The sequence below is a fragment of the Thermogemmatispora tikiterensis genome (genome assembly GCF_003268475.1).
Taxonomy (GTDB): Bacteria; Chloroflexota; Ktedonobacteria; order Ktedonobacterales; family Ktedonobacteraceae; genus Thermogemmatispora; species Thermogemmatispora tikiterensis.
In genome coordinates this window covers 891,325-946,314 of the sequence record NZ_MCIF01000002.1, presented here as the reverse complement: position 1 = coordinate 946,314, position 54,990 = coordinate 891,325, and the positions used below count along the sequence as shown (strand labels likewise).

At 61.2% G+C, this 54,990-nt stretch carries 47 protein-coding genes; 25 read left to right on the top strand and 22 right to left on the bottom strand.

Annotated elements, in window-relative coordinates; genetic code table 11:
* Positions 1 to 409: 409 nt before the first annotated feature.
* The 3 genes from A4R35_RS03985 to A4R35_RS03975 form a co-directional block, all read right to left on the bottom strand.
* On the bottom strand, positions 410 to 1,228 hold the full coding sequence (locus A4R35_RS03985; protein ID WP_112426756.1) for a crotonase/enoyl-CoA hydratase family protein: 819 nt from the start codon (positions 1,226 to 1,228) through the stop codon (positions 410 to 412).
* A 133-nt stretch (positions 1,229 to 1,361) separates the two neighbouring features.
* Positions 1,362 to 1,940: a COG4315 family predicted lipoprotein gene (locus A4R35_RS03980; protein ID WP_112426754.1), complete on the bottom strand. Its 579-nt coding sequence runs from the start codon at positions 1,938 to 1,940 to the stop codon at positions 1,362 to 1,364.
* A gap of 476 nt (positions 1,941 to 2,416) precedes the next feature.
* Positions 2,417 to 3,541 (bottom strand): hypothetical protein, encoded by a 1,125-nt coding sequence (locus A4R35_RS03975; protein WP_112426752.1) that lies wholly within the window; start codon positions 3,539 to 3,541, stop codon positions 2,417 to 2,419.
* Positions 3,542 to 3,868: 327 nt separating this feature from the next.
* Between A4R35_RS03975 and A4R35_RS03970 the strand changes: the two genes are divergently transcribed.
* The 4 genes from A4R35_RS03970 to A4R35_RS03955 all read left to right on the top strand — a co-directional run bounded on the left by A4R35_RS03970 (position 3,869) and on the right by A4R35_RS03955 (position 8,344).
* Positions 3,869 to 4,579, top strand: coding sequence for a CBS domain-containing protein (locus A4R35_RS03970; RefSeq protein WP_112426750.1), 711 nt, complete (start codon positions 3,869 to 3,871; stop codon positions 4,577 to 4,579).
* Positions 4,566 to 6,572 (top strand): GNAT family N-acetyltransferase, encoded by a 2,007-nt coding sequence (locus tag A4R35_RS03965; RefSeq protein WP_146747106.1) that lies wholly within the window; start codon positions 4,566 to 4,568, stop codon positions 6,570 to 6,572. Before A4R35_RS03970 ends, A4R35_RS03965 begins: the two co-directional genes overlap by 14 nt.
* A gap of 182 nt (positions 6,573 to 6,754) precedes the next feature.
* Positions 6,755 to 7,525: an SDR family NAD(P)-dependent oxidoreductase gene (locus A4R35_RS03960; RefSeq protein WP_112426747.1), complete on the top strand. Its 771-nt coding sequence runs from the start codon at positions 6,755 to 6,757 to the stop codon at positions 7,523 to 7,525.
* Positions 7,526 to 7,729: 204 nt separating this feature from the next.
* A complete protein-coding gene (locus A4R35_RS03955; protein ID WP_223258183.1) occupies positions 7,730 to 8,344 on the top strand; it encodes an RNA polymerase sigma factor in 615 nt (204 codons plus the stop codon).
* A gap of 124 nt (positions 8,345 to 8,468) precedes the next feature.
* On the opposite strand, the gene A4R35_RS24145 is transcribed toward A4R35_RS03955, so the two are convergent.
* The 4 genes from A4R35_RS24145 to A4R35_RS03940 all read right to left on the bottom strand — a co-directional run bounded on the left by A4R35_RS24145 (position 8,469) and on the right by A4R35_RS03940 (position 13,160).
* On the bottom strand, positions 8,469 to 8,639 hold the full coding sequence (locus tag A4R35_RS24145; protein ID WP_189361299.1) for a hypothetical protein: 171 nt from the start codon (positions 8,637 to 8,639) through the stop codon (positions 8,469 to 8,471).
* 392 nt (positions 8,640 to 9,031) lie between these two features.
* Complete coding sequence (locus A4R35_RS03950; protein ID WP_052889015.1) at positions 9,032 to 9,223, bottom strand: hypothetical protein; 192 nt, start codon at positions 9,221 to 9,223, stop codon at positions 9,032 to 9,034.
* A gap of 365 nt (positions 9,224 to 9,588) precedes the next feature.
* The gene (locus A4R35_RS03945; protein WP_223258182.1) at positions 9,589 to 10,368 is read right to left on the bottom strand and encodes a response regulator; all 780 of its coding nucleotides are present in this window, start codon (positions 10,366 to 10,368) and stop codon (positions 9,589 to 9,591) included.
* A complete protein-coding gene (locus A4R35_RS03940) occupies positions 10,365 to 13,160 on the bottom strand; it encodes a PAS domain-containing protein (protein ID WP_189361297.1) in 2,796 nt (931 codons plus the stop codon). Before A4R35_RS03940 ends, A4R35_RS03945 begins: the two co-directional genes overlap by 4 nt.
* Before the next feature lie 616 nt (positions 13,161 to 13,776).
* Here A4R35_RS03940 and A4R35_RS03935 point away from each other — a divergent pair.
* The 4 genes from A4R35_RS03935 to A4R35_RS24140 all read left to right on the top strand — a co-directional run bounded on the left by A4R35_RS03935 (position 13,777) and on the right by A4R35_RS24140 (position 19,733).
* Positions 13,777 to 14,706 (top strand): hypothetical protein, encoded by a 930-nt coding sequence (locus A4R35_RS03935; RefSeq protein WP_112426739.1) that lies wholly within the window; start codon positions 13,777 to 13,779, stop codon positions 14,704 to 14,706.
* A gap of 541 nt (positions 14,707 to 15,247) precedes the next feature.
* A complete protein-coding gene (locus tag A4R35_RS03930; RefSeq protein WP_189361295.1) occupies positions 15,248 to 16,135 on the top strand; it encodes a class I SAM-dependent methyltransferase in 888 nt (295 codons plus the stop codon).
* Positions 16,136 to 16,342: 207 nt separating this feature from the next.
* Positions 16,343 to 18,439: a S9 family peptidase gene (locus A4R35_RS03925; RefSeq protein WP_112426735.1), complete on the top strand. Its 2,097-nt coding sequence runs from the start codon at positions 16,343 to 16,345 to the stop codon at positions 18,437 to 18,439.
* Between the two features lie 802 nt (positions 18,440 to 19,241).
* Positions 19,242 to 19,733 carry a CHAP domain-containing protein gene (locus tag A4R35_RS24140; RefSeq protein ID WP_189361293.1) on the top strand — a complete coding sequence of 164 codons (492 nt, stop codon included), beginning with the start codon at positions 19,242 to 19,244 and terminating at the stop codon, positions 19,731 to 19,733.
* Between the two features lie 401 nt (positions 19,734 to 20,134).
* Here A4R35_RS24140 and A4R35_RS03915 read toward each other — a convergent pair whose 3' ends face one another.
* The 4 genes from A4R35_RS03915 to A4R35_RS24590 all read right to left on the bottom strand — a co-directional run bounded on the left by A4R35_RS03915 (position 20,135) and on the right by A4R35_RS24590 (position 24,518).
* Positions 20,135 to 21,361 carry a Vgb family protein gene (locus A4R35_RS03915; RefSeq protein ID WP_112426731.1) on the bottom strand — a complete coding sequence of 409 codons (1,227 nt, stop codon included), beginning with the start codon at positions 21,359 to 21,361 and terminating at the stop codon, positions 20,135 to 20,137.
* A gap of 2 nt (positions 21,362 to 21,363) precedes the next feature.
* Positions 21,364 to 22,833 carry a tRNA (N(6)-L-threonylcarbamoyladenosine(37)-C(2))-methylthiotransferase MtaB gene (gene mtaB, locus A4R35_RS03910; protein WP_112426729.1) on the bottom strand — a complete coding sequence of 490 codons (1,470 nt, stop codon included), beginning with the start codon at positions 22,831 to 22,833 and terminating at the stop codon, positions 21,364 to 21,366.
* Positions 22,834 to 23,200: 367 nt separating this feature from the next.
* A complete protein-coding gene (locus tag A4R35_RS03905; RefSeq protein WP_112426727.1) occupies positions 23,201 to 24,031 on the bottom strand; it encodes a DUF2085 domain-containing protein in 831 nt (276 codons plus the stop codon).
* Between the two features lie 40 nt (positions 24,032 to 24,071).
* Positions 24,072 to 24,518, bottom strand: coding sequence for a glutaredoxin family protein (locus tag A4R35_RS24590; RefSeq protein ID WP_223258181.1), 447 nt, complete (start codon positions 24,516 to 24,518; stop codon positions 24,072 to 24,074).
* A 105-nt stretch (positions 24,519 to 24,623) separates the two neighbouring features.
* On the opposite strand from A4R35_RS24590, the gene A4R35_RS03895 reads away from it, so the two are divergent.
* Positions 24,624 to 26,915 (top strand): RNB domain-containing ribonuclease, encoded by a 2,292-nt coding sequence (locus tag A4R35_RS03895; protein WP_112426725.1) that lies wholly within the window; start codon positions 24,624 to 24,626, stop codon positions 26,913 to 26,915.
* A gap of 28 nt (positions 26,916 to 26,943) precedes the next feature.
* Here the strand turns inward: A4R35_RS03895 and A4R35_RS03890 are convergent, their stop codons facing one another.
* On the bottom strand, positions 26,944 to 27,465 hold the full coding sequence (locus tag A4R35_RS03890) for an OsmC family protein (RefSeq protein WP_112433979.1): 522 nt from the start codon (positions 27,463 to 27,465) through the stop codon (positions 26,944 to 26,946).
* 208 nt (positions 27,466 to 27,673) lie between these two features.
* Complete coding sequence (locus A4R35_RS03885) at positions 27,674 to 29,098, bottom strand: cellulose binding domain-containing protein (RefSeq protein WP_189361289.1); 1,425 nt, start codon at positions 29,096 to 29,098, stop codon at positions 27,674 to 27,676.
* A gap of 327 nt (positions 29,099 to 29,425) precedes the next feature.
* Here A4R35_RS03885 and A4R35_RS03880 point away from each other — a divergent pair, with 327 nt between their 5' ends.
* Positions 29,426 to 29,863 carry an OsmC family protein gene (locus tag A4R35_RS03880; RefSeq protein ID WP_223258180.1) on the top strand — a complete coding sequence of 146 codons (438 nt, stop codon included), beginning with the start codon at positions 29,426 to 29,428 and terminating at the stop codon, positions 29,861 to 29,863.
* 351 nt (positions 29,864 to 30,214) lie between these two features.
* Positions 30,215 to 30,415 carry a helix-turn-helix domain-containing protein gene (locus tag A4R35_RS03875; RefSeq protein ID WP_052889029.1) on the top strand — a complete coding sequence of 67 codons (201 nt, stop codon included), beginning with the start codon at positions 30,215 to 30,217 and terminating at the stop codon, positions 30,413 to 30,415.
* A gap of 459 nt (positions 30,416 to 30,874) precedes the next feature.
* Here the strand turns inward: A4R35_RS03875 and A4R35_RS03870 are convergent, their stop codons facing one another.
* Complete coding sequence (locus A4R35_RS03870; RefSeq protein ID WP_112426721.1) at positions 30,875 to 31,279, bottom strand: YkvA family protein; 405 nt, start codon at positions 31,277 to 31,279, stop codon at positions 30,875 to 30,877.
* A 281-nt stretch (positions 31,280 to 31,560) separates the two neighbouring features.
* On the opposite strand from A4R35_RS03870, the gene A4R35_RS03865 reads away from it, so the two are divergent.
* The 6 genes from A4R35_RS03865 (at position 31,561) to A4R35_RS03835 (ending at position 39,817) form a co-directional block, all read left to right on the top strand.
* Entirely contained in the window at positions 31,561 to 32,334 is a 774-nt protein-coding gene (locus tag A4R35_RS03865) for a ferritin-like domain-containing protein (RefSeq protein ID WP_112426719.1), read from the top strand.
* A 650-nt stretch (positions 32,335 to 32,984) separates the two neighbouring features.
* Entirely contained in the window at positions 32,985 to 35,099 is a 2,115-nt protein-coding gene (locus A4R35_RS03855) for a molybdopterin oxidoreductase family protein (protein ID WP_223258179.1), read from the top strand.
* 21 nt (positions 35,100 to 35,120) lie between these two features.
* Positions 35,121 to 37,598 (top strand): nitrite reductase large subunit NirB, encoded by a 2,478-nt coding sequence (gene nirB, locus A4R35_RS03850; RefSeq protein ID WP_112426713.1) that lies wholly within the window; start codon positions 35,121 to 35,123, stop codon positions 37,596 to 37,598.
* A 108-nt stretch (positions 37,599 to 37,706) separates the two neighbouring features.
* The gene (locus tag A4R35_RS03845) at positions 37,707 to 38,048 is read left to right on the top strand and encodes a Rieske (2Fe-2S) protein (RefSeq protein WP_223258178.1); all 342 of its coding nucleotides are present in this window, start codon (positions 37,707 to 37,709) and stop codon (positions 38,046 to 38,048) included.
* 159 nt (positions 38,049 to 38,207) lie between these two features.
* Positions 38,208 to 39,050: a uroporphyrinogen-III synthase gene (locus A4R35_RS03840; protein ID WP_112426711.1), complete on the top strand. Its 843-nt coding sequence runs from the start codon at positions 38,208 to 38,210 to the stop codon at positions 39,048 to 39,050.
* A 170-nt stretch (positions 39,051 to 39,220) separates the two neighbouring features.
* Positions 39,221 to 39,817: an MFS transporter gene (locus A4R35_RS03835; protein ID WP_112426709.1), complete on the top strand. Its 597-nt coding sequence runs from the start codon at positions 39,221 to 39,223 to the stop codon at positions 39,815 to 39,817.
* Here the strand turns inward: A4R35_RS03835 and A4R35_RS03830 are convergent.
* The gene (locus tag A4R35_RS03830) at positions 39,744 to 40,994 is read right to left on the bottom strand and encodes an RNA-guided endonuclease InsQ/TnpB family protein (protein WP_223258177.1); all 1,251 of its coding nucleotides are present in this window, start codon (positions 40,992 to 40,994) and stop codon (positions 39,744 to 39,746) included. The genes A4R35_RS03835 and A4R35_RS03830 overlap by 74 nt on opposite strands.
* 43 nt (positions 40,995 to 41,037) lie before the next feature.
* Between A4R35_RS03830 and A4R35_RS03825 the strand changes: the two genes are divergently transcribed.
* Both A4R35_RS03825 and A4R35_RS23840 read left to right on the top strand, forming a co-directional pair.
* Entirely contained in the window at positions 41,038 to 41,796 is a 759-nt protein-coding gene (locus A4R35_RS03825; protein ID WP_112426707.1) for an MFS transporter, read from the top strand.
* Between the two features lie 270 nt (positions 41,797 to 42,066).
* The gene (locus A4R35_RS23840; RefSeq protein WP_223258176.1) at positions 42,067 to 42,210 is read left to right on the top strand and encodes a class I SAM-dependent methyltransferase; all 144 of its coding nucleotides are present in this window, start codon (positions 42,067 to 42,069) and stop codon (positions 42,208 to 42,210) included.
* A 399-nt stretch (positions 42,211 to 42,609) separates the two neighbouring features.
* Here A4R35_RS23840 and A4R35_RS03820 read toward each other — a convergent pair whose 3' ends face one another.
* Positions 42,610 to 42,831: a type II toxin-antitoxin system HicB family antitoxin gene (locus A4R35_RS03820; protein ID WP_112426705.1), complete on the bottom strand. Its 222-nt coding sequence runs from the start codon at positions 42,829 to 42,831 to the stop codon at positions 42,610 to 42,612.
* A gap of 731 nt (positions 42,832 to 43,562) precedes the next feature.
* On the opposite strand from A4R35_RS03820, the gene A4R35_RS03815 reads away from it, so the two are divergent.
* The 4 genes from A4R35_RS03815 (at position 43,563) to A4R35_RS03800 (ending at position 47,040) form a co-directional block, all read left to right on the top strand.
* A complete protein-coding gene (locus A4R35_RS03815; protein ID WP_112426703.1) occupies positions 43,563 to 43,775 on the top strand; it encodes a hypothetical protein in 213 nt (70 codons plus the stop codon).
* 1 nt (position 43,776) lies between these two features.
* On the top strand, positions 43,777 to 44,406 hold the full coding sequence (locus tag A4R35_RS03810) for a hypothetical protein (protein WP_112426701.1): 630 nt from the start codon (positions 43,777 to 43,779) through the stop codon (positions 44,404 to 44,406).
* A gap of 122 nt (positions 44,407 to 44,528) precedes the next feature.
* Positions 44,529 to 44,900: a hypothetical protein gene (locus A4R35_RS24135; protein WP_189361287.1), complete on the top strand. Its 372-nt coding sequence runs from the start codon at positions 44,529 to 44,531 to the stop codon at positions 44,898 to 44,900.
* Between the two features lie 109 nt (positions 44,901 to 45,009).
* Positions 45,010 to 47,040, top strand: coding sequence for an AfsR/SARP family transcriptional regulator (locus A4R35_RS03800; RefSeq protein WP_112426699.1), 2,031 nt, complete (start codon positions 45,010 to 45,012; stop codon positions 47,038 to 47,040).
* On the opposite strand, the gene A4R35_RS03795 is transcribed toward A4R35_RS03800, so the two are convergent.
* Positions 47,025 to 47,822, bottom strand: a complete 798-nt coding sequence (locus A4R35_RS03795) for an SDR family oxidoreductase (protein ID WP_112426697.1) — start codon at positions 47,820 to 47,822, stop codon at positions 47,025 to 47,027. The genes A4R35_RS03800 and A4R35_RS03795 overlap by 16 nt on opposite strands.
* A gap of 788 nt (positions 47,823 to 48,610) precedes the next feature.
* Here A4R35_RS03795 and A4R35_RS03785 point away from each other — a divergent pair.
* Entirely contained in the window at positions 48,611 to 49,087 is a 477-nt protein-coding gene (locus A4R35_RS03785; protein ID WP_112426692.1) for a class I SAM-dependent methyltransferase, read from the top strand.
* Positions 49,088 to 49,384: 297 nt separating this feature from the next.
* Here A4R35_RS03785 and A4R35_RS03780 read toward each other — a convergent pair whose 3' ends face one another.
* From A4R35_RS03780 to A4R35_RS24130, 5 genes are all read right to left on the bottom strand, one after another.
* On the bottom strand, positions 49,385 to 49,684 hold the full coding sequence (locus tag A4R35_RS03780) for a Dabb family protein (protein ID WP_112426690.1): 300 nt from the start codon (positions 49,682 to 49,684) through the stop codon (positions 49,385 to 49,387).
* 71 nt (positions 49,685 to 49,755) lie between these two features.
* Positions 49,756 to 50,079 (bottom strand): hypothetical protein, encoded by a 324-nt coding sequence (locus A4R35_RS03775; protein ID WP_112426688.1) that lies wholly within the window; start codon positions 50,077 to 50,079, stop codon positions 49,756 to 49,758.
* Between the two features lie 87 nt (positions 50,080 to 50,166).
* Positions 50,167 to 50,514 (bottom strand): hypothetical protein, encoded by a 348-nt coding sequence (locus A4R35_RS03770; protein WP_112426686.1) that lies wholly within the window; start codon positions 50,512 to 50,514, stop codon positions 50,167 to 50,169.
* A 197-nt stretch (positions 50,515 to 50,711) separates the two neighbouring features.
* Positions 50,712 to 51,983: a helix-turn-helix domain-containing protein gene (locus A4R35_RS03765; RefSeq protein WP_112426684.1), complete on the bottom strand. Its 1,272-nt coding sequence runs from the start codon at positions 51,981 to 51,983 to the stop codon at positions 50,712 to 50,714.
* A 725-nt stretch (positions 51,984 to 52,708) separates the two neighbouring features.
* Positions 52,709 to 53,872, bottom strand: coding sequence for a helix-turn-helix domain-containing protein (locus tag A4R35_RS24130; RefSeq protein WP_189361285.1), 1,164 nt, complete (start codon positions 53,870 to 53,872; stop codon positions 52,709 to 52,711).
* A gap of 429 nt (positions 53,873 to 54,301) precedes the next feature.
* Here A4R35_RS24130 and A4R35_RS03750 point away from each other — a divergent pair.
* On the top strand, positions 54,302 to 54,990 hold a 689-nt coding region (locus tag A4R35_RS03750), incomplete at its 3' end, for a class I SAM-dependent methyltransferase (protein ID WP_112426678.1).

Here is a 54,990-nt window from a genome sequence, read left to right as displayed (position 1 = left end):
TGGCTGCCAAAGAGTCCCGTCAGCAACAGGACGGGCAGCGCCAGTAACGCCAGCAGCTGCTTGCGTCTCCACGGACGCTGGCGCCTGGGTACCTGTGATGCCATAGCTTTCCTTGCTTTCCTTTCCTTGTGCTACTACTCCTGCGCTCCCCGCTCCGCGAAACCATCCCTGATTTCGGCAGAGTGCGAGGGCGAGTTCCCCTCGCTTGCGTACCGCAAGCGGTACCGTAAACGATTACGTAAACGGTTACGGATACATATATACCTGTATAGAGCGCACTTTGTCAAGGGAGGGGGAGAAAGGAGGGGGAGAGAGGGGCAGAGGAGCAGGGGGAGCCTCACCTGCTCTCTCTGCGCAGCGAAAGCAGAGGTCAGGGGGGAGGGACGCGAGCGGGCCCGCCTCAAGGGCCTCACAGATCATCGTAGCGTCCGTGGCGGCCCTGTCCCTCAACGAAGCGCCTGGCCCCGGCCTGGGCCTCTGTCGACTGGAGCGTCCTGAGACCGTGGCTGGCCTCAAGGCGCAGGGCCTCTGGCAGAGGAAGAGACCATTGCTCATAGAGAGAGAGCCGATCAGAGCGCAGGCATTGCTGAGGAAAGCGTGCCAGATTACTGGCCAGGGTCAGCGCCGTAGGCAGAGCCTCGCCGTGAGGTGTCAGGCGGTTGACCAGGCCCATGCGCCAGGCCTCCTCGCCCGAGACACCGCGCCCAGTCAGGATCAGATCAAGCGCATGGCTTTGGCCAATCAAGCGAGGCAGGCGCACTGTGCCCCCATCGATGAGAGGCACCCCCCAGCGGCGATTGTAGACCCCCAGGATGGCATCCTCAGCGGCCACCCGCAGATCGCACCAGAGCGCCAGCTCCAGGCCGCCCGCCACAGCATAGCCTTCAATAGCCGCAATCACCGGCTTCTGCAAGAGCAGACGCGTCGGCCCCAGTGGGCCGGCATCCTCACTGTCAAGCCTGGGAGCATGCCCGGCTGCCAGTTCCTTCAGGTCGAAGCCGGAGCAAAAGCTGCCACCAGCCCCTGTCAGGACCGCCACGGCCAGCTCCGGATCGCTATCAAAGCTGCGGAACGTCTCTAGCAAGGCAGTAGCTAGCTCTATCGTGATGGCGTTCCGACTCGCTGGGCGATTCAGCGTCACAATCAAAACCGCTCCTTGCCGCTCCACCAGCAGCGGCCTGGCTTCGCCAGGGTTACTCGTCGCGGCGGTCTCGGTGGACTCGGACATCGTTGCTCGTCTCCTTCTTCTGCGAATGAGGTATACAGACCATCGATGAGGGAGGCGTATGGGCTGGCCTCGCTCAGTCCCTCTCATTCACTCTATCCTCTCGGACCACCGCTTGTCTAGCAGCAGCCACCGCCTAGTATTTATATTGACTACCGCCGGGCGTGGGAGTTGCCAACACCGATAGGGAAGGCGTGGCTACGAACCAGCGTCCTCCAATGCCATTGCCATGCGCCTGCCCCGGCGCTGTATCACCGGCATACCTGTAGAGCAGGTGCCCATTGTAGGCCACCTGCTGACCGTGGGCATCATGGACTACGCTGAGCTTACCAGGCAGAGGAGACGCGCTCTGGGGAGAACCACTCCCCTGGAACAACAGCGGAGGCCAGGTACTGGCACAGCCACCTGTACAGGCCGACTGCGTTGGCGTATCCGGGGTGAAGTAGTAGAGCGTCTTGCCCTGCGTATCTGTCAGAATCGCTGTAGACTGACCGTTGAGGGAGATCGTGGCTACCTTCACGACCACGCTGCCCGGCATGCTTGCCGTCGTCGGCGTCGCGTTCACCGATCCGCTTGTATTACTGGTCGTACTACTACTGGTCGTACTACTTGTCCCTGTGCTCGAAGTGCTGCTACCGCAGGAAGCCAGCACGATTCCAGCTGCCAGTATCAGCAAACAGAGCCTCATCGTCATCGAGCCAAACTGTCGCATCATTGACCCTCCAGTGTATAGAGCAGGGATGGAAAGCCGGGTGAGGAGTGGCCCGGCTACTATGCTCTCTGCTTAAGTCGTACGCTTGCAGGTTACAGGTACCTAGATCCGGGTCGAAGGACTGCTCTGGGATCGATGGGGGGCTTCCTTCCTGGTATAGCAGCTGTAGCAGCCCTGCAATGCATAGTGTCATGCGGATCAGCAGCACAGCAGGCTGACTTGATTCAACCGGGATCGCTGTTGACTCGTCGAGTCGAGCAGGAGAGTCCACACAACACTGGCCTTGTGCGAAGCGGACCCAGTTCGACCTCCATCCTTGTGTGCCGGGCAGGTATTCAACTCCCAAGGATACAGACAGCCTCCAACACGTGGCACGGTCGCGTGAGCCGGCGAGCCAGCACAGGGGAACAGATAAACGGAGAAGGCATCAGGGTCCCGGTCTCGCACCGGGACCCTGCAGGCTCCGGGGAGCGACGAGGCTAATTCCCGTACGAAATCACCATTGGTGGTGGCTGCAGCGCGAGCACCTGAGCAGGGGTCATCAGAGTACGTGCCTCGATGTGGTAGAAGAGCTTGAAGCCACCATAACGAAAATTATGATACTTCTGCATATCCTCCTCTACCCACATCCTGTATTGACGAATCTTATCCTGCTGATCACCACGGTAGCCGCCGACGCTATCCACATGGATCACCACGTCGACGCGCGGATCGTAGAGCAAATTACGCTTATCCGCAAATTCGGCCACCGAAGCGTCGTACGGATTCTTCAGACCATCTCCATCGCCGCGGTACTGGTGAATCACCAGGATCTTGCGCGGCACATGGTACTGCATCGGTAGAGCTGCCAGCGTCTCAATGACCGGATTCAGGTCGGAAGCGCGCACGTTACTGAGGTTGATGCCAGGAATACCGTTGTGCCGCGGAAACATCCACTCGGGGTCAATCGCCAGTTCTACAAAGCTGTAGTGCTCCAGATAGGGTAGAAAGAAATGCAACTCCTGCATCACAGGAGCCTGGCCGAAGCTCAGGTCTAAAAACAGCAGCAGATTGTGCTGCTGGCAGAAACGGATGTACGCCGCGATGGTGGTCGGGTCCAGGCGATGGCTGTAGGTCTGCTCGGGACCGGGATAGCGGTCGGGCACACTGGCCACCAGATCAATGGCCAGCTTCACGGGGTGCGTGGGATCAAGTCGGGCGTAAACCGCCCCTTGGGCTTGCAGGCGGGCCAGCATCTGAGCGCTAAGCTGGTAGGCTGGCCCAGTCGCGGGGGCGCCAGGAATACCGTAGAATGCCACCACCCGGTAATGTGGAAGAATCGCCCCCTGATTAGGATCGAAGGGTTGGATTGGCTCCGCACGTTCACCCAGGCGCTCCTCATTGAGCAGTACCGAGGGCCGCTGTTGGCGAGCCACCAGTTGCCAGGCCAGCGCTGTTCCGGCTACCAGCAGCGGCAGCAGGAGTAGTCCAAAGAAAAGTCCCACTAAGACAGAGGTCTTCCTGGAGCCACGCGGACCAGGGCCTGGTAGGGTCCCCTCCAGGGGCCTGGTAGGAATCTTGCTGAGCGCCTCCCCCCGGTTGGGGCGTCTTGTCGGAGTCATCATGCTGATCCAGGTCCTCCTCAAAAACCCCTACTCTCTTTCCCAGAAACGGCTAACAGTGATCGACCGGTAAGGAGTGTCCTGGAGGAACAGTTTGTCTCCTCCTGAACAAGATACTACAGATGAGAACGGAGCAGGGACAGCCTTCGGTGCTCTCTCCCCCAGATAGGCTAGCTCCCCAGGGGCCAGCGAAGCGGAAGATGATGAGGCAGGGATATGGCGCTCTCTCCGTGGCCATATGCTATCATAAAGACGGCTGAAGGTCGTTCTATCAGTTTCCCAGAGTGACGAAGGCCGCCGGTGCGGCTCGGCAAAGGAGGAGGGCCCGCCATGCTTGTCAAAGATGTCATGACCAGAAAGCTGATCACAGTGACCCCCGACGATACCCTCGGGCATGCTGCCACGCTACTGCGCCAGTTTCAGTTCCATCATCTGCCAGTGGTTCAGGGGGAGCCGGCCATCTTCGGCTTCACGGGAGCGGTGAAGCCTCTCTATCTGGAGGGGCTGCTGACCTCCCAGGACATCGACCTGGCCGTCGCCGCCTCGGGTCAACAGCCCTGGCAGGAGCGGCATGTACAAGAGGTCATGGATCGCAGTCCCGTCTGCGTCACCCCCACAACCAGCGTCTCCGCCGCCGCCCAGCTACTGGTCGAACGCGGACTCAACGGTTTGCCGGTCGTGGAGTACGAGCAGCACGAGCAGCGAACACGCGCGCTCCTGGTCGGCCTGTTGACGCGCAGCGATCTTCTCATTGCTCTCGCCCGTGCTCTGGGAGCCTTCGAGCCAGGGATGCAGCTCCTGATCCCCTTCACTGCTGGCAATCCAACGCCGCTGGCCCGTCTTTTGCTCCTGGCCGCCGAGCTGCATGTGCAAGTCCGCAGCCTGGTTGTGGTTCCGCCCAGAAACGGCCAGCCGCACACAGCAACCGTCCGCCTGGGCACTATTAACCCGGCCCCTCTCTTGATGCGCCTGCAGGACGAGGGCATCGAGTACACGTTTCCCGATCTTGCTCTAGAGGAGCGCCGCCATGACAATGCCTGATCTCACTTCCCACCCCCGCGTTTGCCTGGCTTTTGACCCGCTGGAACTCCACTACGATTTTGGGGCCGATCATCCCCTGCAGGCGGACCGCATGCGGGCCTTGCTGGACCTGCTGGAAACCTGCCAGCTCTGGCACCAGGGTGATCCCCTGCTGCATCTTCCGATCCGCCCCGCCTCCCTCGATGAGCTGCGGCTGATCCATACCGACGACTACCTGGCAGCGGTCCAACGGCTCGGAGCCTCCGCGGCCAGGCTGCCTGCCCTTCCTCTCCAGCAACGACAGGAGCTGGAGCAGCAGGCCTTCCGCTATGGCTTCGGCGATGGCGACACGCCGATTATGCCCGAGATGCATGAGGTCTCGGCAATGATCGCCGGCGGGACGTTGGTCGCTATGAGCGCTGTGCTCGGCCTGCCCGAGGGCGGTCAGTTCGCCTCTCCCCAGGAGCGGCCTGTGCATGTCTTCCATCCAGGCGGCGGCCTGCACCATGCCTGGGCCAGTCGCGCCTCGGGCTTCTGCGTCTATAATGATGCGGCGGTGGCCATCGCCCACGTGCTGCGCGCCAGCGAGGCCAAGGTCCTCTATATCGATTTCGACGCCCATCATGGCGATGGAGTACAGCGCGCCTTTTATGATGAACCGCGCGTCTTGACGGTATCGCTCCACGAAACGGGTCGCTACCTCTTCCCCGGCACCGGCGATGTCCTGGAACTGGGCAATGGGCTGGGGCGTGGCTATTCAGTCAATGTGCCCCTGGAGCCTTTTACACAGGATGACTCCTATATTGAGGTCATAGAGAACCTGCTGCCGCCTCTGGCCCTCTCGTTCGCCCCAGACGTGATTATCAGCAACCACGGCTGCGATACCCATGCCTGGGACCCGTTGACCCACCTGGCCTTGACCACACGCGCCTTGCAGGCCCAGGTGCGACTGGTGCACGAGCTGGCCCACCGCTACTGTGGCGGGCGCTGGGTCGCTGTTGGCGGCGGTGGCTATGATCCCTATCGGGTTGTGCCGCGGGCCTGGGCCCTCGTCTGGGCGGAAATGTCTGGTCGGCCACTGCCTGCTCAGCTCCCGACAAGCTGGGTCGAACGCTGGCACCCCTCGTGGGAAGCGATGCGCGAGCGCGAACGTGAGACCTGGGAGGTGATGGGCAAACCGCAGCAGGAGAGCGGTTTCCCCACGACCTTTGAAGACCAGCCAGATCACTTCCCGCCGGTGCCGCGCCTCCAGGAGATCACGCGGGCCAACCGCCATACGGCCTCTCTCGTGCGCCATCTGGCGGTGCCACCCGCGGTACGACCGGCTTTCCCCCCTCTGCGCCAGCGCTCGCCGCTGACGGGCCTTTTCGACCTGCTTCACCTGCGCGGTGCTGATACTCCCTCGCGCAGCCAGACCTTGCAGACGCCGCGCGGCCCTGTACTCCTGCGTGACTTCTGTCCTCCCTCGCTCGTCGAGCGCCTGCGTCCCTCCAATGGCCTCTGTTCCTTCACACGCCTGCCTGAGCGCGAGCATCGCCTGCTGCTGGAGATTGCGCGGAGAGCCGACTGCGCTCTGGCCCTTGCCCATACCTCGGGAGGTGAGATTGTCGGCGAGGTGACGCTGGCCCCCGGCGATGCCTGGTGGGAGGGGCTGGAGCAGGTGTATGAGGTGGCCATCGAGGTCAGCCGTGACTGGCGCGGCCTGGGCATCGCGCGCAATCTGCTGGCCTTTGCGCTCGATCTGGAAGCTCGTGAGGACCTGATCTTCTTTGCCGTTGGCCTCTCCTGGCACTGGGATATCGAGGGTACTGGCTTGTCAATCTATCGCTACCGGGAGATGCTCATCAAGCTCTTTGGCTCTCAGGGCTTTAAGGAGTATCCTACCAACGAGCCGAACATTGCCATGGACCCGGCCAATGTCTTGCTGGTGCGCGTCGGCAGTCGGGCCGATCAGCGCATTGTGAGCCAATTCTTCAGTCGAGTCCTGAGTACGCCACATCTTCCCCGTCTCTGAGCTGAGCAATAAGGGACGGCGAGAGCGGCATGGCTCTCCTCCCAGCGGGAGAGGCTCCCTCGCCCTGAAGGCGAGGCTTTGCCGTACGCGCCTGCTCGTCCACTCCTTCTCTCCTCGGAGAGAGCTACTGCCCAGCCAGCTAGCTCCTGGCTCAGTTACTAATCGTTCGTGGAGGCCTGTCTATGGATCTGGGACTGGAAGAAAAAGTCGCCATTGTGACGGGTGCCAGTCGTGGGGTAGGCAAAGCCATTGCCCGTGCCCTGGGCGCTGAAGGCTGTCGGCTGGCCATCATCGCCCGAGGACGCAAAGCGCTGGAAGAAACCGCTGAAGAGCTACGCGGCGCCGGCGTGGAGGTCTTGACGATCGCTGCTGACCTCATGATCCCTCAGAACATCGAGCGTAGTGTCCAGGACGTCATGGATCGTTATGGGCGCATAGATATCCTGGTCCATAACGCCGGGGGGGCCCGCGGTCAGACCATCTTTGATACCAGCGACGAAGACTGGCACGACGCCCTGGCCCTCAATGTCCTGGCGCTCAGCCACTTTGCCCGTCTCGTGGCCCCCATTATGAGCCGCCAGGGAGGGGGACGCATCATTGCCATCTCCTCCATTTTCGGACGCGAATCGGGCGGACGGCCCGCCTACAATGCCCTCAAAGCGGCCTCCATCAGTCTCACCAAGTCGTTGGCCCGCCAGTTTGCTCCCAACAACATCCTGGTGAACAGCGTCGCGCCCGGCTCCTTGCTCTTCCCCGGCAGCTCCTGGGACCGCCGGCGTCAGGCTGATCCTGAGAGCATCGAAGCTTTCGTGAAAAGCGAGCTGCCGCTAGGTCGCTTCGGTACTCCTGAGGAGGTGGCGGCTGTCGTCGTCTTCCTGGCCTCCTCTGCGGCCTCGCTGGTCAGCGGGGCCTGCATTCCTGTCGACGGCGCCCAGTCTCGCTCTAATATCTAGCTCGCGAGCGTATGCAGGCTGCTGACGGCCTGCATGCAAAGCTGAAAAAGCTCTAAGAAAGGCGCTCCCTGCTTTAGTTTCTGCTTAGAGCCTGTTACTGCAGAGCTTATCTGGGCCAGAATGCCTTGTAATCCGCTCGGAAAAACGGTACTCTTCTGTCTAGCAAGAAGGAAAATGGACGAAGAGCAACGAGGAAACGAAAAGATGGCAAAACAAGAACGCCCTGCGGTCAATATAGATGGTATTCTGGCCCAAAAAGCTCTGGCCGGCGATGAGCAGGCCTTTGAGATGCTCTTAAAGCGCTATCAGACGCCTCTGTTTAGCTTTATCTACCACTTCCTCGGCGACTATGACCAGGCGTGTGATGTTCTCCAACAAGTGTTCTTGCAACTCTACATCTCGCTTCCGAAGCTGCGCACCGGTGAGCCGCTGAAAGCCTGGCTCTTCCAGGTGGCACGCAATCGCTGTCTCGACGAACTGAGGCGCAAGCGTGCGGTCCACTTCTCTGAGCTGGAAGGGAGTACGGACGAGGACGAGCTGTCGCCGCTGGACACTCTGCCCGATGGCGGCCCGCTGCCGGAGGAACTGGCTGAGCATCACGATCTCCAGCGCCTCCTGAGCGAGGCCATTCAGACTTTGCCGCCACGCTTCCGGGCGGTAGTGCTTCTGCGCTACCTGGCCCAGCTCAGCTTCGCCGAAATTGGCCAGACGCTGCAAATGCCCGAGGCAACGGCCAAAACCTACTTCCAGCGCGCCAAGCCGCTCTTGCGGACAGCCTTGCGCGAGCACACAGGCAAGATCACCGCTGCCCTCGCCTGATCTCCATGCTTCTCCCCATGACCCACAGGCGACGGGCAAGCCCTGCCTTGTGAAACTTCCCCTGGATGTTGTTCGTTGTACATAGCAGAGCACGAGCGAGCTAAGGAACAACATCCGGGGGAATTTACTTATGCGGGAGCAGCGCGAGCGATCGCCTCAACCGGCCATAGAAGGGCAGGAAGGGGAAGAGCCGCAAGAAGAGTTTGATGAGCTGGACCGTCTGTTCATAGAGCACCTGCCGCGTCTTGATCCCCCGCCGGAGGTCATCGAGCGCATCCTCGCTCTCGCACGTCATTCGGCTCCTCCTCTGGTAGCTAATGCTGAGCACCAGCAGCCTCCTATCCGGCCAGGGAAGCACCACTCCAACGGAGAAGGGAGACGAACGGACGGGCGAGGAAGGAAGCACGGCAGGCAGTAAGAGAAGAGAGGAAGAAAGTTCTTCTGGGGAGAGCCACGGCTATCACTGACGGCGGATCAACGCAAGAGGGCAGCACTACCTGCCCTGCTGGTAGGCAAGGCCGGGGCTGCCCTCGGCTGTAAGGTCCATGGCACCGAAGAGGATGAGACGAATGCCTGATCTTGCCTGGTCTGGCCAATCCTCTTTGCTAGAGCAGACTCTTCCGACTCTCTGCCCGGTCCCCTCTGGCCCGGGCCTCTCTCTCTGAGAGTGATCGGTGCCGCCTCGCCTCACGCAATTTGATCGCTCAACTTCCCCCTTGCAACAAGCCAGCGGACAAACTCCAGGCGGCGATGTTCTGCAAGAGCCTGTTGCTGTTCCCTCTCGGCGTACTCCTCGCGGAGCCTGGCCAGACGGCGCATCTCTACCTCATCAAAGCCGCCACGGCGCAGTATCTCACGATCATCTTTGCGGTCCTGCATGTGGTCCTCCTTCTTCACTGGCAAGCGGGCGGGTGATCAACTCCACCAGAGCGGGGTCAACAGGCCTACCTGCGACCCAACCCGTCTCTGAAGAGCCTGCTTGGCATAAGACTTAGGCCACTGATAGCGATCTCCTTCATCCAGGCATTGAGCGCCTCGTCCAGTCTTCAAGGAAACCTGCCTGTGGGCGCTCAAGCAGACGCTCCTTTCTTCCCGTCGTAGAGAACAGGCAGTCACTGTCAGCTTCTCTGCTACAGAGTATACATTACCGCGAGTGACAAATGTGTGAACACGGCGAGGGTGGCTGTGAAAATCCTGTGAAGGTTGATCTTTGTGAGCGAATTGCTCTAAAGAGATCCTCCTGCCTACGACAAATTGCCGAGCAGGGGAGCATCCGGCGGGGGAACGAAGTAGCCGACGCCTGGCTCATTATGTAAGAAGCGCGGGTGGGCAGGGTCCGGCTCCAGTTTGCGGCGCAGGTGGCGGATAAAGGTACGCAGATAGGTCGTTTCTCCAACATAATCGGCCCCCCAGACGCGCTGGAGCAGCTCGCGGTGCGTAAGCACCTTGCCGGCATTGCGCGTCAGCTCGTAGAGCAAATCGTACTCGGTTGGGGTCAGATGCACTTCCTTGCCGCCGGAGCGTACCTTGCGGCGAGCGAAATCTACCTCCAGCCCTCCAGGCCCGCCGCAGCGATAGACGGGCGTGCTGGGGCTGGTACCTCCCTGCCCCAGGCTGCTCAGTAGTCGCTCCGTCTCAGAGGCTCGGCGCAGAGCCACGCGCACGCGCGCCAGCAGCTCGTTGATGCTGAAAGGCTTGGTCAGGTAGTCATCGGCGCCCTGGTCGAGAGCCTTAATTTTGACTGGTTCCTCGTCGTGAGCCGAAAGCACAATCACAGGGGCGTTGCTCCACTCGCGCAGGCGGCGCAGGAAAGCCAGGCCGTCCAGCGTCGGTAAGGATAAATCGAGCAGCACCAGCTGTGGCTGCACCAGCGCTGCCAGCTCGATGCCCTGGGCCCCGTCGCGGGCTGTTTGCACCTGGAAACCACGCGCCTTCAATTGCGCGCGCAGAAAAGCACTCATCTGTGGATCATCTTCTACACAAAGAATGCATGGTTTTTTCTCACGCTCAGAAGCTGACATCATGCGCACCCTCCCTCCCTGGAGCCGGTTGTATTGCCGCGCGGGGCTGAGGCGGGTAGCAGCGGCTGGGCGACGGTTGGCTCGCCGGCGATGCTCAGGCGGAAGGCAAAGGTGGTCCCCTGACCAGGGCTGCTGTGGAGCGTTAAGGTACTCTGGTGAGCTTCGATAATACCACGGCTAATGTAGAGGCCCAGGCCCGTACCGGGACTCCAGCGGGCGCTATCCCGGCGTCGATCGCGGAGCGGTTGACCCGGGCGGTCTGCCGCCGGGCGACGGCTGGCGGCAAAGGTACTGAAGCGAGTGAACAGCTCTTCCTGTTGCTCAGGTGTCAGGCCAGGGCCGTGGTCGGTGACGCGGATCTCCACCTCGCGGGGGCTGACCTGCTCTGCTTCCAGCAGGACAGTATCGCCTTCTGGCGCATGGTAAAAGGCATTGCTGAGCAGGTTCGTCAGGACGCGGATAATCATCTCATAGTCCGCCAGAACGGTGGGCAACTGAGGAGGGACCCGCACGTCCAGACTGCGGTGCGAGCTGGCGATGAGGGCCTCCAGGCGCTCCTGCAAATCCTCGACCAGCTCGGAGAGCAGCACCGGCTCCAGCTCCAGGCGTAAGGCGCCAGCCTCCACCCGGGCGGCATCCAGGAACTGATTGACCATGCTGACCAGGCGCTCAACCTGTTCGTCGGCGGTACGCAGAAAGTCGCGCTGCTCTTCCACTGACCAGCGCAGGTCGTCGGCCTGGAGGACGCTCAGGTGAGCGCGAATATTGGCCAGCGGCGTTTTCAGCTCGTGGGCCATCGTGGTAAAGAAATCCTCGCGCTCGCGCTCCAGCTCCTTCATACGCGTAATATCGTGCCAGACCAGGATCGCTCCGCTGATCGTCCCATCGGAGGCCCGCAGCGGGGCCGCGCTGGCCAGCAGAAAGAGAAGGCTGCCATCGGGCTGGCTCAGGTGCAGCTCGCTCTCACTGGCCTCACCTCGGAAGAGGGCGCGCGCCAGGGGCCGCTCCTCGGCTGGTACCAGCTCGCCATTGGGGCCATAGACATTGATGCGGTCGATGATTTCCTCACTCGCCCGTCCGGCCAGGCAGCGGATGACCTCCTCTGGATTATCCAGCTGGGCCTCGGGTACTCCCATCCGGCGCAAGAGTCTGGCGGCCTGACGGTTAATGATGCTGATCCGTGGGCGCTCACGGGCCTCCTTGGAGATCAAGAGTACACCCGAGGGTAACCGTTCAAGGAGCGTCTGCATGCGGGCGCCTTCCTCCTCCAGGGCAGCTTTGGCCTCCTGGAGCGCTTGATTGCGTTGGGCCAGCTCCAGCGTGCGGGCGATAACTTCGGCCTCGATGCGCTCGCGGGCGGCAGCTTGCTCGGTTACATCGTGGTAGATGACGATGAAAGCGAAGATATCACCGACCGCGTCGTGGATGGGAGCGTAGGAACGGCGGATGACGTAGGGATGGCCATCGGCCCCGATGACCTTGATCTCGTCGACGCTCTGCTCCAGAGCACGGCGCTCCAGGGCTGGAATATCCTCCGGCCCACGAGGCAGAGCCTCTTCAAAGCGAGCCTGACTGCGGGCCAGGGCCTCCCAGATTGGCAGCCCCAGGGCCTCGTCGCTCCAGCCAAAGAGACGGCGCACGGCATGATTGATGTCCGCCACGCGCCAGCGGGCGTCGTAGATCACCACCCCGTCGGGAATGGCCTGCATAATATTCTCGCGCTGGCGCACATTGCGACTCGCCATGCGAGCCAGACTATCGATGCGGAAAAAGAGGCGCGCATTATGAATAGCCAGACCAGCCTGGCGGGCGAACTGCTCTAGCAGCTCGACCTCCTCAGCAGGGAAGCCACGGGCCCGTCGGTGGTACACCTCGATCGTCCCCACAACTGCCGGACGGTCGCCGGGTCCCTGACCCACGGGGCCGCGGCCCTCCATTGGTCTCATCTGCTCGGGATGGGGATCAAAGATCGGTACACAGAGCACGGAACCGGGTCGGCGTGGAAGGCCATCGTCGTCAAGGAGCGGTAGCTCTAGCTCTGGGCAACTGCCGGTATCTTCAATGATCAGCGCTCGCTGTTCGCGCAAGGCGCGGCTGAGCAGCAGCCGCTCAGTCAGGCGCGGGCGCCAGTGCTGGGCACTGGGATGCAGCCCTTTCTGCGCCGCTAGAGTGACCAGCGGCTCACTCTCAACGGTCTCCTGGTACATGGGGGGACGCGGCTGGGCAATATCTGGCAGCGCGGTCTCGACCTCGGTGACTGGCTCCAGCAACAGGATCGCGCAGCGGGTCGAACCGACCATCTCCTGAACAGCCTGCAAGATGCGGTCCAGCACCTCGGGCAGGGCAAAGGGGCCAGCAATGGCCGCGGAGATGTGCTGCATGGCCTTCAGCAACAAGCGTGAGCGTACCTGGCTGGTCACGTCCTCCACGGTGACCAACAGAGCTTCTCGCTGGCCCTCCCCTTTCTGTTCTCCCTGCTGGCTCTCCCAGGTCACAGGGATCAGGGAGATGCGCCAATAGGTGCGCCCACGACTGGCCAGCAGTCCTTCATAGGGGACATCCTGGAAGACCAGGCTCTGGCGCAAGGAGCAGGCCCGCCACAGATGGGGCATAGCCGTGGAGGCCAGCTCTGGGGGCAGGATCTCAGAGAGACGATGACCGAGCACTCCTTGCGAGCGCCACGGCTCGCTCAGCAGCGAGGCCAGGTACTGGTTGATGTAGAGAACACGCAAATCAGTACCATCCAGGACTGCGGCTCCGACCGCAATGTGTCCCAGGATTTGTTCAAGTTGCACAGATGGCTCTGGCTCCATAGGTCGGGGTTTCTAGCCACGCCGGGTCTCTACCTGACCTGGACTGGAAAAGACACGCCCCACACATCGCCGCCCGCCAGGACGGCGTTCTTGCTCTCGTTCCCTCCTCCCTACTACACAATATTATATCGCCTGCAGACGGTGACTGTGAGCCAGGAGGACAGGATCAACTACCCCGCCTGGCTGCTCGCTGCCACCCCCGGCGCTAGTCGCCAGCAGTTGGGGCTGGCCTCCGGGCTTTGAAGGCCCAGACAGACCGATAAACCAGGTCTCCTATTGGCACAGTAGAGATTAGCAAAGCGCGATGCCAAAGGGGACGGTTTGTGGTATGATGATGTCAACTCCCGAGAGAGTACTGCAACCCTGAAGCGTACGACCTTCCGGGTCCTTTTGTGCCGCATGAGGCCGGCGGTATCGCCTGCCTGCCTGCTTGCTTGCAAGATTAAGCCCGCTTCTCCTCCAGCGCCGGAGTAAAGAGTGGGTGAAAGCGCTCGCCAGGCGGGACGGGGCCGCGAATCACATGGCGGCTGCCCTCTGGGCTATTGGCTGGTCAAAGAAGCTCGATGGCGCAGCCGGTTCGTTCTGCGAGGAGGGATTCATGGAGCTTTCGCTGCGGCTGGATACCCTCGGGGTGGTCGAGGTGCGCTATCTGCGTGGCCGGGAGCGCTACCGCGATTGGCCCCCTTTCCAATTGGTGGCCGCCTCCCGGCAGGCCCGTATCCAGGCGTATATGAGCCGTGAGGTCGCTGAACAGCTGCATCAGCAGATCCTTGCGGTGGAGGCGGCTGTTGGTCTGGATGTTGAGTTTGAAGATGAGGATGAAGATCATCTCGAGAAGGAGCACAGTAGCCGTTCAATTGATGAAAAGCACTTTGACGATGCAACAGAGCGAGAGAGCAGCGCAAGTACTTTCTCTCCCTCCCTCGCCCAGGCACTGGATCGCCTGAACGAACTGGCGCGGCAGCGCTTACCCGAGGCCAGCTCCTCCTCTAGCGCTGCAGAGCGCGGCGAGTTGCTGGCGGAAGAGGGAGAGCTGAGCGCTGAGGAGGAGGGGGCGCTGGAGCAGCTGCAAGATGCTTTTACCCAAATGATGGACGTGGTGCGGGAGTTGGCCGAAGAGATGGCCACGGATGCTCTCAAGCTCAACGGGCGTTTCCGCTGCGCGCGCACCAACATTATCTTTACTCAGGCTGATCTCCCCGAGGAAGAGGAAGAGACTCCGGAGGAAGAGGAAGGTACGGAGGAAGAAGCAGCCGAGGAGCCAGGAGCCGAAGGGGTCGAGGAGGAGGTGGGTGAGGAGGAAGTGGTAGAGTTTGAAGTGGAGCTGGTCATGGTCCTGCAGCTCTTTGAGGAGGGACGCGCCCGCTCCGATGATTCGCCAGCCGTGGAGCTGCAGCTTGATGTCGACGATTTCGAACGCCTGCACGAGACGCTTGATCTGGCCTTGCAGCGCGAGGAACGAAGCCGCCGGCGCAGCTCCTCTCATCTGACCTCCGAGCGTGGACGGCGCAATCGCCGGCGTCGCTAGCGCCGACTCGCTCTCTCGCTCGCTACCCTGGAGGAAGGCCGCAGCTCCCTGACTTCACTGCTCGTCTGCTATCTCGTCCTATGAGGCTGAACCCCGGTTGGAGGCGAGGTCGGGCTGAACTGGGGTCAGCCAACTCCACTCTCTGCTGTTCCCCGTCCACACCGGGCTGGGTGGTGGTGATGTGGCCAGGGCGCTTCTCCTTCGCTTGCCCCTCTGACACTGAGGAAGATCCTGCTGGCTATGGAGGAGCCACGCCCATCGGCTCAACTCCTGATGAGTCTCCCTCAAAACACGGCCAGGCCTGTAGCCAGATGAAGGCTAATCTGCTACAATGAGGACTGATCTGCTGGGGATTGAAGAGGCGAGCGAGGGTTTAGCCAGGGCCGTTCAGGCTTTTGCTCTGCTCTGGGATTCGCTGCCCGGGAGGGAAGCCCGGTGGAAACAGCAAAGAAGGAGAGGCCGCTGGTCCTCATCTGTGGCCGTGTTCTGTCCACCGGTGTGCATGCCTGCTTGGTGTGTCTGTGAAGGGAGCTTGACCTGCATGAGTGATGAGTGCGTGAGGCGTGAGCCGAGGCCTTGTTGGGAGCGAGGAACCTATGTGATTGAGGCCGATGATGCTGCTGAGCTGGCGCGGACGATGCTCCTGGAGCAGCTGATTACGCGGCAGCTGGGGGGCCTCTTCCCAGAGCGCGGGGGTGATCTGGAGGCTGTACAGACAATCCTTGATATTGCCTGTGGCCCCGGCGGCTGGGCGCTGGCTGTGGCTTATGCCTATCCGCAGGTGACGGTGATCGGCATCGATAGCTGTCCCGCAGTTGTAGAGTATGCCCAGGCTCAGGCCTGGTCGCGGGGCCTGGGGAATGTCGAGTTCGTGGTGATGGACGCTTTGCAGCCCCTCGATTTCCCCGACGATGCCTTCGATCTTGTGAATGCTCGTTTCCTGATGGGGATGATGCCCGCCTCAGCCTGGGTGCCATTACTGCGCGAGTGTCGTCGCGTCACTCGTCCTGGGGGCAGTATTCGCCTGACCGAGGCCGAGCTGTGTTGGACGACCAGTCCCGCTTTTGAGCAGCTCTCTGCCTGGCTGGCCCGCGCCTTCTGGCGCAAGGGATATAGCTTCTCCCCCGATGGCCGGGCTCTGGGAATCACTGCCGTCCTGGGCCAGCTGCTGCGCTCGGCGGGATGGGGCCATATTGGCTATCGCCCGTTTGTGGTGGATTTCTCAACCGGCGCCTCCGCTCAGACTGGAGGCTATCAGCATTTTATGGTATTTTGGAAGCTCGTGCAGGAGTTTGTGTGCACATGGGCGGAGATCCCTGCGGAGATCTTCGAACGCTGCTATCAGCAGGCGATGGCCGAACTGCTGCTTGATGAATTCTGCGGCCTCTGGTTCCACCTGCTGACCTGGGCGGAGAATCCCGCGGCCTGACCAAGGGGCCAGCACGCTCGGCTCGCTCACTTCCTCTGGCTTGGTCTGCTGGCTTGGTTTGCCCACCCTCCTGGCTGGCCCTGGCCAGGCATCCTTCGCTACGAAGATGCACTGCACGCAGCGATCTTGCGTTCTTTGTGGCTCACTGCCTGGCTGGAGTGGCCCGCTCGCTGGCCGCTTCAGCTTCCTCTGCAGAAAGAAGCACCTATGACGAGAGCTATTACGATCGAGGATCTGTATCGGCTGCGCTTTGTCAGCCAGCCACGTCTTTCGCCCGATGGCTCGCGCGTAGCCTTTGTGGTCACAACTATTGATGAGCGGGAGCATGAGTATCGCTCGGCGATCTGGGTGGCCCTGCCCAACGGTGAGGTCCGGCGCTTCACCACTGGGCGGGCGAAAGCCCACAGTCCTAGCTGGTCGCCCGATGGGCGCTGGCTCGCCTTCGTGTCCGATCGCGACAGCGATGAGCCAGCCGGGTCCCCTGTGGCAGGAAGAGCCGCAGAGCGACAGGCGCAGCCTTCTTCTCAGATCTGGCTGCTGCCGGCGGACGGCGGTGAGGCACGCCAGCTCACCTGGATGGAACATGGCGCCGAGCGCCCTGTCTGGTCGCCCGATGGACGCTACCTCCTCTTCTCGGCCCAGGTTGGCCCGAGCGATGAGAAAACGCCGGCGGGCAAGCCCCTGCCAAAGGCGCGGGTGATCGAGCGCCTCTGGTATCGCCTCGATGGAGTCGGCTTTATCCACGAGCGTCGCAGCCACCTCTTCCTGATCCCTGTTGAGGGAGGCGAGCCTGTCCAGCTGACTGATGGCGACTGGGATGATGCTGACGCGGCCTGGTCTCCCGATGGTCAGCAGATCGCCTTTGTCTCCAGCCGCGCGGAAGATCGCTGGCGGATGCCTTGCCCCGATCTGTATACGCTGACGATCGTCTCCGGCCAATCAGGTGAGCTGCGCTGCTGGACCAATGGGAGCCTCTCCTGCTCCTCGCCTTCCTGGTCACCGGATGGCCGCCATCTGGCCTTCCTGGCCATGCCGAAGTATCGCTCGGCGAATCATGTCGATCTTTATGTGCTCTCGCTCGACGGAGCAATCCCCGGTCAGGTCCAACCGCTTTGCCTGACCAGCGATTTTGAGGGAAGCTGTGTCGACTGGACAAATAGCGACCTGGGCGACGAGCATCTGATGCCCCCTCCAGGCTGGTCCGCCGATGGGCAGACGCTCTATGCCCTGGCCTCCCGACGTGGCGCCACGCGGCTGTATGCCATCCCCATCAGTGGGGCTGGCCCGGAGCCACCGACTCTCACGCCTGGCGCCGTACATGTGCGGGACTTCTCCCTCGATCAGGCCGCTCAGCACGCTGCCTTGCTCATGGGCAGCGCCACCCAGCCGCCAGAGATCTATCGCTGTTCGCTGACCTCCATGGCACCTGGACCAGAGGCAGGGCAAGGCGCTGAGGCGCCGACGCTGGAGCAGGTCTCGCATTGTAACGATGAGCTGCTCCGCGAGCTGAAACTGGCCTCGCCGGAGTATCTGCCCTACCGGGGCTGCGACGACTGGCCTATGGACGGCTGGCTCTTGCGCCCCCCCGACTACGATCCTGCCCGGCGCTACCCGCTGATTGTGGAGATTCACGGCGGCCCCAACACCCAATATGGCTACGGCTTCTTCCATGAGATGCAGGTCCTGGCCGCCGCGGGCTACGTCATCCTCTACACCAACCCCCGCGGGAGCTGCGGCTACGGACGTGAGTTTGCCCTGGCTGTGCGCGGCGCCTGGGGCGAAAAGGACTCCCTGGATATTTTGGCTGGCATCGACGCCGCCTTGCAGCAGGGTGGTATCGATGAGCAGCGCATCGGGGTCATTGGCGGCAGCTACGGCGGCTTTATGACCGCCTGGCTGATCGGCCATAGCCATCGCTTCCGCGCCGCGGTGGCTGACCGCAGCGTCACAAACCTGGTCTCCGACTTTGGCAGCAGTGATTTTGGTTGGACTTTCGCCGACGATGAGCTGGATACCACACCGTGGGAGGACCTGGAGCGCTACTGGCGCATGTCCCCGCTGGCCTATGTGCAGCACATGCAGACGCCGCTGCTGATTCTCCACAGTGAGCAGGATCTGCGGTGCAATATTGAGCAGGCCGATCAGCTCTTCACCGCCCTGAAGTACCTGGGGCGCGAGGTGCGCTACGTGCGCTTCGAGGGCCAGAGCCACGGCCTTTCTCGCGGCGGCCATCCCTCTCTCCGCCTGCAGCGCCTGCGCTTCATCGTCGACTGGTTCGAGCGCCATTTGCGCGAGCCTGACTGAGCAGCAACCGTAGCAACCCATGCTCACTGGCCCAGCCAGCCACCGGACCTCACTCTGACTGGCTGGGCTACTTTCTCTCTGTGCGGCCCCTCCTCCCTCTCTTCTTCCCCCCTGTGATCGGCGGTGGGCGCTTTTGCCTGCTCTCCCTCTCTGTCCTCTGAAAGAGGCCCGTCGGCTGCTCTGTGCGGTCTTCCTGCAGAAGCAAGCAAACAGTCACATACATTATATACTTGATCCAATCAATTTGGTGAGCACTTTTATAGTAAAACCGTAACAGATCGCGGATGTCGAATCAGGATCGGCCTGCAATTGCGACGGTATGTCATGCCTGCCAGGCGGAGCAATCAGGCTCTGACTGGCTAGTGATAGTTGCAACTTGCGAAGGGACGAGACATTGCGAGTACACCAACGAATCTGGCATTACCTGTATCAACGGCAGCGGACCCAACCGCTGAGAAGCACACGGGCGCTGGCGACCCTGATGTTGCTCCTCTCGGGGACGGCAGCCGGGGCGGCACAAATGCCCCTGGCGTCTGAGGTCAGCTGTCTGCATCTCCAGCCAGCTCTGGCTCATGGGGCGGCGCCGACCTGCCGCGCGTGGGGGCCTGCTCCACTGGGCGCAGAGGCTGGCAAACATCGGCAACGATCCCAGCATCTTTTCCCCAACAAAGAGCCTCGGCCAACGAGTGCGCACACTCAGCGCCCACGGCCTGCTAACACAGCAGCGTCGGCTCGTCAGCCCCGTCGACACAGCCGACCGGAACCGGCCCAGCTTCCCACGCAGCTCCAGTCCGGGGCAGTCGTGTCTCATACCCCCTCCGGACCAGAGGCTGCGAGCTGGCCACCTCCCCAGATCGTGGCCACGCCAACGGCAGCAGCGCCGCAGGAGCCGCCGCCGTCGCAGGCCACGGGATCACCGGGCGGCAGCAGCCGGCCAGTGACCAGTGGCAACGTCTTCCCCTATGGACAATGCACCTGGTGGGCCAATCAGCGCTATTTCCAGCTGCATGGAATCTATGTTCCCTGGCGCACCCAGGCCGATGCCTGGCAATGGGTAGCGCGGGCCTATGAGTTTCACTGGCACGTCTCGCGTGATCCCGTGCCTGGGGCCATCATTGTGTTGCAGCCGGGGGTCGAAGGGGCCTATGCCTTGGGACATGTGGCGGTGGTGGAAAAGGTACTGGGCCAGGGGCGTGTACTGGCCAGCACCATGAATTGGGGTGCCGCTCCCTGGAAAGTCCAGTACGTTGTGTACAGCGTCGGTCCTGGCGTCGCCTTTATCTACAGCGACTAGCTTGCGCGACCAGTCGCGGCTCAGCGCCCGGCCAGTGTATCTATGGTCTGGCGAAAGACGCTGCTGGCTCAATGTACAGTGGGCCGGCTTGCCTTCCTGACGCGGGTCGCCGAGTCGCAACCAAAAAAAGCGAGAACAATGATCAGCAGAGGCAATTGCAGATCCTACCAGACCACCTGCGGCCCGACGTGGCTAGACAGAGCTGCGCAGCCTGCCCGCTCTCTCGGCTACCGTCCTTACCGCTGTGGCCTGGTCCATACTGGCCATCCGTGATCGCGCGCCAGCAGGGTAGTGCCTGGGATGTGTCTATCTATCCGTACATACGGACATCCGTCCTGCTGGCGCCTCCCCATGACAGAATGGTGGTCAGCTGGCGAGGAAGCAGGTCCCTTGCCTCCTGCTTATGCGAGCGTCAGCAGGCCGAGCTGGTTAGCCCCTGCTTCCGTGAACCAGACTTGCTGGCGATTGGCCACCGCCACTCCGAAGGGGAAGCTGCTGGCCGTCGGCACCAGGTAGTAGAGGAAGCGCTGCTGCTCGGGGAGCAGATGAGCGAGCGCATTTGCAGCAGCCACCGTGACCCAGACCCCGTCGCTTCTATCCAGAGAGAGGCCGTAGAGGCCGCCAGACGAGCCATCGGGAGTCGGGGCATAGTAGCGGGTAAACTGGCGGCTGGAGGGATTGAAGCGGAGCAGTAAATTGTGAGCAAACGTGGTGATCCAAACCTGGCCCTGCTGGTCGACGGCAATCTCCATTGGCATCGCCCCGGGATCAGGGGTTGAGAAGGTCGTAATGGTTCCCGTGTGCGGATCAAGATAGCCAATACGGTTCTGGCTTGATTCCGTGAACCAGAGGTTCCCGTGTGCGTCGCTGGCCAGGCCATAGGGATTGAGCTGCTGGACAGTATGGTGTGCTGAGAGTGGGTACTGGCGCAGCTCTCCCGTTGCAGGATTGAGACGTCCCAGCGCATCGGCATTCATCTCCGTGAACCAGATCAGGCCCTGCCGGTCCATGAGCAGCTCATTGGGAGCCACTGGCAATGTCAGCTGCTTCCCCTTGTGGGCTGGATCGGGCGCGGTAACTATAGGCAACGGGTAGAGCTGGAAACGGCCAGTGCTGGGCAGGTAGTGACCAATATAGTTGGCGTACTGTTCCGCAAACCATAGCGAGCCATCGGGGGCCACAATCAGGCCCATCAGACCGCCCCGTCCGTGGGGAGGAGCTACTGTCTGCCAGCTCGCGCCCCGGGGATCAAACATCGCGATGCGGTTGCTGGCCATTACCCCAAACCAGACTCGCCCCTGCTGATCGAGAGCGGGCCGCATGAGCATGTCGCCCTCGGCATGACGCGTCAGCGGGTACTCGTGGAAGGTAGCCGTCTGGATCAGCGCCGGCAGCGCTCCGGGTTGGCTGATCAGGGTAGGTACGACCGTAGTCGTGGCAGCGACGGGCGGCTGACCAGTTGCGGTCGATGAGCAGCCGCAGGCGCTCAGGATCAGAAGGAAGGCGAGCAGCAGCCGGGGGAGCCACCAGCGGCGGATGGCCACCACAGAGGGCAATCGGTCGCCTCGTGCCGCCTGCCCTCCAGGCGCGCCTGCTCTTAGATGAGCAAGAGGCCCATCTTCATCCAAGGCTAAGCGACCTCCTCCACAAAGATCCCGCGGACCCCGTCCTCGCTCAGTTGCTCCAGGCGGACCGTCACAAAGGTATTCTGCCAGTTGCGCGTCTCGGCCTCTGGCAGTTGCTCCACCTCGACACGTACATAGGTATCGGTCAGCCCCTCCCAGTAGCCCTGCTTGCGCTGTTCCAGCAATACCTGAACCGTCTGACCCAGGAAACGCTGACGGAACTGGCGTGATAGTTCCGCGGCCAGTGCCAGCATGCGCTCACTGCGAGTCTTCTTTACCTCTTCCTTGACCTGGGAAGCCATGCGAGCTGCCGGCGTGCCCTGGCGCGGTGAGAAACGAAAGACGTGGCAGCGAGCGAAGCGCAGCTCGGCAGCAAGCGCGTAGGTCTGCTCGAAATCCTCCTCACTTTCCCCGGGGAAGCCTGTAATAATATCGGTGCTAATGGCGATATCGGGGATCAAACGCCGGGCCGTCATCGCAATCGTGCGATAGCGTTCGGTTGTGTAGCGCCGTCCCATGCGCCGCAGAATGGTATCTGAGCCGCTCTGCAAGGGGAGATGCAGATGACGGCAGAGGCGCGGATTCTCCCACAGCTCCAGCCACTCCAGGCGAAAATCTTCCGGCTCCAGCGAAGAGACCCGAATCCGGGCGATCGAGGTCTCGCGCAGCAAGGCTGCCAGGAGATCCCCAAGATCCTGCCGCGGATTCTCAGGGGGATGATAATCGCCCAGATGCACACCGGTCAGCACCACCTCCTTGTAGCCGGCGCGGGTCTTGCGCCGGACTTGCTCGACTACTGAGGCGATACTGCGACTGCGCGATCCGCCACGTACATATGGAACAATGCAATACGTGCAGCGATTATCGCACCCATCCTGGACCTTGATCTGCGCCCGTGTGCGCGAGAAGGGCGGGCGCCAATTGTCTGGCAGCGTCAGAGACGACAGGCTGTCGGCGTTCTCGGGGAGAGGCTCCGCCTCGAGGGGACTGTCGCTGCCAATGTGATAGCTATCAAGCGGCAGCATCGGCAACGCCCGCCCAGAGCCGCGCCCCTGCTGTCGATAGCCGGGCACCACGGTCGAGGCCCCCTGCTCAGCAGCGCGCTTGCCTTCCCGAAGACGCTGGCGAATAGCCTCCACCAGGGAGGTCTTGCCGCTATTACCAACCACCAGATCGACACCAGGCAAGGCAGCCACTGCCTGGGGATTGGCCTCGGCATAGCAACCTGTCACCACCAGGAGAGCGTTAGGTTGGCGGCGCTGCACCTGGTGGATCAACGCTCGTGAACTCCGATCCCCGAGATGGGTCACTGTACAGGTATTGACGATATAGACATCCGCCGGCTCGTTGAAATCCTGCTGGATAAAGCCGGCAGCATGCATCTGTTCGCTGATTGCCTCGCTATCGGCCTGGTTGACCTTGCAACCTAACGTCGCAATAGCGAATGTGGCCGGTCCGCGTTCTGAAAGGCTCATACGATCCCCAACTCTCTCCAAAGCTGGCTGGCCTCCCCTGATGATCTGCTCACACCATTCCTATCCTATAGACAGCCGTGCCACTCAGAGGTCGATGGTGTCCACGAACCCCCCCAACGGCCCCCCGGCAGCCCTGTCCGGGCCTTGCCTTCTGCTGGTTCCCAGAACGGAGCCGACAGACAGACCCACCACGGGGCGGGGCGGGACTTTCTCTGTGCAGAGAGAGTATCTAACAGCGCGCCTTTCGCTGTCAAGCGATCCAGACCAGGGCCCCCTCCTTACCGCTCATCTCGGTCTCCATCTCCTGGCCCCGCGCTCCGCGATCTGGAGACAATACAACCTGGGTGCCATCCGGCCTATGATCCCTTTATTGGCTCGTCTTCTCCTGCTGGGTGAGCGGCGCCGTAGAGCGGCTGCTGCCCCGGGCCTGGCGAATGGAGACCGAGGGCGCTGCTGGCTCGGCGGTCGGAGACAAGGCAACGGTCGGGAGCGCCTGGCCGGCAGTGGCTGTCTGAGCCGGGACCTGACCATTGGCCCAGGCAGGAGCGCCAACAGGACCAAGACCGACGGGAGCCAGCGAGGTGAGGGGCTGATAGGCCAGCGCGCGACGTAGCTGCAGGGCAGCGTTCATCTCGGGCGTGACTACCAGGTTGCGCTCAATCAACGGCAGCACAAAAAGCACATTGCCCAGTCCGAAGATGGTGCCCGTCAAAACGCGTAGCAGGGGGGTACTCTCACGCCAGCCGAACATCTGCGTGAAGCCATCGAGAGCAATCGGCACCAGAGTCAAGGCCCAGAGCCACCAGGGGATGCCGGGCAGGCGGCGCTTGCTCAGCACGAAAAGCAGCGACCCGACGAACATTGAGGCATAGATGGAGAAATTGCGCTCACACATCCCGAGAGGGTGACCAAAGATGTAAAAGGAATGTGATGGTATCTGAGCGCAGATGAGATGTAAAGCAAAGTAGATGGGGCGAGCGAGCGTATCCAGCCCAAAGTAGAATAAGAAAGGCACACTCACCGCCAGCAGCACAATGCTTCCCAACAGGGCCGTGACCCCATAAGCCCAATAACGCAGCAGCCAGGACCCCAGACCTTCAATCAGCGCGTTCAGGCGAGCCGAGCGACGTCGTCGAGGCACAGGAGCGGGGCGGGCAAGCGACTGAGGGAGTGGAGAGACTCCCTGATCGATGGCCATGAGCCTGGTCCTCCTCTTCTCTAGACAGACAGACAGACACTTAGGGCAAGTGGAAGGCCCTCACCAGATCGCGGAATTCAATGCGCCCTTCCAGGATCTGCCCATCAACAATAATCACCGGAATGCGATAGCGGTACAGTTCGAACAGCTCAGGATTGCCGCGAATATCAATCTCAGTCAAATCGAAGTCTAGCTGGCTAGCGATATCCTCAAGCATCTCCCGGGCCTCGTCGCACAGGTGGCAGCCGGCTTTCGTATAGAAGGTCACCTGTGGCGAGGACTGCTGCTTCTGCCGACTCACGCGCGTTGCTCCATTTTCTTTCCGCCCGCCAGTTTCCTCACGAACGTGGGGAATGGTTCCAGCGGCTGGCAGGATAGGTTCCTTCTCCGGGGAAATGATATCACGTCGGCCCCGCTGGCGACAAGCGGGAAACGGGAGCGCCGGCGCCGAAATGCCGTGGATATACTGCAGGATAGGCCCTATCACCGTATACGGCCTTTGGCTCTGTCTGCCGATCTTGAGTAGGTGATACAATACAATATACTCATTGAGTCTTCTACTGCCAAGCGATGTGAAATGTGAGGAAGCAGGATGGCAACGAACGCAGCAGAGAGAGAGAGGAGCAGTAAGCGCTTTTCGGAGAAGGCCCGAGCAGGGGCCAGAGAGGCCGTCAGCCGGATCGCGGCCCTCCTGGAAGGGCGCCCGCTGGTCAGAGGGATCACCATCGATGGACCGGCCTCGCGCGATCTAGACGATGCTCTCTGGCTGGACCCCCTGCCCACGGGGGGCGTCCTCCTGCAAATCAGTATCGCCGATGTCGCCTCACTGGTCACCCCTCAGCTCACCCCCACGCTGGAGCAGGAGGCGCGAGAGCGGGCCTTTACACGCTATTACACCAATCACACGGTACCCTTGCTGCCGCGCCTGTTGAGCGAGGAACATCTCAGCCTGCTAGAGGGCCAGCGACGTCCAGCTGTGACCCTCATCCTGCCCTTCGATGCCACCTGGCAACCCGGCGAGCCACGCCTGAGCCTCACCTGTCTGGCGAGCGTCAAACGCCTCTCGTATGCGGAAGCCGACGCCTTGCTGAGCGAGCCGGATCGTCCCCTGGGGACGATGCTGCGCGCCCTCTACCGTCTCGCCGAGCAGCTCTTTCAGCTACGGTGCACTCGTGGTTCGCTTGCCCTCTACGATCTGCATCGAGGTTGGGCTACCAACGAAGAGGGCTTTCTCCTCCGCCTCAGCAGAGAGCAGCGGCATCGCTCCTATTTTCTGATACAGGAGTGTATGATCCTGGCCAACCAGCTCTTTGCTCACCTGCTGGCCCGGCGTGGTCTACCAGCCCTTTATCGCAACCACTGCTCCAAACCAATTGCCCCCACAGGTGAAGCCTTGCGCGAGATGCTTGAGACGGCCCTCTTACGGCCCGACCAGGTCAGGCCGGAGCAGGTCAGCGCCACCATCCAGCTGGTCGTTGAGCGAGCCACCTATGCACCGACCCTGCGCGGGCATTTTGGTCTCCAGCTGCCAGCCTATCTGCATCTGACATCGCCACTGCGACGCTATGCCGACCTGGTCAATCAGCGCATCCTGCTCTCCCTCATACAGAGCGAGAACGCCGCGCCGCTCCCCAGCCGCGAGGAGCTAGAGGAGATTGCCAGCCACCTCAACGAAATTGAACGCAGCCTGAAGGCGGAGAAACCAGCCTACTTCCTTTCGCTCTACGAGCAGCAACTGCAGCGGCAGGTGGAGGAGGCGCTGGCTCAGGGGGGAGAGCGTCCCCGTCCTCTAGCTGCGCTGGATGCACGACGCTTTCACAGCCTCATGCGTATCGCGGCGCAATCGCAGCTGTTGCCTCCAGTCATCGAAGAAGAGATTCTGGCTCGTCTGCGCGAAGACGTCCTTGGTCCTCATGATCTCTTTACCCTGCTTTTTCGTTTCCCGACCACCGGTCAGGGCTGGGAGCGCGTCAAGCGGGCTGCTCTCTCCTCCCTGTGTCGTCAGCCGCAGCATGCCATCAGCCTGCTCGCCATGGGACAGCAAATACTGGGCTGGGAGGCCCCAGCCTACCAGGAGCAGACTCTCTTTGGCAGTGGAGGGCAACCGTGCTTTAGCGCCTGCGTCAGCCTGCGCCTGGCCGACCAGTACTATCGCTCGGCGACATATCGGGCCCAGCGTAAGGATCGGGCGCGTCAGCTGGCCAGCGCTGATCTCCTGGTCAGAATGAGCGGCCTCGAACTGGAGGAGGTCGCACTTCTGCTGAAAGCGGCTTCCGATCTGCGCTGCCTCGCTGCCAGCAAGGAGGAACAAGATGCCGAGCGAGCGGGACAGACGCAGGATCACAGCCCAGAGCCACCGCTCGCCGAGGTCAACTACAAGGGCGCCTTGCAGGAGCTGGCACATGGTCATCGGTGGGGAACACCGCTCTACCGTCTGCTCGCTCACAACGGACCAGCACATGCACCCCACTTTACGGCGGAGTGTGAGCTGCTCATCGCTGGCGAGCGCTACAGCGCCAGCGGTCATGGCTCAAGCCGGGCCCGTGCCGAACAGGCAGCGGCCAGGAATCTCTTACAGCGTCTGCCTCTCCAACCAGAGCAGCGCCAGGCTCTGCTGGGGCCATCCGAGCGCTCGGCAATGCGCCTCCTGAATGAACTGCTACAGCGTCAGCGCATCGAGTGCGCCGAGTATGCCTATGAGCAGAGTGGATCACCCCAGGAACCGCGCTTCATCTGCACCTGCACCGTGACCTTACCTTCGGGGGAAGCACTCCGGGCTATCGCTCAGGGACGGACCAAGCGCGCTGCAGCCAGAGCGGCAGCCCTGAATATGCTCAAGGCCTTGCGCACCCAGGCGGATGAGCAAGGCCTTGAGAACCACTGAGCGTGTCGAGAGAGCAGGGCACAGAGACTCAGTCGGAGAGAAGCGTAGCGTGTAAGGGGATAGCCTTCTCGATTGTCTGCCCCACAGGTGAGGTACGCAGTACATGCTGATGGAGTTCTTCAAGCACTTCCTGCGGGGCTTCGGCCTTCAGGTGGACACGCACCTCGATCCCGGTGTAGCCGGCATGCCCTTCACGTAGACCAAGAAATACAGGCAAATCGATGTGGCCCTCTAATTCGACGCGCAGCTCCTGAATCTGGATGCCGCGCAGAGACGCATTGGCGGTATAGCCGATGGCCAGACAGCTTCCCAGTGCACCGAGCAGCTGCTCTACCGGATTGGGGGCGGTATCACTACCGCCCAGGGCCTTCGGCTCATCGGCATAGCTGGGGGGCAGGTCACGGATGCGAATCTCGTTCAGGAAGCCGCCTCTCCAGGTCACCTCAGCCCTCCAGAGGGTATCACCAGCCGCCGGCTCGTTCTGCAGTTTCGTACGCAGGGCCGCGATAGCTGCACTATCGACACCGTTGACCGTCGCAGATGTACTCACCTGGACCTCCAAAATTGACTTAGTAGATCAAGAAAATCAATTTTTTGGGTAAGTATACGGCAAGGGCGGCCTTCTGTCAAGGGGGAAGGGTAGGGGAGATTCAGAACGGCACGCTTCTCCACTGGCGCTCGAAGCAGGAGCGAGCGGAGAAGCGTGCCGCCAACAGCGAGCCGACTGCTTGCTGTCAGGAAAGTGCTGAACAGGCCAGCTAGCCTGTCGTATAGGTCACGGGCGTATAGGCGCTTGGGCAGGATGAGCCACAGCTACTGGGATAACTAAAGTAGTAGATGCGCCCATTGTTGATCAGCTGGTCGGTAACGTCATAGACCCGGATGGCATACTGGCTGCCCCCTGGCGTCGTGGGCAGGATCACATAATCGTTCCCCATATCGGCATCCATCTGGGCATGGACCCAGGTCCCGTTTTGATAATAGTCAACCCCGTGGATGCCGTTGGCCAGGTGCGTGATGGAGATCGCCGACCAGTAGGGATTAGCACCCTGCAGGAAGGCGATATGGATATCGCCCGTGTAGTTAGGGGCCGGGATGAACTGCCAGCTGATCTGGCGATTGTTCCAGGCGTTGGGATACATATTACCCACCGGCTGGCCATTGATCTGGAACTGGTTCAAGGCGCGCTGGACGATGTCCAGGTGATAGGGATCATCACGGCACCAGGCATTGCCATCCTGGCAGCTATCGGCCACCACCAGGTCGAGGGTGGCGCCGGTATACTGATCGTTGACCCAGCTCCCATTGCGGCAGAAGGGCTCGTTCGGGGCCCCGTCGTTAATGCCGGTACAATAGGCACCAATTGTCACGCGTACCCAGCGCCCACAGTTGAGGCCGTTGTCGAAGACGCCGATCTTGCTGGCATTCTGGGCCGAAATCGGGCGCGGGAGGTAGGTACTATAGTCGCCCGGCGTATTCTGCACGTTAAGGGCCACGTAGTAAGGCGAATCGATGTAGCCGTCGGGAACTCCGCACCCGCCATAGGGACTTCCCACGCCAGAGAACCAGGTCGCATTACCGGTATGCACGCCATCCAGCGGCAGGGGTGTGGTCGGAACGCCCGGAATCCCCGGTGTCGGCGTTGTGCTGGCGGTGGCTGTAGGCGTCAAGGCCGGGGTCGGCGTTGGCGTCGGAGAGGGGGTTGTGCCCGCTGTAGGCGTCGGCGTGCTGCCTGGTGTTGCCGTCGCACTGCCCCCGCTGTTGCAGGCATTGCCGTTCACCGCGAAGGCGGTCGGTACAGGGTTACTCGTGGTCCAGGTGCCATTGAAACCAGGGTTGACGGTCCCGTTTGCCGGAACGCTCCCGTTCCAGCTGGCGTTGGTGACGGTCACGTCCTGCCCCGATTGGCTGAAGGTCCCATTCCAACCCTGGGTGACACTCTGGCCCGCTGCCGGGAAAGTAAAGGTCAGTGTCCAGCCGTTCCAGGCGCTGCCACTCGTATTCTGAATGACGATGTTGGCGCCGAAGCCGCCGGGCCACTGGCTGGTAATGGTGTAGGAGACCTGACAGTACGAGGCGGCATAGCTGACCCTGGCCCGGCTCAATAGACCGGCTACCAGCGAGCACATGACCACGACGGTCAGGCTGATCAATAGGAAGCGTGAGCGTCCAATACTCCTCATTCCGCTTCTCCTTGCACAGTAAGGCCAGTCGTGAGCCAGGGCGGTGGAGGCGATCATCAGGGCCTGGCCGGCCCTGACGCCGTCTACCACCCCGGCTCAGGGTCTTTCTGCCCCAGTATAGAGGAAAAGAAACTGTCATAGCCAGAGCAAGTAGCAGTCATCTGCAAGACAGTGGCACGCGATAGCGGCGAACTGGGCCCGCCCGGTCGATCTACCCAGGTTGAGGCGGTCAGGCATGGTACAATACAAGGCAGCCAGGATCTGGCTCGATAGGCTCCGAGGGAGCAAAACACCATCAAGCTGAGGTGACAGACAAGGAGTGTAGCGATGACGCTGACCGTGGCAGCGCGACTGCGCTTGCAGGAGAACATGACCTTTCTGGCGGAGACAGCCAGCGGAAAGCTGCTGTCGTTAACAGCGGCTGCCGAGCAGGGAGGAGTCGAAGGGAAGCTGCGCCCGATGGAGCTGCTGCCGCTGGCTCTGGGGGCTTGCACTGGCATCACGGTTCTGTCCATTCTACGCAAAAAACGTCTGCAAATTACTTCTTATGAGGTCGTTGTCCATAGCGAGCGGGCAGAGCACCACCCACGTGTCTTTACCGCCTTTCATGTGGAACATCGTATCGCAGGCGTTGCTCTTGAACAGGAGGTGATTGCACGAGCTATTGAACTCAGCGAAACAAAATATTGCCCCGTGAGCGCCATGCTGCGAGCGGCGGCCCCGATCACGCACAGTGTGACGCTCCTGGCCCCCGGCAAGCCGTAGCGTGCCTGGCCTGGGTCAGGTAAGGACTCCCTCGCTTGAGCAGCAGCGTGAGCCAGTTTGAACGGTTGGGGGGGGCCACAAAGGGGCTAGAAAGAGGCTTGTCAGAGGCTCTTGGAAACGGTATGATAGACGCATCTCGATGCCAATGCTGCAGACACAGAATACCGTCGTGGCGGTTCCAGGGCGCGAGAGGGGCCAGCCCTGTGGAGCGCTGGTGAGAAAGGAAAGCATCCCTGGTCCAAAGGGGACGCCAGGCGGGGGCAGCCCTGGGTGTCTGTCCCCTCCCCTCTTTCCTCTCTTTTCCCTGGAAGCGGTTGTGTCGGACCGGTTGTCTGCGAAGGAGAGAAGGTTATGGATCGACATCTGGAAGTGGAAGAACTGCTCACAATCAGCGAAGTCGCACAGCTCTTGAGGGTCGATGCTACCACGGTCAGACGCTGGGTCAAGGAGGGCTTGCTAGAGGGAGTGCGCCTGCCTCGGGCCAGCCAGCGCCAGAGTTATCGTATTAAGCGCTCAACGCTGGAACGGCTCTTAGGTGAGGGGCAGAAGTAGCGTTGCATCGTGACTGGTGACTGCTGATAGCTAGTGTGTGGGCTGATGGTCGTGGATGGCTGGTGACGACTACGGGTGGAATTGGAATAGTTGCCCCTCTAAGATCGAACAAGGTACAGCCTGCGATCGCAGTCAGAGGGACTCTAGGCATGGTGGTCGGTGTCTCTCTACTATTTCTCTCCTCTGTCGAGGAAGGGCTATTTGTCTAAAGGGGCGTGTCCCCTGGTTGCTGTGGCATCGAGTCGTTTTGTTGCCAGCAGTGAGAGGGAGGCAAAAGCGACCGTGGTGAAGCGAAACAGGGAACGCCCCCGGATCGATCTTTCCGAATGCTGATTGTTCGCTTCGCTTGTCTTCGGGCCAAGAGTTGTGATGCTACCTGGCGATGAGGCCGGGTAGCTTCTCTTCTGTGCACCACGGGCGGGCCAGGTAGGATGGATGGGGCCGGGCCGGCTGGCTTTTTCAGTGACCTGGTATGAGATGAGACTTGCTAAGCACCCAGAGCGAGAAGAGGATGCCAAGTCCCCAGAACGCCAGCACCAGAAAGATTCCTCCTCGAAAGCGAGGCCTCTCCTGGGCCTGAGCGGTGCGTGCACGGGCCCGGCTCTCCTCTAGAATAGCAGGCGGCAGGAGCTTGATAGCCAGAAGAATTCCGAGCGGCAGAATGACCAGATCATCAAGATAGCCGACGACCGGGATGCAGTCAGGGATCAGGTCGACCGGACTGAAGGCATAGCTCAGGAGACCAAGAAGCAACAGGCGGTGGTACCAGGGCAGGCGCGGATCACGATAGGCCAGGAGCAGGGCATGGACTTCTTGCCGCAGTTGACGGACGCGCGCTTGCCAGCGCGCCCTGAAGGCTTGCATCGTCCCTCCAACTCTTCTCTCAAGAGTCTCTCCCCTTAAGTATACGTGCCGCGGCAAGCCGCCGCGCTCCCAGACTGGGCACCTCAGTAATCCAGTTGCCGACGCAGCGCGTATGTGCTCAATGTCAGGATAGAGAGGGCCACTGCAGTGCAGGTCAACAGGCCGGCCTCTAAGGCGGCTATCTCTCTTCTCGTTACCTTGGCCGGTCTGACTGACGGGAGGGGCGCAACCGTTGGCAGCCAGCTTACCCACTACTCTGATGGAGATGAGGAAGACGAAGCATGTTCGATCCTGTGCACGATTCACAGCTAGCTAGCCAGCAGTCTGACATCCAGGGGGAGGAGTCAGCTACTGCCAGGACCAGGGTCCCGGCACGCCGGGCCTTTTTACGCCGCTCGTTGACAGGGATGGTGCTGGCGGTACCCGTTGGGGGCTTGCTGGCGGCCTGCGGCTCCGGCTCGACGATGACGGGTTCGGCCTCAACGCCGACCAGTGCAGCCACTTCAGCGCCATCATCCCCAGTACGCATGCTCTCGCTCGCGGCGGTGGCTGATAGTGGCTCGGCCTTCCGCGAGATTATGCAGGATGAGAATGCCCATGTGACCTTTCTGCAGCAGGCCCTGACCAAGGCAGGCGTTCAGCCTCGCCCCAAGCCAACCTTCAAGAACCTGGAGCAGATGGACGTCCAGGCCTTCGCTCAGTTGGCCCAAACCTTTGAGAATGTTGGGGTGGGAGCCTATTTGATGGCGGCCCCGGCTATCGCCACCAAAGCCTATCTGGCCGCCGCTGGTTCGATCCTGACAGTGGAGGCACGCCATGCCGGCTTTCTCGATGCCTTGCTCAATAAGCCGCTAAGCGCCAATGGGGCCTTCGACAAGCCGCTCTCGCAAGCCGAGATTGTGAACGCCGTGTCGCCTTTTATTGCCAGTCTCAATGGTGGCTCCGATCCCTCGGCCTCTCTCAAGAACGACGCGGCTATTCTGAATTTCGCGCTCCTCCTGGAGTTCCTGGAGGCCGAATTTTATAATGTGAATGTACCAAAATTCTTCAAATAGCGCTCTCTTCGCTCCTCTGCCCCTTCTGGGGACAGATGTTGCTGGCAAGGGAACGGGGTGGGAGGAGCGGGCTGGGCGCCGGACGCCGGTTCTGTGGAGACAGCGGTCGCTCAGGCACTGCCGGGAAGGTTGCCTGTCGACCGTCTTCTTCGCTCGCTGGCGTCCGGCGCTTTTTTGGGCGGCGATAGAAGGGCAGCGCCCCGCGCTGCCCAGGCTGCAAGGCAACACGGCCAGGGGCCTTCAGGACAGCCACCAGATCAGTGAATTGTGCAATATAGCCAATAAGCAGAGGAGAATCTTCAGCTATTCTGCCAATGACAGCGCTAAAAATGGGATGGTAATGTATATTCACAAAAGGTAACTGTGCAGATTGACTAAAGGCTCTGCCGATCATCAGGCCGGCCCGGGCAGACAGTGACTGCAGAGCCAGAGACAGTCGATGGCTGCCAGTCGATCCGACCGGAGTAGATCCCACAGCGCTGCTGCTGCCCCTGTTCCCCTGGACGCGGCAAGGAACCAGACCGGGCGAGGAGCGGTCGGGGAACAAAGAGTGACGATGCGCATCCCGCCTGTATGAGAGCGGCCCTGGACCAGACCAGCTCTGGTCTGGCTAGCTGGCTGCCTTGCTCCTAGAGCGAGGGAGGATAGCCTTGCAGCTGCGGCGAGAGACAAGTAGCGGCTCAAACAGCGTAGCAACTCATTGCCCATACTGTGCCTTCCAGTGCGGCATGCTCCTGGGAGGAGGCCCGCAACAGCTATGGATCGAGGGCGACAGAGGCTTTCCTGTCAACAAGGGAGGACTCTGCCTTAAAGGATGGACCGCACCGCAGACGCTGGCCCATCCTGAACGCCTCCAGACACCCCTCAAACGTCAGCCCGATGGACGCCTGCTGCCGATCTCATGGGACGAAGCGCTCGATAGCATTGTGCAGCATATCCACATCACCCAGCAGCGCTATGGCAAGGAGGCTGTCGGCGTCTTCGGTAGCGGGGCCTTGACTAACGAAGAGGCCTATCTGCTCGGCAAGTTTGCCCGCCTGGCCCTGAACACTTCCCAGATCGACTACAACGGGCGCTTCTGCATGTCCTCGGCGGCGGAAGCCATGAATCGCGCCTTTGGCCTCGACAGGGGGCTGCCCTTCCCTCTGGAGGACCTGGCTCAGGCCGAGGTCATCCTCCTCGCGGGAAGTAACATCGCCGAAACTATGCCCCCGCTGATGCAGTATCTGGACCGTCAGCAGCGAGCTGGGGGCCTGCTGATCACGGTTGATCCCCGTCACAGCCTCACGGCTCGTTCAGGCCGGCGCCATCTGCAGCTCACGCCCGGCAGCGATGCGGTGCTGGCCAATGGTCTGCTGCACGTTCTGATTCGCGATGGCCTTGTCGACGAAGATTACATCGCCCAACGTACCAGCCACTTTGACGCCGCGCGGGCGATGGCCGCCGCCTATTGGCCGGAGCGTGTCGAACGTCTGACCGGTGTGCCCGAGCGAGACCTGACCGAGGTGGCTCACCTGCTGGGCCACGCTCGCTCTGCCATCATCTTGACCGGGCGCGGCGTTGAGCAGCAGCGTCAAGGGGTGACCAATGTCCTGGCCTATATCAACGTTGCCCTGGCCCTTGGGCTTGTCGGTAAGCCCGGAAGCGGCTTCGGCAGCCTCACTGGCCAGGGCAACGGCCAGGGAGGACGCGAGCACGGCCAGAAGGCCAATCAGCTCCCGGGCTATCGCCGGATCGACGATCCTACGGCCAGAGCCACCATCGCTCGCGTCTGGGGGATTGACGAGGGCGAGCTTCCTGGTCCAGGCCGCTCAGCTTATGAACTGCTGACCAGCCTGGGCACGCCCGAGGGCGTGCGCTGCCTGTTCGTCATGGGCAGTAACCTGGTGGTCTCAGCTCCTAACGCCCTGCACATCGAAGAGCGACTGGCCGCCCTCGACTGCCTGATCGTCTGTGACTTCTTCCTCTCTGAGACGGCGCGGCTAGCTACGATTGTCTTACCGGTCACTCAATGGGCCGAAGAAGAGGGCACGCTCACCAATCTCGAAGGCCGTGTCATCCATCGGCGGCGTGCCTTTGCCCCGCCAGCCGGTGTCTGGGATGAGATCACGCTGCTCTGCGAGCTGGCCAGGCGCCTGGGCAAAGGCCAGTATTTCCCCTTTCGTAACGCGCGGGAAGTCTTCGAAGAACTCAGACGCGCCAGCGCCGGGGGCCTGGCCGATTATGCCGGCATCACCTACGAAAAGATCGATGCCCAGCAGGGCGTTTTCTGGCCCTGCCCGACGCCAGAGCACCCAGGTACTCCTCGCCTCTTCGCCGACGGCTTTCCCACTGCCGACGGGCGCGCCCGCTTTCATGTGACCCACTATCAGGGGCCTGGCGAAGAGCCTGACCGCGACTATCCCCTCTATCTCAGCACAGGCCGCATTCTGGCCCATTATCAGTCAGGCAGCCAGACCCGGCGCATCAGTCAGCTGCGCGCACTCAGTCCTGAGCCATTGATCGAGATTCACCCCACCACAGCCAGGGAGCACGGTCTCTCTGAAGGGGACCTGGCCCTGCTCTCGACACGCCGGGCGAGTATGCGGGGCCGTATCACGATCAATGAGGCCATTCGCGAGGATACGCTTTTCGTCCCTTTCCACTGGGGTGACGTACAAGCAGTCAATCGCCTGACCAGTAGTGCGCTCGATCCTATAAGTCGCATGCCCGAGTTCAAGGTCTGTGCAGCACGCATCGAGCGCCTTGCCAGTCCAGGCGAGTAATAGAGGGAGGGAGCAACGCAGATGACGCGGAAACAGCGACTCGTTGTCATCGGCAATGGTATGGGCGGCGCCCGCCTTGTCGAAGAGATCGTCAGCCGCCCAGGAGGAGAGCATTACGAGATCACGGTCTTGGGCGCCGAACCCTACGGGAACTATAATCGTATCCTGCTCTCAGGGGTCCTGGCCGGTACCTATTGTCCCGAACAGATCTTTCTCCATCCGCTGGCCTGGTACGAGCAACATGATGTCAGACTCTGCGCCGGTCAGGCCGCCACTCGCCTTGACTGGCAGAGCCACCGTGTCCAGATCGCAGATGGCTCCTGGGAACCTTACGACCGCCTGGTGATCGCGACTGGCAGCAGTCCCTGTCTTCCCCTTTTGCTCAACCTTGTGCGTGAGGATGGCCAGCTGATCGAGGGAGCCTTTACTTTCCGTACCCTGGACGACTGCCAGGCCATCCTTGCCCACAGCAGCCACGCTAGACGGGCCGCTATCATCGGCGGGGGACTCCTCGGACTGGAGGCTGCCAGTGGTCTGGTCAAACGTGGGCTGGAGGTTCACCTCATCCACCGTGCTCCCCACCTTCTCAACCTTCAGCTCGATGCGGCAGGCAGCGCCGTCTTAGCCCGCCTCGTCAGCGAGCAGGGAGTTCAGCTACACCTCAGTAAGGAGACGGTGGCCGTCCTCGGAGAAGATCGGCTCTACGGCCTGCGCTTCAGTGATGGTAGCGAACTCGCCTGCGACCTCTGCATCATTGCCACCGGCACCCGCCCTAATACCGATCTGTCACAGGCAGCTGGTCTGGCTGTCAGGCGCGGCATCGTCATCGATGATGACCTGGCCTGCAGTGTCCCCGACGTTTTTGCCCTCGGTGAGTGCGCCGAGCATCGCGGGCAGACCTATGGCCTGGTCGCCCCCGTCTGGGAACAGGCCCGCATCCTGGCCGAACGCCTGACCGACAGCGCCAGTCAGAAACAGTACACTGGCTCAGCTATCTCTACCCGGCTCAAAGTCAGTGGCCTTGATCTGACGGTTATGGGCGATAAAGAGCCGGCCAGCAGCACTGACGAGATCGTCACCTACGCCGAACCCACCCGCGGGATCTACAAGAAGCTGATCGTACGCGAGGGGCGCCTGCAGGGCGCCATCCTGCTGGGCGACCTGCCAGGCAGTATGCCTGCTGCCCGCCTTGTGCAACTCTTCCTGCGCGGTGACCCTCTGCCCACCAACCGCGCTGAGCTGCTCTTCCCCTGTCATGCTGGTAGCAAGCAGGCGCTATCGGTGGCCGAGCTGCCCGACGACGCGCAAATCTGCAACTGCAACGGTGTCTCCAAAGGCGCCATCCTTGCCGCCGTGCGCGCTGGCAAGCGCAGCCTCCAGGCCCTCTGTGAGGCCACGCGCGCCGCCACTGGCTGTGGCTCCTGCAAGAGCCAGGTCCAGGAGCTACTCGTCCTGGCCTGCGAGGGCGAGGTGGCCGAAGACCCGGCTGTGCACTACTACGTCCCGGCCATTCCCTTGACCAAGCCTGAACTGGTGCGCGTCATCAAAGAGCGTAAGCTGCGCAGTGTCTCCGCTGTCTTCCAGGCGCTCGCCGACGGCAGAGAAGACCCGACCAGCAAAGCCGGCCTGGCCTCGCTGCTCAAGACCATTTGGGGCAAGGACTACCAGGACGAGCGCGATGCCCGTTTCATCAATGACCGCGTACACGCCAATATCCAGAAAGACGGCACCTTCAGCGTCGTGCCGCGCATCTACGGGGGCGTCACCACGCCTGAGCAACTGCGCCGCATAGCCGACGTCGCCGAAAAATATCGCGTGCCGCTCGTCAAGATCACTGGTGGACAGCGCATCGACCTGGTTGGTGTGCGTAAAGAGCAGCTGCCGGCCATCTGGAAAGACCTCGGCATGCCCTCCGGCCATGCCTATACCAAAGCCTTCCGCACCTGCAAGACCTGCCTGGGCAGCGACTTCTGCCGCTACGGCCTGGGCGACAGTACCGCCCTTGGCATCAAAATTGAGAGGCGCTATCAAGGCATCGAGATGCCACACAAGGTCAAGCTGGCTACTGCTGGCTGCCCACGTAACTGCTCAGAGGCTACGACTAAGGACCTGGGGGCCGTGGCCATCGAGGGAGGACGCTGGGAGATCTATGTTGGCGGGGCCGCTGGTTCGCGTGTTCGCAAGGGCGACCTGCTTTGCACGGTCGCGACCCATGAGGAGGTGCTGCTCTACATGGGGCGGTTCATGCAGTACTATCGCGAGAACGCGAAATATCAGGAACGCAGCTACGACTTCGTAGAGCGCGTTGGCATCGAGCACCTGCGGCGCGTCCTGGTGGAGGATGCCGAGGGCATCTGCGAGCGCCTCGACCGCGAGATTCAGGCTGCCGTCGACGCCTATGTTGACCCCTGGCAGCGCGAGGCCGAGCAGCCCGTGACTCCCACTCAGTTTAGCCAGGCTCTGGAGGCCGTGCCCGTTCCCCTGGGGGCCAGCGAGTGAGCATGCTTCGACCTGATCCGGTCTGCTTTCTCCATCCTGGTCCACGTACGCCCTGCAGGAAGTCCCGACGAGGACAGCATAGAGTGGAAAGGAGGAAACGAGCGAGCCATGATGAAGGCGCCGCTATCACCCGGAGCCGTGTGCTATAATCTAGGGCACATCAGCCGCATTCCGCGCGGCGAAGGCCGCACCTATCGGTTGCGCGATCGGCTCGTTGCCGTCTTTCGCAGCCGCAGCGAAGAGCTATTCGCGACGCAAGCTGACTGCCCCCACCGGGGAGGGCCTTTAGCCGACGGCATCATCGGCGATGGCACAGTCATCTGCCCGCTGCACGCTTTCAAATTCAACCTGCGCACGGGCACCCCGCTCGGGAATAGTTGCCCAAGCCTGCGCACCTATCCCGTCCGCCTTGATGCCGATGGCAACATTCTGATCACCGTTGACGACTAAAGAAGAGGGCCGGGGCAGGTCCTGCCCTCGCTGCCTCGGCCCGCCGCTCAAGTTGGGCCGCGGACAAACGAGACGACTTGCTACGTCACCCATGAGCCGATTGAGAGGGAGACGAGGCGAGTGGAAGGCAGAACACGGAAAGAGGAAAAGGGACCAGCTATGACAAGACGCTTTGCAGAGGCCGAGATCGCTGTCCTGGAAGCACGTATGAGCGGGGAACTCGCCAATCTCATCGCGCGTCACGGCGGACATGCCCGTTGCATCCCTGCCGTGCGCGAGGTCCCGCCAGCAGATGCGACCCAGCAGGCCATGACCTTGCTGCATGAGCTGTGCGCCCAGCGCCTGGACGCCATTATCTTCTCGACCGGCGTGGGCGCCAATGCACTATTACGGGAGATCGAGCGGCAGGGTCTGCTTCCAGAGCTGCTTGATGAACTCAAGCGGATCACCATCATCTGCCGTGGTCCTAAGCCGGCCACCGTGCTCAGGAAACATGGCCTGCCGGTGCACATCAGTGCACGCGAGCCATACACCACCGAGGAACTCCTCGATGCTCTGGATGAGGTCGAGCTGAACGGGAAGCGCGTGGCGCTGCTGCACTATGGAGAGCGCAACGCCCGGCTCGTGGCCTATCTGCAGGAGCGCGATGCGCGGGTTCTAGAGTTCTGCCTCTACGAGTGGCAGCTCCCTGAAGATACCAGTTCCCTCACCCAGCTCATCCACGACCTCTGCGCCGGACAAGTCGATGCCCTCATTCTGACCAGTCAGGTCCAGGTGCGTCACCTCTTCCAGCTGGCAGAGAGGGAGGGATGCCGCCAGAGGCTCGCCGAGGCCCTGCGCAAGCAGGTCACGGTCGCCTCGATTGGCCCCACGTGCAGTGAGGCTCTGCAGCAGTATGGCGTCAGGCCGCAGGTTGTACCGGAGCATCCGCGCATGGGACACCTCGTCAAAGCTCTCTCGGACTACCTAGAGCGCCAGAGCCAGACTCTTCCCAGGAGCTAACTGAGGCTCACGAATCTGCCGGTAAGCAGGGCTTTACCCATTGCCTCGGCCTGGTCCCCCTTCTTCTTCACGCTGGACTGCCCAGATGGCAGCTCCTAGTGAGTCAGGCTATCTTTTTACCCAGGAGATTGGTCAACCTACCGTCCTATCATAAGGAGGTCATTACAACTATGCGCATTCCCCGCACATCGTTTACCACCTTGATTGCGGCCTTCCTCCATTTTGACACCTGCTTTGCGCTCTGGGTTCTGCTCGGAGCGCTTGGTATCTTCATTGCCCAGAATCTCAAGCTTAGTCCAGCCGAACAGGGGTTTCTCGTAGCCGTGCCCACCCTCGGTGGCTCGCTGGCGCGTTTCCCAATGGGCGTACTTGGTGATCGCTTCGGCTACAAACGCGTAGGCACCATCCTGCTGTTCTTCCTCTTCCTTCCCTTGCTGGCCGGCTGGCTTCTGCCCCTCAACTTCCCGGCTCTGCTGGCCGTTGGTCTCCTGCTTGGCTGCGCCGGTTCCTCCTTCGCCGTTGCCCTGCCGCTCGCCAGCCGCTGTTACCCTCCCGAGCGGCAGGGGCTGGTCATGGGGATTACCGCCGCTGGCAACATGGGGACTGTGATTGCCAACCTTGCTGCCCCAGCGCTCGCGCGCAGCTATGGCTGGCACACCGTCATGGGGCTGGCCATGATCCGTTCTCCAGCACTTACCCATCTAGGACAGAGCCTAAACAGTGGCTGGTTCCTGCTTCAGCCAGAGCAGGTTCACCGCCTCCCGTGAGACGGCCAGAGCTGCCCTGTCCACAGGCGTGACTTCCCGAGGAACTCCCGGTAGTTCTCAATGCTTCCTGCAACACGTTGAGCGCGGCATTCTGGTCACGATCAAGCACCACGCCACACGCCTCACAGACAAACGTCCGCTCATGCAGGCCGAGTGCTGGCTTGATGTATCCACAGGCAGCGCACCGCTTGCTTGAAGGAAAGAAGCGGTCAATCACCACCAGCCATGTTCCGTAGCGTTTGGCCTTGTCTTCCAATTGTCGTCTGATCTCGCCAAAGTTGCTATCAGCAAGAGCTTGAGCAAGCCTGTGGTTTTTGAGCATCCCCGTCACGTGCAAGTCTTCAATCGCTACCAGTGCGTGGTTTTTGCACAGGTGCGTCGTCAACTTATGAGTCGCATCACGGCGGATACGGGCCACCCGGACATGCTGCTTTGCCAGCTTCCTCACCGTCTTCTTGCGGTTCTTGCTCCCGATCAGCCGCCGCGCCTTCTCCCGCTCCAATCGCCGAAGCCGCTTTTGTGCCTGCTTCAAGGGACGGGGGTTCTGGAACGTGGTTCCATCTGAGAGGGTTGCCAGCCTGTTCACCCCCAGATCCACACCCACAGCCGTCCTGGCCGTACACGGAACGGCCTCCTGATCCTCCTCTACCAGCACGCTCACATACCAGCGCCCCGCCTCCTCGGAAACCGTTGCGGATAGCACCTTGGCCCCAGCCGGCAAGTACCCGCACTCTTTCAGGCGAAGCCGGCCCAGACGCGGCAGCTGAATGCGGTCTTCAAAGACGTGGATATGCCCCGTGAGGCGGAAAGAGCCAATACCTCTGCTCTTCTTCCTGAACCGGGGGAAACCGAGCTTCCCGGTGAGCTTGCCCTGCTTGCGCAATTCCAGGCGGCGGAAGAAATGGGCAAAGGCGCGATCCAGATCGCGCAGGGCTTCTTGCGGGGCACACTTGGACACTTCATACATCCAGGGGAAATCGGTCTTCTTGAGGGCGTTGAGTGCTCGATGCAGCTGGAGAGCGTTGGGACGTTTCCCCGTGGCCCGGTACACTTCCTGAGAGCGAGCCAGTCCCCAATTGTAGGCAAAGCGGGCACAGCCGGCATGCTTCAAGCACGCGGTTCGTTGCTCATTATTCAGGTCTAACTCGGTTTTGTAGCCACGGACAACGAGTGCCATTCGTCTTTGGCGTATTGACTGAGTTTCATGGGTATATTTAACCATGAAATGTCTAAAGTCGTCAACACTTTCGGAAATTAGTTGTCACCCTCTGGCTCTGGTCCTGCTCATCTTCGTGAGCCTGAGTCGCGAAGCTGAGAAGGCTCCTGCCAGTGCTATCTCTCTGCCCCAGTCATCCGGGTCCATCTTCAAGAGCGCCGATCTCTGGTGGTTTGCGTTCTTCTATAGCATTACCTTTGGGGGCTTCGTCGGTCTGAGCACCTTTCTGCCTCTTTTCATGCACAACCAGTATGGCCTGAGCGCCATCAGCGCTGGCCTCCTTACGGCATTCGCCAGTCTGGCCGGCAGTCTGGCCCGTCCTCTGGGGGGCTTCCTCGCTGATCGCCTGGGTGGCATCTTCATGCTCAATATCGTCTTCAGTCTGGTGGCCATTAGCTACGCCTTGCTCGCCTGTGTTCCACCGCTCGGCCTGGGAGCTGCGCTGATCCTCTTCCTGTTGGCGATGCTTGGTACAGGCAACGGTGCTGTTTTTCAGCTTGTCCCCCTGCGCTTCCCTCAGCAGATCGGCATGGCCACCGGATTCGTGGGGGCCTGTGGCGGACTGGGGGGCTTCCTCCTGCCTTCGCTGCTGGGCGAGGCCAGACAGCTGAGCGGTGGCTACACCACGGGCCTGGTCAGCCTGGCTCTCCTGGCTCTCGGCGCTTTAGTTAGCCTGCGCGTGCTCGTGGGCCTGCGACCGGGCTGGCGGCCTGGACAGCGCGCTGCCGCTCCTGCCGGGCCAGGTCAAGGTGGAGGCAGCTAGCCGCTCTGATATCGGTGCTGCCGTGGGGCTGGGCCAGGTCCTGCCGCCAGCAAGCAGATGGACCAACTCGGTCACGCTCACCACGAGGCCCCTCGCTCCTGAGAGCATCTGCACCATCCTGGACGTGGGCACCGGCACCGGCATCTGGGCCTTCGAGATGCAGGCCCTCTTTCCTCACGCCCTCGTGGTGGGCGTCGACGTCTCCTTGCAATCCCTGCCCCAGCCGGTGCCCCCACCTGCGTCTTTGTCCGGGCGAACGTGTTGGAGGGCTTGCCCTTTGCCGACGGCCACTTTTGTTATACCCATCAGCGCCTGCTGGCGGCCACCATTCCCGCCCAGGCCTGGCCCGGCGTCGTCCGCGAGCTGGTGCGCGTCACCCGCCCCGGTGGGGGGATCATGTCCACCCGATCGTGATCGGTGATGGCCATCAGGGCAAAGCCCTGGGAGCGAACATCGTCCAGGAGGGCGCTCGTTCGCCAACGCTTATCACCTCAACTGGTGTGCGGATCGAGACTCCTGTGGCCCGGGGCCGCCAGACAGCGCGGCCCGTCCCTGCTCCTTGGTGAAGAGAAGGCCTGGTTCCCTGGAGTTCAGCAGGTCCTGTCTCCAGAGGAGGGAGCCAGGAGAGCAACACTACTCTTTTGGCGCAATGGACTGGCGCAGGAGATCCTTCGCTATCTGCATGCGACAGAGGTGATACTGCTCCGCTTGGCGGATGACCTGCTCCAGCCTGACCCATTGCGCTTCTCCGCGCTGACCCGAGGCAGAGGCCGCTCTGGCAGCCAGCAACGGCAAAGGAAGAGGAAAGGCTCGTCATGAGCTGGAAATGGCGACACGAGGCAACGGAATGGGGTCGCCGTGGGCCTGGGCATCCTCAATCCAGAGATCAATCGCTTCCAGACCATGCTTCAGAGCTTCCTCATAGGTCTCGCCGTGGGTCTGACATCCTGGGAGCTCAGGCACGGTGACCAAGTAGGCTTGATCTTGCTCGCTCCACTGGATGATGAGAGAATAGTGTTTAGCCGATTGCTTCATAGCTTCCTCCCTAGGAGCACTGATATGGCCTTCTGGCGTCATCTCTTCCGCAGGCGCCGCCGATCCCGCCTCCTGGCGGCCTCTTCTGTCCCCACCGTGGCCACCTCAGCGGTGCCTGCCCCGGCTGCCGTTCAGATTCAGAGCCTCCAGGAGACAGGTCTCCTCTCTCCAGCTTGCACCCTCTGTTGCATCTGGAGTATACTTCCTCGAGAGCAGCACCTTCCATACTGGCAATCTGTCATAGACCCCACGGCTCAAGCCGGGGGCTTGCAGGGAATCTTGCAAGCCCGACTATGACCAGCCCAAGCGGTTGAGCCGAAGGACAAGGCGAGGACGCCGCTCCGTTGCTGGCAGGCCAACGACCCACTCCGGGATGCTTCCCCAGTTCCGGACCCTGGAAGTCCCGGCTGCAGACAACCTTCGGGGTGTGGGCGAAACGGGCCGGGGCAGATGGCCGGCCAGCAACATGGGCGAGGGGAGCGGTCCGGGAGAGTCCGCCCGGGCCCGTCACCAGCCCCGTAAGGGGTCCCGAAAGGGAGGAAAGGATCAGGGGTGTTGCGCTGGGCAAGAGGAGGCAGCCGGGCCTTCCGGGGATACGAAGGGAGGGCGCGGCGCCTCCTCCCCAGGCGTGAACGCCGGGGCTTCCGGCGCCGCATGATTTGGTGAACGGAGAAGGGACACTCGCAGCACGCACACAGGCGCGCAGCCCTCTTCCCCAGAAAGGAGACGTCATGGGAAAGCGTATCATCTGCCCGAACTGCCGGGGGACCGACTTCACCGCTGATGTTCCCTGTGACCGATGCCAGGGGACGGGCCAGGTCGAGCTCATCGATGACTGGGGGCAACGCCGTACCGTCAAGTGCTTCCGATGCCTGGGTACCGGTTTGCTCAAGGAAGGCGACACCCGCAATATGTGTGGTGGCTCTGGCGAGGTGGAGATCTGAGATGCCAGCTCCTCTCACGCTAGACTGGACCAGTGCAAGCTGGCAGGAAGCCTGTGAGGCGCTGGCTCGGCTGACGGATGCCCTCGGAACGCCCATCGACCCCGGCATCGTTGAGACGGTCGTGCTGCTCAATCTCCTGGGCTTCCCAACGGTGCAATCCTGCGAAGGCCATCTGGACCACGGCCCCCCTTATCCCTGGGTCACAGTGGTGGATCGAGCGCTGCAGCAGCGCTTCCTGCAGCAGTGGCAGCAGGTCTGTCAGTTCCAGGAGCAAGCCCACCGGAGCGGCCACCCTGCTGATGTCGATCGCTCCTACCGTGCACTGGCCGAGCTTCAGGTGGCTCAGGCACAGTGGAAACAGGAGGAAACGCTGCGAGCGCGGCTGATCGAGCTGCTGGACGCTTTCTATGATCAGCAGCCCTGCCGCTGTCCCGCTACGCGGCTGCTGGTGCAGCGGCATCATCCGGGGCTGTACCGGATCAGGCCCGTCTATGCCACCGATCCGCCGCCGGAGGCGCTGCGCGCCAGCTACCTGGAGCGAGGGCAGGAAGAGATGCGCGCCTGGACGCGCTCTCTACGCCAGTGCTGGGAGAGGCAACGGGCCGCACACGCACAGAGCAGCTTGCCCTGAACGCGCTCGCGCACTATCCGAGAAGCGTGAGAACGATCCTGTTCACCCCATGTTGGTATCTGGTCCGGGAGGAAACGCCGCGAACCGCGTGAGGGTCGGCCCAGCCATGTCCTCTCCTGGACGTGGGCACCGGCACCGGCATCTGGGCCTTCCAGAGGCAGGCCCTCTTTCCCCATGCTCTCTGCTCGACTGCTTCATCGGAGGCACGCTTTGAAGCCCATCTGCGGGGTCTGGAGGATCTCCTCTCGCGCTTTCCGCGTGAGCGATCGGTGGTGGCTGATGCACTGACCTTCTGCGATCTGACGACCAGCCCTCTTGGCACACGGGTCTCCCTCCAGGAGCGCGCCAGAGAGGTCACCCTGCGCTACGGTCCAGATCACCTCGTCACGCAGGCACTCCGGCAGGCGCTCCCCACCAAGGCGCTGGCCATCGCTAGAACCCGGTGCTGGTTGCAACGCCACGGTCTCGATCCGGATCAGCTCTTTCCTGAATGAAGGGTTATCCACTGAGATCTCCTTCTCCAGCTTGCTTTTCGGGTTCGGTTTCTGTATACTCACTGGAGTGAGGAACATGACAGACAGGCAGTGAGCAGAGAGAGGGGATATGATGGCAGGCGATGCATGGGATGCGACGGCTGGTCCGCTCTTCCGTGTCTGGCTCTGTGGCCCATTGGTCATCGAACGTCGGCATGGCACAGGCTACCAGGTGCTGCCAGCCGCGATCTGGGGTGGGAGTGGCTACCCCAGACGGCTCCTGAAAGGGCTGCTCTGCAGCCCCGGACGACAAGCACGCCGTGAGGTCCTGCTTGATCGTCTCTGGCCCGAGGTTGAACCAGAGCAGGCCGCCTCTTACCTGAATCTGGCCGCAACCCGGCTGCGCAAAGTTCTAGAGCCTGGTGGGGGCCTTCCCTCTCTGCTGGAGAGCCAATCTGACGGGCAGGGATACCGGCTGCCAGGTCAGGAACAGCTCTGGGTAGACGCTGAGGCAGCACTCTGGCTGCTTCAGCAGGCAGAACGGCAGCCACAGCTGCCAGAGACGCTGATCCCTTTGTTAGAGGAGGCCGTGGGCTACTGGCAGCGGGGTCCGTTTTTAGAGGGAGAGGAAGGAAACTGGGCCTGGGCGAAACGAGCTATTCACGAAAGAGCAGTCTACCGAGCAAAGCTGTGGCTAGCAGCTCTCTATGAGCAACAAGGGCTTCTCAGCGCAGCAGAGCAGCTGCTCACTGGAGTCTTAGAAGAAGGCCCCACTGATGAGGATGTCCTGGAGCATCTGCTGAGGCTTCTGGGAAGACAAGGAATGCGGCATCGGGCCCGGCGGCTTTATGAACAGTTCCAGCAGACCCTCTTGCAAGAAGAAGGAAGGCAGCCAGGAATACGAGTCCAACACGTTCTGAAACAAGTCCTTGACGAAGGATCATCGTTATCCTTGTGCCCGCTCTTTGTCTCAGCAGACTCTCATGCGGTCTCCTCTCAGACCGAAAGAACCATGCCCCAACAGCCCAGGGAGGATCACTGCTCAACGATGAATGCTTTGCGCCGGCACTTGCTTGAGACCAGCTGGAGAGCTATCGAATCGTGGTCACTTTCTTCCCTGGTAGGGCCTTTCAACGGAGACAACAGCCTTGATCGATTGATCCCATTGATCTTGAATATCACGCAGGCTGATCAGAACATGCTGCAATGCTGGGAGGGCCGAGTACAGCAGCTCTGGCTTAATCGACATGGGGGCATCCTTTCCGCCTCCGATCTCTTTCGTCCGGCTTGTCGAGATGCCCACCTGCTCACAACCATGCTCAGTGCTTCGCTTCTCCCTCCTGAACGGCAGCGGGTCTGCCGTTTGCTGAGTCAGACGCTGCAGCTGTTGGGAGAAATTTGGCTGGATCTCGGATGCTACGCACAAGGCCGTGCGACGCATTACACCGCTCTTACAGCCGCTGAAGAGGGGAATGATCCTCTGCTCACTGCCATCTGTTGGGGGAGGATTAGCCTGGCAAGCATCTATCTGGAAGCCTATCATGAGGCTCGCTCAGCTATTGAGTGTGCCCGAGCTCTGGCCAAGCATCTTTCCTCGCCTTCGCTCCAGGGATGGCTCGCTGCCATCGCTGCAGAAATTCACGCCCATGATGGCCAAGCGAATGAGTGCCTGCAGGCACTTGAAGAAGCACGAGCTTGCGAAGGCCCTGAAAGCGACCCGCGTGAAGCGTATCTCGTGCATTTCGACAATGCGCTGTGCGCTGGCTATCAGGGTGCCTGTTTCCGTGTACTAGCTCAGTCTCCTCACCAAGCCGCGCGCCAGATTCTCTCACAGGCCCAAGCCGCCCTCCAGGACGCTCTTCAGTCTCTTGATCCAGCTTTTCTGCAACGCAAACCCACCTTCCTGACGGATCTGGCTGTCGTCACCCTTCCTCTCGACGTTGAGGAAGCCTGCCTGTTGGCGAAAGAAGCGGCCCTGCTTGCAGAGCGCTTCCGCTTGCGGAAGGTTTTCCAACGTCTGTCTGCTCTCCGCCAACCTCTGCTCGCTTTGCTTCCTCACTCCACCGTCAAGGATCTGCTTGCCCTACTCGCCTGGGTAGAGGCCGAAGAGCTTTCCTCGAAGGAGCATTCTTCCTCCGCTCCAAACTACCACAGTCCCTGAATAAACCCCCCATCGACTTGAATAGCAGCTCCCGTGATATATCCCGCCTGTTGCGATGCCAGAAAGGCCACGAGAGCCCCCACCTCCTCGGGGCGTCCTAATCGCCCAAGTGGCACCTCTTGAGCAAGCTCCTGGAAGGCTTCTTCTTCAGTGCATCCCTGAGCCAGTGCTCGTTGGACCTGTTGTCCCTGACGGAGCCGCTCGGTTGCTATCCGTCCCGGGCAGACGCTGTTGACTGTGATGCCTGCTGAAGCCAACTCCCGTGAGAGCGTTTTCGCCAGGCCCACTACTCCCGGGCGGAGCGCATTTGAGAGCACCAGACCCGCGATGGGTTGCTTTGCCGCTGAGCTCGTGAGGAAAATGATGCGTCCTTCGCCCGGGTGCTGCCGCAAGAATGGGAGCGCTGCCCGCACGAGTCGAACGGCACTGAGCAGGACCAGGTCATAGGCGTCTTGCCAGTGAGTATCTGAGCAGTCTTCAAGGCCTCCCCCTGGAGGGCCCCCTGTATTATGGACCAGAATCTCCAGTCCTCCCAGCACCGCAACCGTCTGCTGGACGAGGGCCTCAATCTGCTCGGCAACACGCAGATCTGCCGGAATGGCTATTACCTGGCTTCCCGTCGCTTCACGTAGCGAGGCAGCACACTGCTCTAGGGTCTCATGCTGACGGGCAGCAATCACCACCTGTGCCCCTTCTGCCGCCAGTGTCGTTGCACAGGCTCGGCCCAACCCACGGCTGGCAGCGGTGACCAGCGCCCGTTTGCCGCGTAGTCCCAGGTCCATCGGTTCTCCTGTTCCTCCTGAATAGGACTGGCTCTTTCAGCCAGTATAGCCAGGCATGAACCAATGCGCAAGATGCTCTCTCCATCTCCACGGCTGATTGCCTTTTGACCTGGCTCTTTCGAGCAACTCAAGATAAACTCAGCCATTATTGGCCCCTCTGCCTCCTCTTCGTGAAGATTTTATTCTCCCTTGAGCGCCGTCAGCTATACTGTCTGAGAAGCGATCGCAAGAAAAGGAAGCCTGATGATGGCGACAGCCAGGCAACCATGAAGATCGGTTCGAGCTGACTCAAGGGCACGACGCGCTGCCAGGCCCATTCCTGCCTGGTCCTGCTGCCAGCCTGTGCAAGTTCTGGACCTGCAACTGCTCAACCGCACCTCACATTGCATGATCCTGACCGGCTGTCACAGCACATGATGCCGCTCTGCTAGAGTGACTGGTGGCACAGAGAAAGCAGACAAACGCTCCGGGGAGAAGCAACAGAACGGTGAAGCAGCTCTTGCTCTGAAGGAAGAGCTGAGGAACAGCTCGCTTGGATGGTGATGATCCGAACACAGGAGGAACGATCAAGATGGCGACAGCTCTCCAAGCACTGACTGACGTGCAGGCTCTGCCCCTATCTTCCTGCCCGCTCTGTGGGCAGCAGCAGACCCAGGCCGAGGCAGCTTCCTGGCCCGACCGGGCACCAGCCCCCTCCCTTGTTCCAGGCAGCAAGCCGGGTGCTGGTCCCAAGCTGTCCTCTCATCCTGATGAGAAGACCTCTCTGTTCCAACGAAGGGAGTGCTAACATGGCCTTCTGGCGTCATCTCTTCCCGCGCCGCCGCGCCCGTGCGCGCTCCGTCTCTTCTCCCGCCGTGCCCGCCGTGGTCACGTCGACGGCGGCGGTGAGCACAGCCCCCGAGCACGGGCATTCTTCGCCCTTCGCCCAGCGCCACTCCCTGGAGGACGTGCCCTATCTGTTGCCCAAGGACCCGCTGGAAGACCAGCGGATCAATTACCAGCACCACGCCCTGTATCGCACTCTGAGCAACCACTACCTGGCCCCGCTCGCTCCTGAGAGCACCCGCACCATCCTGGACGTGGGCACCGGCACCGGCATCTGGGCCTTCCAGAGGCAGGCCCTCTTTCCTCACGCCCTCGTGGTGGGCGTCGACGTCTCGTTGCAATCCCTGCTCCAGCCGGTGCCCCCCACCTGCGTCTTTGTCTGGGCGAACGTGCTGGAGGGCTTGCCCTGTTCTCAAAGGCAACCTCCCCTGAGAACCTGACGACGACTGTGGCTTCTTGGCCCTTTGCTCTTGCTGAAGATCACCGTTCGCCAGTGACTCCACAGTCGCCTGAACGCAGGGGTGATCACTTGATAGCCTGGATGCGAGGGCTTCTTCACGCTCGAAGGCCATCACCAAACCATGCCTCTCTCTCTGGTTGCTCCTAGAACGATTGAGTCCAACGTGACCCTCGATGAGACCTGGAATCTGACCTTTTCAGGGCTTCCCACGAATCCAGAGCAGCGGGAACCTCTCCCAAGGCCGTTGCTGGTGGCCGTCCCAGAAGGGGGAACACCGCTAGAGGGAGGAGTTGATGTCGAAATCAATAATATCTTGACAAAGCCGAACCAGCTCTGCAGCGACCACCTGGTGGGCCGGATGAGGACCATATGCCTTCAGGTGATCTTCATCTAGAAATATCATCACAAAACCATAGAGATATCCCTTATTGTTGGATATACTGAGGTTCTTTCCTATCGTTACATCCACTATTCCTGGTATCTTTTGTTGAAGTTCTTTCACGTGCTGGAGAGCAGTCCACAGCTCTTGCTCCCCTGTGTCTGACTTTGGCTTCAGTAATACCACATGCATTATCATAGACTGAGACCTCTCCTCTGTTTCAGAGTCAGAAAGGAGCCGTGACAGACATGGCCTTCTGGCGTCACCTGTTAGGCCGCCGCCGGACCCGAGCCGCCGTCGCCTCGGCCCTGCCCGACGCCCTCACCTCCTCGGGCGCGCCTCCCTCCACCAGGCAGCGCCAGTACCTGGACGATGTCCCCTATCTGTTGCCCAAGGACCCGCTGGAAGACCAGCGGCTCAATTACCAGCACCACGCCTTGTATCGCACTCTGAGCAACCACTACCTGGCCCCGCTCGCTCCTGAGAGCACCCGCACCATCCTGGACGTGGGCACCGGCACCGGCATCTGGGCCTTCCAGAGGCAGGCCCTCTTTCCTCACGCCCTCATGGTGGGCGTCGACGTCTCCTTGCACCCTTGCTCTTCTCCCCGTGGCCGGGATCGGCAGCCAGCTCCCCTCTTTCGATCTTGTCCTTCCGTGCCTTGGTCACAGGACGCCTGCTTAGACCAGGAGATCAAGCAAATCGCGGACACGCCGCTCCTGGGGCCAGCAAGCCAGAGCCTGCTTGAGATGCGTCATCCACTCTTGGCGCCGCATCTGACTCGGAAACCGCTGGAATCCTTGGAATCCCAGGATTGCAGAGTAGGTATAGGCTTCCACATCGCCTTCCTGGATAGCGAGCAGTGCTCGCTGATTGTGTATGCCCAGTCTTGCACGCTCTGGAATGGCTTGTTTCAGAGCAAGCCCCTCCGCCTGCGCAAGGGCCTGCTCAGCCGCTCGCAGGTGCTCACGTCGTCTCTCATGCTTTTGCAATGCGAACCACACAAAGCTTTCAAAAAGAATGAGCATATGCTGCCCTTCATCTTGACAACGTGTGCCTGCGGTTTGACTTGTACTATTTCACCAATGCGCGTTACGCGGCGGAAGGCTTGCGAGAACAACGGGAGAATGTGATCATGCTGGCGAAGCAGGGAGGGTCCTCCCGCACTCGGCAATTTCCCCTGACAGTACTCAGTCATCTCTCCTACATGCGGTGAGCAAGCGAGTCAATGGCTCGTACTGGAGCAGTTCGATGGCATCTCACTGGCCCCCCCAGCATCTTCCAGCAACTCCTCTCGCAGCGCTTTCACCACCCGAGCATCACCGTAGTTCCGCTCCAGGGATGCGAGCACGCTCCTGGCCTGCTGCAGAGCGTGAGCGCTGCCCATCCTTAGCGCATCGCGGTGAAATTGCCGCAGTTCGCTGACACAGGCCTCAACCTCCCCCAGAAGCAAATAGGCTTGTGCCCAGTCCAGTGACATCCAGGCAGCCACGCGGCTCTCTTGCCCCTGTTGCAGTACTGTGATGACATCTTTTCGCAAGGCCAATGTGCTGTGCGGCTGGTCTAACAGGAGATATCCCGCGCTTCTTTCGGCCAGAATATTGCCAGTCGAGTAGTACACTCCGTCAGGGTCATCGATGTAATCCGAGTACAGACAGTGGGACCACCGCAAAGCCATGTCGTTCGCCTGAAGGAAGCGGCGCAGGTCCCCGCTCCGGGCATAGGCACGGCTCAGGTAGGCATGCACCAGGACTCTCCAGGCCTTGGGCGCCTCAAAGGACCAGTCTCGCGCTTGCTCCAGGTACTGGATGCTCTGGAGCGTCTGCCCCTGACGGTCATACTCGACACCGATATTCATCAACGCATGGGCTAGCAGCGCTGGTTCCTGGAGGTGCTGAGCGATCTGGTACATGTCATAGTAGTGGGTGATGGCCTTATGGTACTGCATGGCGTCCACGGCGAGTACTCCCTGAAGGCAATGGTAATTGGCCTGAAGACGCTGGAAGGAAACCTCTTTCTGCAAGGCGGGGGGAGTACTGGCCAGGAACGAGGCCCACAGCGTCCCCAGACGGGTCATCACCCCTCTGGCAGGCCCCAGCAGCGAACTCTTCCGCATGGTCCAGGCCTGGCGGAGAGTGAGTTCCATGAGATCGACTACCTGCATGCAGCATTGTGAACTCGTTAGCGTGTCGGTGAATGGATCATACTCACTTAAGCCCACACGCCAAAGAGGAATATGCAGTAAGGAGCAGACCTTGCGCAACGTCTCCTGGTCATCAATACGCTTGCGACCGTGTTCAATGTCTTGAATATATTTCCAGCTGACGCCTTCGCCACCTCCGAACCGCTCGCTTTTTGGCCACCTGGCAGCAAGCTGCGCCTGGGTCATTCCAGCCCGCTCACGATACTCGCGGATGATGATGCCGTAGTGATACATTGGATCAGCTCCCTCACCTATGACCTGCACCCACATCAAGGTGGGTGCTCTCGATGACATTTCTGCCTCAGAGGACCTCCATAGAGGTTGCTGTACAAAGGCCCTACGCAGCGGTAAGGTTATCTGTGGGTTGATTGTTCATCAACCTTGCTCATTTGGAAGACCAGCGCCTCACGTACGGGCGCGATTCATCGCGCCCCTGGGGCTTTATGCCGATATGTCGATAGAGACCGCCCACTCTGACAGCTGCCGCTCCTGTGGCCAGCGCTCTTGTCCCCGCATGAGCAACTGCTTGACCATTGCCGACGCATACCGGCTCCCGCTCTGCCGTGCCGCTTCCATACTCGCCTCCAGCGCTTCCACAAACAGCTCCTTCTCCCCCAACGCCAGGGCCACAGCCGCCCGCCTCGGCTGCAGCCCGCCAGCCCTCTTCCCTTCGCCTGCGGCCACTGCGCCTCGTAGAGCCGCTGACTCTCTTCTAGCGCTGTCAGTACCCCCTTCGTATGCCCCAGATTGACGAGAATGCGCACCCGTCGGAGCGGGATTGTATACGTCGGGGCATCGGCCAGCCAGTAGCCCGGGTCAGTGGCCGGTGAGGCTGTCGCATAAGGCTCCTCTGCCTGAGCCAGTGTCTTGAGCGCCTGCCTGGATTCATGGAGCAGGCTGTAGGCCTCGGCAAAGCCGCCGAGCAAATCGGATTCGAGGGCTGGAGAGGCCGGCCCGTCTTTGAGAGCCAGGCCACGCTGAAAGCACAGCAGTGCTCTCCTCAGATCCCCAGAGGACTGCTACGGAGACCGTTTCGCCTCTGCAATGGCATCACGTAAGTCTTCTAATCGGCGATCTTTTCCCAGTGGCAGCATGCGCAGCCTCATGTAGCTCTTTTCCAGCCATCCAATCTGACGTCTCGACTGATATTGAGTGGCGATCTCTAGGCCTCTACGTGCCAGTGCAATGCCCTGATCTAGATCCCCAGCTTGCAAATGGGCTTGCGCTTTGATCATCAAATAGGCCCCCTGTTCACGCAGCGGGCGAAAGGATCGGAGTCGATCCGTTTGCTGAAAGATCTCCAGAGCCCGCTCTGGCTTGTGTAACTCAGTGTAGCCAGAAGCTTGTTCCTGTAGAACCTCATCGAGACTGAAGTCATTGGAGAGGGTCGTGAGGCTTTCTCTCGTCTGACTGGCAATCTCCAGCGCTTGGTCAATGGCTCTTAGAAAGCTCTGCTCATCTCCTGAGTCGTAGCCAAGACGCGCAAAGAGCTGGTAGTGCACGCCCTGCACTGCAGGTGACGCATTGGCCACATACCGCTGAGCCGCTTCAAAACAATGACGAGCATGCTCAAAGCGCCCACGCTTTCTGAGCACGCTGGCTTGAAGCGAGAGACCCAGGGTGATGAGATCCGAATCCTGCAGCTCCTCTCCCAAATCAACCACCTCAGAAAAGTGCCCTGCAGCGCCTGTGAGATCCAACCGATCAAAGGCGATTTTTCCCAGCATCTGATGAGCATAGGCCAGGAGCTGCTGCGCCGGCTTAAGTAAGCCCCCGTGATAGGACATCAGCGCTTCATCCAGCTGGCTGATCAGCCCACGTAGCTGCTCCTCAATAACAGGGTACTGGTCAGCCACCCAAACCAGATACGCCAGCCGGACCATCTCACGCCCAGGGGCAAGCAGCATTTGAAGAATGGCATCGTCAGTCTGCTCTGGGCGTTGCGCGTTAATCCAACGCTTGGGAATCCCTCGACCGATGGCTTCCAGTCGATCCATTGGGATCTCTAACAACTCTGCCAGCCGCAGCACTTGAGCCATACCTGTCAATTTCCGCTTGCCCAGTTCAATCTGGGAAACGTATTCCCGGGTGTATCCCCAGCGCTCCGCCAGCTCATCCTGAGTCCAACCGCGTTGTTCGCGATAGGCCCGAATCAACCTTCCAAATGCATTCTTGTCTAACATACATTCCCTCTCTGGCAAAGTCCCACAGAAACACTCCGTTTCATCGCAGGAACGCTTTGTTCCTTTCCATCGCTGTTCTCTGCTGTATGCTACAAGCAAGCCTGGGATAAGACTGCGCAGAGGATAGCCTCCGCGAGACAAGAAAGCAAAATGTCGATGTGCTGTTATTCTACCACAGGGTAGACGGTGCAAGGAGAAGAAAAAGCAGAAAGGAGACCAATCCAATGGCCACCCTGCACCCACGGGTCTGCGCGTCCGCACGGCCGCCGTCCTGTCCGCGCTGCCGCCAGCGCCAGGCCCAGCCCACGGAGTCACCCGCCCAGGATCGGCCGTCGGCTTCTCTGCCGGCCGCTGCCCCTGGCGATAGCTCACTGCCATCGGCTCATCCCGACGAGAAGATGAACGTCTGTCATCGAAAGGAGCCCTGAGATGGCCCTGTTGCGTCGCCTGTTCACCCGCCGTCCCCGCATCGCGCTCGCCTCGGTCCTGCCCACGGTGCCCACTGCCCCCGGCGGGCCACCCTCCACCCGGCAGCGCCAGTACCTGGACGACGTCCCGTATCTGCTGCCCAAGGACCCGCTGGAAGACCAGCGGCTCAATTACCAGCACCATGCCCTGTATCGCACTCTGAGCAACCACTACCTGGCCCCGCTCGCTCCTGAGCGCATCCGCACCATCCTGGACGTGGGCACCGGCACCGGCATCTGGGCCTTCGAGATGCAGGCCCTCTTTCCTCACGCCCTCGTGGTGGGCGTCGACGTCTCCTTGCAATCCCTGCCCCAGCCGGTGCCCCCCACCTGCCTCTTCGTGCGCGCCAATGTCCTGGAGGGCCTGCCCTTTCCCGATGCTCAGTTCAGCTACACTCATCAGCGCCTGCTGGTGGCTGCCATTCCCGCCCAGGCCTGGCCTGGCGTGGTCCAGGAGCTGGTGCGCGTCACCCGCCCCGGCGGCTGGATCGAACTGCTCGAACTCAGCGATGGCATCCAGCCCGCCGGGCCTGCCACTCGCCGCCTGCTCGACTGGTTCACCGGCATCAGCCGCCAGCTCGGCTTCGAGATGGAGGTCCTGCGCCGGCTCGGGGAGCTGCTCCAGCAGGCTGGCTGCGTCGACGTCACCAG

Excerpts from the sequence above, each read along its gene's own strand:
- A4R35_RS03880 (WP_223258180.1), top strand. The coding sequence starts at position 29,426 with ATGACGCTGACCGTGGCAGCGCGACTGCGCTTGCAGGAGAACATGACC.
- A4R35_RS03905 (WP_112426727.1), bottom strand. The coding sequence starts at position 24,031 with ATGGCCATCGATCAGGGAGTCTCTCCACTCCCTCAGTCGCTTGCCCGC.
- A4R35_RS03950 (WP_052889015.1), bottom strand. The coding sequence starts at position 9,223 with ATGCAGGACCGCAAAGATGATCGTGAGATACTGCGCCGTGGCGGCTTT.
- A4R35_RS03765 (WP_112426684.1), bottom strand. The coding sequence starts at position 51,983 with ATGTCATCGAGAGCACCCACCTTGATGTGGGTGCAGGTCATAGGTGAG.
- nirB (WP_112426713.1), top strand. The coding sequence starts at position 35,121 with ATGACGCGGAAACAGCGACTCGTTGTCATCGGCAATGGTATGGGCGGC.
- A4R35_RS03825 (WP_112426707.1), top strand. The coding sequence starts at position 41,038 with ATGAAATGTCTAAAGTCGTCAACACTTTCGGAAATTAGTTGTCACCCT.
- A4R35_RS03980 (WP_112426754.1), bottom strand. The coding sequence starts at position 1,940 with ATGATGCGACAGTTTGGCTCGATGACGATGAGGCTCTGTTTGCTGATA.
- A4R35_RS03925 (WP_112426735.1), top strand. The coding sequence starts at position 16,343 with ATGACGAGAGCTATTACGATCGAGGATCTGTATCGGCTGCGCTTTGTC.
- A4R35_RS03835 (WP_112426709.1), top strand. The coding sequence starts at position 39,221 with ATGCGCATTCCCCGCACATCGTTTACCACCTTGATTGCGGCCTTCCTC.
- A4R35_RS03830 (WP_223258177.1), bottom strand. The coding sequence starts at position 40,994 with ATGGCACTCGTTGTCCGTGGCTACAAAACCGAGTTAGACCTGAATAAT.
- A4R35_RS03955 (WP_223258183.1), top strand. The coding sequence starts at position 7,730 with ATGGCAAAACAAGAACGCCCTGCGGTCAATATAGATGGTATTCTGGCC.
- A4R35_RS03965 (WP_146747106.1), top strand. The coding sequence starts at position 4,566 with ATGACAATGCCTGATCTCACTTCCCACCCCCGCGTTTGCCTGGCTTTT.
- A4R35_RS03885 (WP_189361289.1), bottom strand. The coding sequence starts at position 29,098 with ATGAGGAGTATTGGACGCTCACGCTTCCTATTGATCAGCCTGACCGTC.
- A4R35_RS03875 (WP_052889029.1), top strand. The coding sequence starts at position 30,215 with ATGGATCGACATCTGGAAGTGGAAGAACTGCTCACAATCAGCGAAGTC.
- A4R35_RS03800 (WP_112426699.1), top strand. The coding sequence starts at position 45,010 with ATGATGGCAGGCGATGCATGGGATGCGACGGCTGGTCCGCTCTTCCGT.
- A4R35_RS03810 (WP_112426701.1), top strand. The coding sequence starts at position 43,777 with ATGCCAGCTCCTCTCACGCTAGACTGGACCAGTGCAAGCTGGCAGGAA.
- A4R35_RS03960 (WP_112426747.1), top strand. The coding sequence starts at position 6,755 with ATGGATCTGGGACTGGAAGAAAAAGTCGCCATTGTGACGGGTGCCAGT.
- mtaB (WP_112426729.1), bottom strand. The coding sequence starts at position 22,833 with ATGAGCCTTTCAGAACGCGGACCGGCCACATTCGCTATTGCGACGTTA.
- A4R35_RS03870 (WP_112426721.1), bottom strand. The coding sequence starts at position 31,279 with ATGCAAGCCTTCAGGGCGCGCTGGCAAGCGCGCGTCCGTCAACTGCGG.
- A4R35_RS03865 (WP_112426719.1), top strand. The coding sequence starts at position 31,561 with ATGTTCGATCCTGTGCACGATTCACAGCTAGCTAGCCAGCAGTCTGAC.
- A4R35_RS03845 (WP_223258178.1), top strand. The coding sequence starts at position 37,707 with ATGATGAAGGCGCCGCTATCACCCGGAGCCGTGTGCTATAATCTAGGG.
- A4R35_RS03930 (WP_189361295.1), top strand. The coding sequence starts at position 15,248 with ATGAGTGATGAGTGCGTGAGGCGTGAGCCGAGGCCTTGTTGGGAGCGA.
- A4R35_RS03935 (WP_112426739.1), top strand. The coding sequence starts at position 13,777 with ATGGAGCTTTCGCTGCGGCTGGATACCCTCGGGGTGGTCGAGGTGCGC.
- A4R35_RS03780 (WP_112426690.1), bottom strand. The coding sequence starts at position 49,684 with ATGATAATGCATGTGGTATTACTGAAGCCAAAGTCAGACACAGGGGAG.
- A4R35_RS03785 (WP_112426692.1), top strand. The coding sequence starts at position 48,611 with ATGGCCTTCTGGCGTCATCTCTTCCCGCGCCGCCGCGCCCGTGCGCGC.
- A4R35_RS03945 (WP_223258182.1), bottom strand. The coding sequence starts at position 10,368 with ATGATGTCAGCTTCTGAGCGTGAGAAAAAACCATGCATTCTTTGTGTA.
- A4R35_RS24130 (WP_189361285.1), bottom strand. The coding sequence starts at position 53,872 with ATGTTAGACAAGAATGCATTTGGAAGGTTGATTCGGGCCTATCGCGAA.
- A4R35_RS03840 (WP_112426711.1), top strand. The coding sequence starts at position 38,208 with ATGACAAGACGCTTTGCAGAGGCCGAGATCGCTGTCCTGGAAGCACGT.
- A4R35_RS03815 (WP_112426703.1), top strand. The coding sequence starts at position 43,563 with ATGGGAAAGCGTATCATCTGCCCGAACTGCCGGGGGACCGACTTCACC.
- A4R35_RS03975 (WP_112426752.1), bottom strand. The coding sequence starts at position 3,541 with ATGATGACTCCGACAAGACGCCCCAACCGGGGGGAGGCGCTCAGCAAG.
- A4R35_RS24145 (WP_189361299.1), bottom strand. The coding sequence starts at position 8,639 with ATGACGTGCGAGAGCGAGGATGCGCTCGATGACCTCCGGCGGGGGATC.
- A4R35_RS03820 (WP_112426705.1), bottom strand. The coding sequence starts at position 42,831 with ATGAAGCAATCGGCTAAACACTATTCTCTCATCATCCAGTGGAGCGAG.
- A4R35_RS03985 (WP_112426756.1), bottom strand. The coding sequence starts at position 1,228 with ATGTCCGAGTCCACCGAGACCGCCGCGACGAGTAACCCTGGCGAAGCC.
- A4R35_RS03895 (WP_112426725.1), top strand. The coding sequence starts at position 24,624 with ATGGCAACGAACGCAGCAGAGAGAGAGAGGAGCAGTAAGCGCTTTTCG.
- A4R35_RS03970 (WP_112426750.1), top strand. The coding sequence starts at position 3,869 with ATGCTTGTCAAAGATGTCATGACCAGAAAGCTGATCACAGTGACCCCC.
- A4R35_RS03770 (WP_112426686.1), bottom strand. The coding sequence starts at position 50,514 with ATGCTCATTCTTTTTGAAAGCTTTGTGTGGTTCGCATTGCAAAAGCAT.
- A4R35_RS03795 (WP_112426697.1), bottom strand. The coding sequence starts at position 47,822 with ATGGACCTGGGACTACGCGGCAAACGGGCGCTGGTCACCGCTGCCAGC.